The organism is Amycolatopsis sp. ATCC 39116, from assembly GCF_000231075.2.
Lineage (GTDB): Bacteria > Actinomycetota > Actinomycetes > Mycobacteriales > Pseudonocardiaceae > Amycolatopsis_E > Amycolatopsis_E tucumanensis.
In genome coordinates, this window is the sequence record NZ_AFWY03000061.1 from 1 (window position 1) to 47,929 (window position 47,929).

The following is a 47,929-nucleotide window of genomic DNA, read 5'->3' on the forward strand; positions in this document are numbered from 1 at the left end:
GACAGCACGAGCGAAGCGCGCGCGACAGCGCGGGTGGCAGGGGGTGGCGGGGCACGGCGACGCGCGGCCGCGCCGGGCGGGCGCCGCACGAAGCGGGCAACGCGGGCATGCGCGGGGGCGCGGGCAGCCCGGGAAACGTGCCGACACCGCGACAGTGCGGCAGCCAGAGCGGTACGGGCCCGAAGCGCCCGAGGCATCGCAGCGCGAGAGCCGCCGCCAGGGCGCGGCAGCGCGCGAGAGGCGCGGCAGAGCGCGCAGTTAGCGCGGGGCGCATCAGCGCCGGGCGTAGCGCGGGCGCGGCAAGACGCGCAGTTAGCGCCAGTCGTCCAAAGCGCCAAGCGTCAATCGCCGAAAAACACGGCAGCGCCAGCGCCAAGCGCAGCCAAAACGCGGCAGCGCGAGCGTCAAGCGCAGCCGAAGCGCGAGCTGCGGCGGGCCAGCGAGCGCGCAGCGCATGCCCTGAACCCAACCCAGCTGGGTGGTCATCCCGTCGCCTGACACTGGACGATCACCTTGAGCCAGGGCCGCAACCCAGCCGCCAACCCGCGGCCGAACATGCCAACCTTGCGGCCCTGGCTCAAGGTGATATGCCCAAACCGGAAGGCGACGGGATGACCACCCAGCCACCCACCCAGGGCGAGACGACAACGGTCCCCCATCATCCCGGAGCCTGCCCGTCCGGCGAGGACTATCCCTTGATCTTCAAAGCCCGGCAGGGCGACGCGCCCGAAAACTGTCGTACCCCCAGCGCACAATGAACAGGTGCAGGTCATCGTCACGCGAGAGGAGGACGGCGACTTCCTCGTATCCACCCCCACCGAGCAACTGCACCTACCCGAGCACCACCTGGCTAAACACCTCGAGAACCTGGAGCGGACCGAAAACCCCCGCTGGGTCTTCCCCTCGGTCCCACAGCTCTACCCCCTCCTCCTGCGCTCCAACCTCCGCCTGCGGCGCTGCCACGACCTCGCCCTCACCGAAGGTCTCCTGCTCGCCGCAGAAGACAAAGCCGGTCAGCCCAAGGCACTGCCCGCGGCCTGGGCTCGGCTCCACGGTCAGGAACCACCGCCGGACGCGCCCGGCCACGCGGACGCCCAGCCGGCCCTCTTCGAGACCCGCGGCTCCGGCCTCCCGCCCGGCACGAGCGTCGCCGAGGCGGCTGCCGCTGTGCTCGCCGACCAGGAGCGCCGCATGAGGCACGTCGAGCACCCGGAGCGCTTCCGGTTGCTCGTCGCAGCCGAATCGGCCAGCGCGCTCGTCGCCGAGGAGATGCGAGCCGACGGGTTGCCGTGGCGGGCCGACGTGCACGACGCCCTCCTGACCGAACTGCTCGGGCCCCGCGTGCCGGCCGGCCACCGGCCCAAGAAACTCGTCGAGCTGGCGGCGCGCATCACCGAGGCCTTCGGCGGCAAACCGGTGAACCCGGACAGCCCGCAGACCATCGTGCGCGCGTTCGGCCGCGAGGGCATCTCCATCCCCTCCGCCAGGGCACACGTCCTGCGTGACGTCGACCACCCGGCCGTCCCACTGCTCATCGAGTACCGCGAACTCTCCCGGCTGCACTCGGCCAACGGCTGGGCATGGCTCGACGAATGGGTCACCGACGGGCGGTTCCGGCCCGAGTGGGTCGTCGGCGGCGTGGTGTCCGGCCGGTGGGCCAGCAGCGGCGGCGGCGCACTCCAGATCCCCAAGACCCTGCGCGTCTGCGTGAAAGCCGACCCCGGCTGGAAACTCGTCGTGGCCGACGCCGCCCAGCTCGAACCCCGCGTGCTGGCCGCCCTCTCCGGCGACCGCCGCCTTGCCGAAGCCTCCGCCTCCACGGACCTGTACGCCCGCCTGTCCGAAGCCATGTTCGCCGGCACGATGACCCCCGAAGCCGGACGGCCCCGCGCGAAGATCGCCATGCTGTCCGCGATGTACGGCGGCACGGCCGGCGAGGCCGCGTCGCTGCTCGCCCTGCTGCGGCAGCGCTTCCCGGACGCCGTGTCCTATGTGGAGCGTGCCGCGCAAGCCGGGGAACGCGGTGAGCGCGTCCGCTCCCGGCTCGGGCGCGTCTCCCCCGCGCCGAGCGAAGCGTGGCGCGCCCTCACCGGCGGCGCGAACGAGGACGAGACCCGCGCCCGCCAAGCCGCCCGCAACTGGGGCCGCTTCACCCGCAACTTCGTCGTGCAGGCCAGCGCGGCCGACTTCACCGCGGTGCTGCTCGCCACCCTGCGCCGCAAGCTGCCCGAGCCCGCCCACCTGGTGTTCTTCCAGCACGACGAGGTCATCGTGCACACGCCCGAGGAACTCGCGCCCGCCGTCGAAGCCGCCATCGGCGAGTCCGTGCCCGAAGCCGCCGCGCTCACGTTCGGCGCCGCCTGCCCCGTGCACTTCCCCATGCAACCGGTCACCGTCGACACCTACGCCGACGCCAAATAGCTAAGCGGCGGCCTTGTCCAGCGCCCGGATCACCCGCTTCAACGACACCGGGTGCGCCGTGCCGAGGGTCTGCGCGAAGAAACTCACCCGCAGCTCCTCGATCATCCACCGCACCTCGAGCAGCTCCGGCCCCGGCGTCACCCCTGGCGGGAGCGCGGCGACAGCCGCCTCGTACTCGCCCGTCACCCACTCGACGTCACGCAGCAGCTCGACGTCCTTCGCGCCCGTCGACGGCAGCTTCTCCACCCGCCGCCCGATCCCACGCAGGTACCGGACCAGGTGCGGCAGCCGGTCGAACCCGGTCGCCGTGACGAAACCGGGGTACACCAGACGCGACAGCTGCTGCCGCATGTCCGCCAGCGACTCCGCCGGCCCACGCGCGCCCTCCAGCGCCACCTCGGCCTCGTTGGCCGCCTTCAGGACCTTCTCGACCTCGGTGAGCACGTCCAGCACCACCGGGTTCAGCGCACCGCGCACCTTCTCCAGCAGCACCGCGAACCCGGCCTCGTCCCACACCGGGCCGCCGTTGTCGGCCATCAGCTTGTCCACCGCGCAGTCGACGCAGTCCTCCAGCAGCGCCGCGACACCGCCGTGCGGGTTCCGGCTCAGCGTCAGCTTCGCCTGGTTGGTCAACGCCCTGTTGATGAACTTCATCGGCGAGGGCATGTTGAGCCGCAACAGCTTCCGCGTGCCCTGCCACATCCGCTGCCGCTGCTGCACCGGCGTGTCCAGCATGCGCACGGCCACCGTGTCGCCCTCGTCGACCAGCGCCGGGTACGCCTTCACCTGGTGCCCGCGCCGCTTCCCGGCGAACACCCGCGGCAGCTCGCCGAAGGCGGGCGTGGTCAGGCCGGCCCGCTCGATGCTGTCCGCGGCCGCCGAGATCGTCGCCCGCACCTCGCCGCTCAGCTCCTCCTTGAGGACCGCCAGGTCCTTGCCCTCGGCGAGCTTGCGGCGCTTGTCGTTCACCACCCGGAACGTCATCCGCAGGTGGTGCGGCACTGCGTCGAGCTGCCACGCGTCCGGCGGCACCGCGACGCCGCGCAGCGCCTCCAGCTCGCGGGCCAGCACGTCGAGCAGCGGGCCGTCCTCGGGGCCGACCCTGGACAGCACGTGCGCGGCGGTGTCCGGGGCGGGCACGAAGTTGCGCCGCAGCTGCTTCGGCAGCGACTTGATCAGCGCCGTGACCAGCTCCTCGCGCAACCCCGGCACCTGCCAGTCGAACCCGTCGGGCGTGACCTGGTTGAGCACCGCGACCGGGATGTGCACGGTGACACCGTCGGCGTCGGCGCCCGGCTCGAACTGGTAGGTCAGCGGGAACCGCAGCGAGCCCTGCGTCCAGGTGTCCGGGTAGTCCGATTCGGACACCTGCTGCGCGGCCTCGTTGAGCAGCATGGCCTTTTCGAAGTTCAGCAGGTCCGGCTGGGCGCCGCGGACCTTCTTCCACCAGCTGTCGAAGTGCCGCGCGGACACCACTTCCGCGGGGATCCGCTGGTCGTAGAACTCGAACAGGGTTTCGTCGTCGACCAGCAGGTCGCGGCGCCGGGCCCGGTTCTCCAGGTCCTCGACCTCGTCGAGCAGCGCCCGGTTCTCCTTGAAGAACTTGTGGCCGGTGTCCCAGTCGCCCTCCACGAGCGCGTGGCGGATGAACAGCTCGCGCGAGGTTTCCGGATCGATGCGCCCGTAGTCCACCTTGCGGCCGACGACCAGCGGCACCCCGTACAGCGTCACCCGCTCGGAGGCCACCACCGCGCCGCGCTTGCGTTCCCAGTGCGGCTCCGAGTAGGTGCGCTTGACGACGTGCTGCGCCAGCGGCTCGATCCACTCCGGCTCGATGCGCGCGTTGACCCGGCCCCACAGCTTCGACGTCTCGACCAGCTCCGCCGACATCACCCAGCGCGGCTGCTTCTTGAACAGCGCCGAGCCGGGGAAGATCGCGAAACGGGTGCCGCGCGCGCCGAGGTAGTCGCCCTTCTCCGGGTCCTTGAGCCCGATGTGCGACAGCAGCCCGGCGATCAGCGCGGTGTGCACGCGCTGCGGGTCGGCAGGCTCGGAGTTCAGCGTGACGCCCAGCGGTTTGGCGAGCTGCCGCAGCTGGCTGTAGATGTCCTGCCACTCCCGCACGCGCAGGTAGTTCAGGTACTCCGCCTTGCAGCGCTTGCGGAACTGGCTGTTCGACAGCGTCTTCTGCAGCTCCCGCAGGTACTCCCACAGGTTCAGGTAGGCCACGAAGTCCGACGACTTGTCGGCGAACCGGGCGTGCTGCTGGGCCGCGGCCTCCTGCTTGTCCGCGGGACGCTCGCGCGGGTCCTGGATGGACAGGGCGGCGGTGATGATCATGACCTCGCGGACGCAGCCGGCGCGCGCGCCCTCCAGCACCATCCGGCCCAGCCGCGGGTCGACGGGCAGCTGCGCGAGCTGACGGCCGATCTCGGTGAGCCGCCGCTCCTTCGCAGACTCCTCCAGCGCGCCGAGTTCCTGCAGCAGCTGGACACCGGCGGTGATCTGGCGGCGGTCCGGTGGGTCGACGAACGGGAACGCGGCCAGGTCGCCCAGGCCGAGCGAGGTCATCTGCAGGATGACCGACGCGAGGTTGGTGCGCAGGATCTCCGGGTCGGTGAACTCCGGCCGGGACAGGAAATCCTCTTCGCTGTAGAGCCGGATGCAGATACCGTCGGAGGTGCGGCCGCAGCGGCCCTTGCGCTGGTTGGCCGAGGCCTGCGAGACCGGCTCGATCGGCAGCCGCTGCACCTTGGTGCGGTGGCTGTAGCGGGAGATGCGGGCGGTGCCCGGGTCGATGACGTACTTGATGCCCGGCACGGTCAGCGACGTCTCGGCGACGTTGGTGGCCAGCACGATCCGGCGGCCGGTGTGGCGGCTGAACACGCGGTGCTGGTCCGCCGCGGACAGGCGCGCGTACAGCGGCAGCACCTCGGTGTTGCGGAGGTCCATCTTGTTCAGCGCGTCGGCGGTGTCGCGGATCTCCCGCTCGCCGGAGAGGAACACGAGGATGTCGCCGGGGCCCTCGGCGCACAGCTCCTCGACCGCGTCGGCGATGGCGGTGACCTGGTCGCGGTCCTCGGAGGCCGGGTCGTCCGGGTCGACGATCGGGCGGTAGCGGACCTCGACCGGATAGGTGCGGCCGGAGACCTCCACGATCGGCGCGTCGCCGAAGTGCTTGGAGAACCGCTCCGGGTCGATGGTCGCCGAGGTGATGATCACCTTGAGGTCGGGGCGCTTCGGCAGGAGTTGCTTGAGGTAGCCGAGGATGAAGTCGATGTTGAGGCTGCGCTCGTGGGCCTCGTCGATGATGAGCGTGTCGTAGCGGCGCAGCATCCGGTCGCTCTGGATCTCGGCGAGCAGGATGCCGTCGGTCATCAGCTTGACCATGGTGTCGTCGCCGCTGGAGTCGGTGAAGCGCACCTTGTAGCCGACCGTGCTGCCCAGCTCGGTCTTCAGCTCCTCGGCGATGCGCTCGGCGACCGTGCGCGCGGCCAGGCGGCGGGGCTGGGTGTGCCCGATCTGGCCGCGCACGCCCAGGCCCAGCTCGAGGCAGATCTTCGGCAGCTGCGTGGTCTTGCCCGAACCGGTCTCGCCCGCGACGATCACCACCTGGTGGTCGCGGATCGCGGCGGCGATGTCGTCCTTGCGCTGGCTGACCGGCAGCTCGTCCGGGTAGCGGATCTCCGGCGCGCGGCGGCGCTGCACGCGGGCCTCGGCGGCGTCGATGTCGGCGGCGATCTCCCGCGCGACCCGGTCCTTGTCACGCGCCCGGCGGGCGCCGTCGAGCCGGCGGCGCAACCGGTGCTCGTCGCGCAGCATCAAGCCGGGCAGCCGGGCCCGGAGGTCTTCGAGGGGGGATCGCGTAGACATACGGCCTCCAGGATAGCTCCGCGCGATCCGGCCGGCCTGCGAATATGTTCGCACCGCACCTCGAGTGGCCGGAGTGCTCGCCGTCACCGGGAGCGCGGCGGTCCGGGTGCCCAGGAACCGCTGGCGTCGCGGCCGCTCGGTGTGCTCAGGACCGCTGCAGCGACTCCGGCCCCAGCTCCGCGACCGAGCGGTGCCCGGTCAGCCCCAGAGTGAGGTCGAGGTCCGCGAGCAGGCTGCGCAGCACGTGCCGCACGCCGTCCTCGCCCGCGTGGCCCAGCCCGTACACCCAGGGCCGCCCGACGAGGACCGCCTTCGCGCCCAGCGCCAGCGCCTTCAGGATGTCCGCGCCGGTCCGCACGCCGGAGTCGAACAGCACCTCGATGCGGTCCCCGACCGCGCTCGCGATCGGCGGCAGCGCCTCCAGCGAGCCGATCGCGCCGTCGACCTGCCGTCCGCCGTGGTTGGACACCACGATGCCGTCCATCCCGGCGTCCACCGCGCGCCGCGCGTCGTCGGGGTGCTGGATGCCCTTCAGCACGATCGGGCCGTCCCAGTGCTCGCGCAGGAACGGCAGCTGGTCCCAGCTGTGGTCGGTGCCGGTGAACAGCGACACCCACCGCAGGATCGCCGACGGCATGTCGTCCTCCGGCGCCTTCTCCAGCAGCGCGCGGAAGGCCGGGTCGGACAGCGGCGTGGCCAGGCCCTCGCCCTTGAGGAAGGGCAGGTAGGCGGAGTCGAGGTCGCGCGGGCGCCAGGCCAGGGTCCACGTGTCCAGCGTGACGACGAGCGTGGTGTAGCCGGCCTTCTTCGCGCGGGTCAGGATGCTCGCGGTGACGTCCGAGTCGGCAGGCCAGTAGAGCTGGAACCAGCGCGGGCCGTCGCCGGAGGCCTCGGCGACCTCCTCGATCGTGTGCGACGCCGCGGTGGACAGGATCATCGGCAGGCCCAGCGCCGCCGCGGCCCGCGCCGTCGCCAGCTCGGCGTCCGGGTGCACGATCGACTGCACGCCGACCGGCGCGAGCAGCACCGGCGCAGGCAGCTCCGCCCCGAGCACCGTGGCCGACGTGGTGCGCGCGGTGGCGTCGGTGAGCATGCGCGGCACCAGCTTCCAGCGGTCGAACGCCGCGCGGTTGGCGTCCATCGTCGCGCCCGAGCCCGCGCCGCCCGCCACGTAGCCGTAGGCCTCCGGGGTCATCACCTCGCGGGCCGACTCCGCCAGCCGCGCCGGGTCGGTGGTGAACGGCGGCTTCGTCCCGCCGAGCCCGTGCAGGTAGATCTCGTTCTGGTAGCCACCGAACCGCTCGGCCACGCGAACCTCCTCGTCGACACGCCGGAGACCGCAGCGTACCGCCGGTACTTGATCAGGGGTGGTGGAAGCGACGGACGTTGCTCCGACACGCCGGAGGCGTCCGCGTACCGCCGGTACTTGATCACTTAACCTCACCGGCGTGAAGGCGCGGGTGTGGGTGCCGCTGGTGGTGGCGGTCGTGGTGGCGGTTCTGGTGGTGGTGTGGCGGCCGGGTCCGGTGCCGCCGTCGAAGGCGAATCCGGCGACGGATCCGGGCGTGGCGCGGCAGCAGCTCGCCGAGCTGCAGGTGAAGCCGCGGGGCACGCTGAACGGCTACTCGCGGGAGAAGTACCCGCACTGGGACACCGTCGAGGGCGCCTGCAACACCCGCGAGGAGGTGCTCAAGCGCTCGGGCACGAACGTCGTCGTCGGCAAGGACTGCTCGCCCACCTCGGGCACCTGGGTCAGCCCCTACGACGGCGCGACCTGGACCAAGGCGTCCGATGTGGACATCGACCACATGGTGCCGCTCGCGCAGAGCTGGGTCAGCGGCGCGTCGGCGTGGACGCAGGACCAGCGTGAGGCCTTCGCGAACGACCTGGTGCGCCCGCAGCTGTGGGCGGTCACCGACAACGTCAACCAGTCGAAGAGCGACAAGGCGCCGGACGAGTGGCGGCCGCCGCTGGAGTCGTTCTGGTGCACCTACGCCACCGACTGGATCGAGGTCAAGCACTACTACCGGCTGAGCGTCACCACCGCGGAGCAGGCGGCGCTGACCGACATGCTGAACCGCTGTTGACCTTCGAGCCACTGGAAGCCGCAGAATCGGCGGCATGCTGACCATCAGCGCGTTCGCGCGGCTGGCCGGGCTCACCCCGAGCGCGCTGCGCTTCTACGACGACTGCGGCGTGCTCACGCCCGCGCGCGTGGACGAGGCCACCGGCTACCGCTACTACCGCGAGGACCAGGTCGAACGCGCGGTCCGGCTGCGTGAACTGCGGGCGGCGGGCCTGCCGCTGGCGCAGGTCACGAGCGTGCTCGACGGACCGTCGAGCGAGGCGCGGGCGGTGCTGGAGGCGCACCGGCGGCGGCTGCGGGAGGACTTCCGGGCCGCGTCGGCGGCGGTCGGGCGCCTGCTGCCGGGCCCGGTCCGGGTCGCCGGCCTCGACCTGGCGAGCGCGATCCGGCAGGTCGCCCCCGCCGCGGGCGCGCCGCTGGACTTCGTGCTGATCGAGGCCGACGGCGACGAGGTCCGCGTCGTCGCCACCGACCGCTACCGGCTCGCGCTGCGCGTCCTGCAGCCCGTGCACGGCGGCACCGGCCGGTTCGTCGTGTCCGCCGGTGAGCTGGCCGCGCTCGGCCCGCGGCTGGCGCGGCAGGACGAGGTGACCCTCGACGGCACCACGCTGCCGCTGCTGGAGAAGGACTTCCCGGACTACCGCGCGGTCCTCGACGCCCTGCCCGTCCCGACGCAACGGGTCGTCGTCGACCGCGTCGCGCTCCGGGACGCGCTGCCCGCCGACCGCCCGGCCGAGCTGGTGCTCGGGCCGGACCGGCTGGCCGTCGGCGGCACGGTGCTGCCCGCCGTCTGCGGCGACGAGCTGCGCATCGGGTTCGACCCCGCCGTGCTGGGCGCGGCGCTGGAGGCGGGCGTCGGGCCCGACGTGCTGCTGGAGTTCGCCGGGCCGCTGCAGGTCGCGCGCGTCCGCTCGGCCGACCAGGGCTCGTTCACGACACTGGTGATGCCCGTCGCGCTCGGAACAGCCGGGCCAGGTTCTCCGACCGCAGCACCGCCAGCGGGCCGATGATCGCGAGCAGCAGCACGTAGCCCGCCACGAACGGCGCGACGCGGGCGTCCAGCCCGGCCGCCGCCGCGAGTGTGGCCAGCACCAGCGAGAACTCGCCGCGGGTGAGCACGGTCAGCCCGATGTTCAGCCCGGCCTGGCCGTCGAACGAGTGCAGCTTCGCCGCGATCGCGCCCGCCGCGAGGTTCAGCGCGAGCGTCAGCGCCACGGCGATCAGCACCGGCACCACGACCGTGCCGACGGCGCCCGGGTCGATGCTGAGCCCGAAGATGAAGAAGAACAACGCGCCGAACGCGTCCCGCAGCGGCAGGACCAGCTTGTGGATGCGGGGCGCGACCTTCGAGCCGCCGAGCATCATGCCGACCATGAACGCGCCGATCGCGTCGGAGACGCCCAGCTCCTCGGCGACCGCGGCGCCCAGCACGGCGACGCCGACGAAGCACACGGTCAGCAGCTCGTCGTCGGCCGAGCCGAACAGCTTCGACACCAGCCGCCCGCCCCAGCGGGCCAGCGCGGCGAGCGCCAGCAGGAAGCCGAGTGCCTTGCCGAAGTCGGCGAGCGCGGGCCAGAACGAGTCGGCGCCGGAGAGCACCGGCTGCAGCAGCGCCAGGTACAGGGCGAGGAACAGGTCCTCGATCACGATGATGCCCATGATCAGGCGTGATTCCGGGTGCCGCGTGCGACCGGTCTCGACGAGCAGTTTGGTCACGATCGCCGACGACGAGATTCCGATCGCGCCCGCGATCACCAGCGCCTCGCTGGAGCCCCAGCCGAGCAGGAACCCGAAGGCGAGCCCGCCGCCGATGTTGAGCGCGAGGTAGACCAGGCCCGACACGGCGAGCTTGCGGCCGCCCTTGGCGAGGTCGTCGAGCGAGAACTCCAGGCCCAGGTAGAACAGCAGGAAGACCAGGCCGAGCCCGGCGAGCACGCTCAGCTCGCCGGGGTCGTGCACCAGCGACAGGCCGGGGGTGTTGGGGCCGAAGATGAACCCGGCCAGCATGAACAGGGGGATCGTGGGCAGCCCGATGCGGGCGCCGGCTCTGGCCAGCACGCCTGCGGCGAGGAAGGCGCCGCCGACGGCGAGCAGTGCGTGTCCGGTTTGCATGTGGTGAAGTCCCTCCAGGGCATGGCGAAGCGCACCGCGGGTCGGCGCGGTGTGCGGATGGGGTCCGGGGCGTTACCTGGAGGGCGGCGCGCGGGCGCCGAGAGCGGTGCCCTGATCACGGGCAGGTGGCGGGCCGGCAGGCGACGGCCGGTCTTCCGCGTGGCCGCGCGGTGGTTCCACGCCGACGACCGGCGGCAGGTCCGCGACCGGCAGCGGGGTGGCCGTGACGTGCGGCAACGGCTCCGCCGCGAGGGCTGCGATGCCGTCCGGCGCGGGCGGGTGCGGGTGGCTCTCCGGCGTCGTCGGCGTGATGAGGCTGAGCAGCAGCAGGGCCAGGACGAGCAGGCCGCGGACGGACCGGTGCCGGGATTCCGTTCCCAGCTTCCGCCGCACGGCACTCCCCTCGACATCGGTCCGGTTTGTCCAGTATACCAGACAGTTGAGTCCACTGTGGACTGATCGCGGTCAGGTGTTCCGCACCACAACGGGGAATGCGAACGCGATCTCCGGTGTTCGTTGTTGCCGGGTGGATCTGGTCGAGTGGAGGCGGAGTGAGCACGACAGCGGTCACGGCACCGGCGAAGATCAGGCGGACACCCGGAACCCTGCGGTACGCGCTGATCCTCGGCGGGCTGTCGGCGTTCGCGCCGCTCTCGATCGACATGTACCTGCCCGCGCTCCCCCGGATGGCCGACGACCTGCGCAGCTCGGCGCCGACGCTGCAGCTCACGCTGACCGCGTTCATCATCGGGCTGGCGCTGGGGCAGCTGATCGCCGGGCCGCTGTCGGACTCGCTCGGCCGCCGCCGTCCGCTGCTGGCCGGGCTGGTGCTGTACGCCGTGGCGTCGGTGCTGTGCGCGGTGAGCCCGACGGCGGAACTACTGATCGTGGGCCGGTCGGTGCAGGCGCTCGGCGCGGCGGCCGGGATGGTGATCGCGCGGGCGTGCGTGCGGGACCTGTTCGCAGGCACCGCGATGACGAAGTTCTTCTCGATGTTGATGCTGGTCAGCGGGCTGGCCCCGATCCTGGCGCCGGTGATCGGCGGGCAGGTGCTGCGGCTGACGTCGTGGCGCGGGGTGTTCGTGGTGCTGGCCGTGTTCGGCGCGGTGCTGCTGGTGGCCGCGGCGCTGGCGATGCCCGAGACGCTGCCTGCCGAGCGCCGCCGCCCGGCGCGGATCGGCTCGACGCTGCGTGGGTACGGCGTGCTGTTGCGGGACCGGTCGTTCGTCGGGTACGCGCTGTCGGCCGGGTTGATGTTCGCCGGGCTGTTCGCCTACATCTCCGCGAGCTCGTTCGTGCTGCAGGACGTGTACGGGCTGAGCCCGCAGGAGTACAGCCTCGTGTTCGGGGCGAACGGGCTGGGGATCGTGATCGCCGGGCAGGTCAACGGGCGGATCGTGGGCCGCGTGCGGGAGCGGACACTGCTGACGGTCGGCCTGTCCGCCTCGGCGGCCGGCGGTGTCGGCGTGCTGGCGGCGGCGCTGGCCGGGCTGCCGCTGGGGGTGCTGCTGGCGCCGCTGCTGGTGATGGTGTCGAGCATCGGGCTGGTCATGCCGAACGCGTCGTCACTGGCGCTGGCCGAGCACCCGCACAACGCCGGGGCGGCGTCCGCGCTGCTCGGCGTGATGCAGTTCGTGGTCGGCGGGCTCGCGACGCCACTGGTGAGCATCGGCGGCGAGGCCAGCGCGGTGCCGATGGGCGTCGTGATGGCCGCGTTCGCCGTGGTGGCGCTGGTGGTGTTCGGGACGCTGACCCGGCGGCGGGCCTGACGTGCCCTACGTCTCGCCCCGCACCCCGGCGTGGGCGGCGCGCCCCGCGTTGTTCCTGCTCGGCGTGCTGTTCGTCCCCCTCGGCGGGAGCCTCGTGCTCGACGGGCACGGCTTCGGGTTCGTGTTCGCCGCGATGGGCCTGCTGTTCCTGGTGGCGTGGTGGTTCATGCAGCCGGAGCAGCCCACCGCGCGGGCGCGGCGCCGGCAGCGGTGGGCGTGCTCGCTGAGCTTGATGACCGCGGCGCTGGTGGTCACCGCGGTCGTGTTGTTCCTCGGCACCGGCGCGCACCGGCCCACCTTCGCCGAACTGGCGCCCTCGATCGGCGTCGGCGTCCTCGCCGTCGCCGCGCTGGCCGCGCGCGTGGTGGTCGGCGTCAGCGGGCGACGGTCTTGACGATCCCGCCGTTGTCCGGGAAGTCGATCCCGCCGCCGCACTCCAGCTTCGTGCCGTTCTTGAAGTAGACGGTGATGGCGCCCTTGCACTCGAACGCCTTGAAGCCGGCCCAGGTGCGGGTGCCGGGCTGCAGGCACAGGGCGTCCTTGCCGAAGCGGCGGATGTAGCCCGAGTAGCCCTGTCCGCAGGTGGTGATGATGTCCGAGCCCGTCACCGGCGCGGGGGTGGCCGACGCCGGCACGGGCAGGGCGGCCGCGGTCGCGGCGACGGCCGCGATCAGGAGGGTGCGCATGTCGTGGCCTTTCAGTAGCAGCGGGCGGAGGAGATCGCGTAGGTGTAGTTGTTCGACAGGTTCGACGTGACGTCGAAGGCGATCTCGTAGCCGATGGGCGGCTCGCCGAACACGTCGGTCTTGACGGTGTGCTCCTTGCCCGGCGCGATGACGCCCTTCCACAGCTGCTTCTTGCGGGTGACGTCGCGGATCACCAGCGCGAGGCCGCGGTAGTCGTGGTTGTGGACCTTGATGTGGATGACCTGGTCGGCGGCCACCCCGGCGGTGGTGGTGCGGCCGCCCATCAGCGAGCCGCCCGCGCACACCTTCTCCGCGGCCGCGGCCTGAGGCGCCACGAGCAGCGGGAGTGCCGCGGCGAGGGGCAGCGCGGCGGCGAGTGTCCTGATCGATTTCCGCATCCGGGATCTCCTTCGTCGGTGGTACTGGCGCCGACGCTAGGGAGGTCTGGACCACTGGCGGAAGACTCGCGACGGCCACACCGCGTCCGGTGGCCAAATCCGGATGTCCACGCAGGTCAGGGCTTTGACCACCGAGGCGGGTGGCCGAATCAGCCGGCCACCCGGACGTAGAAGTACGCCGCGCGGGTGCCGGGCAGGAGCAGCCGGCCCGCGCTGTCGGTCATCTTGAAGTACACCTGGCAGTAGCCGGGCTCGTCCGGGGCGCGCACCTCGACCGAGACGCGCGCGGACTGGCCGGGCGGCGTGTCCGGGACGGGCACCACCGCGGGCGTCTGGCAGCCGTCGCCGGGGCCGAAGCCGCCCTCGCGGCGCAGCGAGCGGTCCACCCACGGCACGGTGCCGGTGTTGCGGAACTCCCACGTCTTGACGAACCGCGCCCCGGTCGGCACCACGGTCCCGTCCGGGACGGTGACGTCGCCGGCGAACTCGGACTCGTCGCCGGGGACCAGCGGCGGGAGCGCGGCGGGCGCCTCTGGGTCCGGGTCGCGCAGCAGGACGACCCCGGCCGCGACGCCGATCGCGAGCACGACGGCCGCGGCGGCCACCGGAAGCTTCCAGCGGCGCGGGGCGGGCGGCGGGTTCGCGACGCCGTCGCGGACCCGTTCCCAGTCGGCGCGCCAGCGGGCCCGGACCTCGTCCTCGTGCTCGCCGAGCACCCCGACGGCCAGCACGCGCACGAACTCCCAGGTGGTGTCCCAGGACGGCAGGCGCTGCCCCCGCGCGGCGGCCGAGAGGGCGGACTTCGAAGCGAGCGCGCCGAGTTCGGTGCGCATGCGGTCGTAGGAGGGATCGCCCGCAGAGCGCTTGAGGGCCCACAACCGGTGCGCGAACGCGGCCACCGGACCCCCCGAGGGATCCGGACAACTGGCGACGCGGCCCCGCCGGGCTGCTTGGTTGATCACGAGGACCGAGGGTATTGGCGGGGTGCGCCGATCGGGTGCCGCGCAGGCGCAGGTTCAGCCGAGCAGGTGGCTCTCCCGCAGGTGCGCCAGCAGCTCGTCGCGGGGCGGGCCGGGCGCCTTCGGCGGTCCGAGCGCGGCCAGGATCGCCGCGATGCGGTCGTGCAGGACGGCGTCCTCGTCGAACACCGCGACCCGGTCCAGCAGTCCGATCCGGCGGACCGTCCGGCGCAGCACCAGGTCGTCGTGCGGGGCCGCGGCCAGCGCGCCGGCGAACGAGAACATCGGGTAGTCGCTGTCGGGACGGGCGAGGTCCACCGGCTCGCCCCGCCAGCGCGCGGACCGGCCCGCGTCGATGCCGCACGCCAGCGCGTGCCGTTCGCGGGACTCCGGGCCAGCCTTCGCGCGGAAGCACTCCGCGAGGTCGCCGGGTGCCTCCGCGGCCGCGTCGGCCAGGACGCGTGCGTGCGCCAGGGCGAACGACAACCCGTAGGCGAAGGCCGGGTCGGTGTGGCAGAAGGCGTCCCCGACCGCGAGGAGCGCCGTGGACCGGGTGTGGTCGACGTTGCGCAGGCCGCCCATCGGCATGACACCGGTGATCGGCTCGGCGAAGTCCGGCGAGGTCATCACGTCCAGCGGCGTGATCGTGGCGCAGACCGCCTGCCAGACCTGCTCGAAGCGGAGCACTCGCAGGTCGCGGTCCTCGCTCGGGACCAGGATGATCACCGCGAACGTGCGGTTGTCGCCGCGGAAGGTGTTGAACCCCAGGTAGCCCAGGTCGCCGCGCGGGTTCAGCAGCGGCGCGTCCAGGTATCCGGCGCCGGGCCGCAGCCGGAAGTACCGGCAGTAGTAGACGGCGCCGCAGTCGGTCGGCTCCCCCGCGGCCTCCGGCCAGCCCGGCGGCCGCCGGTAGCGGCCGAGCGCGTCCACGATGACGTCGCCGGGCACGGGCTGCCCGTCGGCAACCACCGAGCCGTCCTCGGACAGCCCGTCGACGTGCACGCCGCCCCGCAGGTCGACGGCCGGTTCCGCGGCCACCGCGCGACGCAGCGCCCACTCGATGAGCGGGCGGCGCGCCCACAGGTAGACCAGGTCCTCGTCGCCCGGTTCGGGGGGCCCGTGCAGCTTCTCCGTGAGGTCCTGTTCGCTCGCGCCGGCCTCCGCGAGCGAAGTGAGGACGTCCGGCGCGTGCTCGGCCAACAGCTTCCGGCCACGGGGCAGGAAGGTGTGAGGCTGGAAGTAGTGCGGGATGCCGCGGCGCTCCAGCGCGAAGGCGCTCTCCGGCGGCCCTGCGGGATCCGGCGCGTCCCGCTCCAGGACGACCGCGTCGTGCCCCGCCCTGGCCACCGCCAGTGCTGACGCGAGTCCGGCCACACCGCCGCCGGCCACGACGAATCGCATCGTCCGACGCTAGTTCTCCGCGGTGCCGCGGACAACGCGTTCCTCACCCGAGCGCGGCCAGGTCCCCCTCGCGCAGTTGCTCCGCCATCACCCTCGCCTCGCCGTCCACCAGCGCCTTCAGCGCGTCGCCGTCGTCCCACATGTTCACGTTCATCGCGGCCGTCACCTGGCCATCGCGCAGCCAGAAGGCGGTGAACTCGCGTTTGGCCAGGTCGCCGCGGACCACCAGTTCATCCCGCTGCGGGTCGGCGATGCCGCGGTACTCGCAACCCAGGTTGTACTGGTCCGTGAAGAAGTACGGGGTGCGGGTGTACTGCTCCTGCCCGCCGGCCAGGTTCGCCGCCACGTGGGTGCCCTGGTTCTTCGCGTTCGCCCAGTGCTCGACGCGGATGCGGCGCCCGTACCGCGGGTGCCACTGCGCCGCGATGTCCCCCGCCGCGTACACGTCCGGCGCCGCCGTGCGCAGGGACGCGTCGACGGCCACCCCGCCCTCGTCGGCCAGGTCCAGGCCGGCCGCGTGCGCCAGGTCCACCCGAGGCTTCGCGCCGACCGCGACCAGCACCACGTCCGCGGGCAACTCGCTGCCGTCCGCCAGCCGCACCCCGGCCACGCCGCCCGGCCCGCCGGTCACCTCGGTGATGCCGCTGCCGAGCCGCCACCGCACGCCGTGCTCGGTGTGCAGGTCGGCGAACACCTTGCTGATCTCCGGCCCCAGCACCCACAGCGGCCCGGGCAGCACGTCGACCATCGTCACGTCGGCGCCGTGGTGCCGCGCCGCCGCCGCGGCCTCCGTCCCGATCCAGCCCGTCCCGATCACCACCACCCGCGGCGAGCCGGTGAACGCCGACCGCAGGGCGAGCGCGTCGTCGAGGGTCCGCAGCGTGTAGACGCCCGGCAGGTCCACCCCGCGCACCGGCAGCGTCCGCGGCTGCGACCCGGTCGCCAGCAGCAGCCGGTCGTAGGGGTGCCGCCCGCCACGAGCGTCCAGCACCACCCGCGCGCCCAGCTCGACCCGCGTCGCGCTGGTGCCGGAGCGCAGGTCGATGCCGTGCTGCGCGTAGAAGTCCGCGTCCCGCACCCAGTCGGGCTCGTCGCCCTGGCCGAGCAGGACCTTCTTCGACAACGGTGGCAGCTCGTAGGGCGGGTGCGCCTCCGCGCCGAGGACCACCACCTCGCCGTCGTAACCGTTCTCCCGCAGCGCCGCCGCAGCCGACGCGCCCGCGAGGCCCGCGCCGACGATCACGATCCGCCTGGGCTCGGACATGGGCCGCTCCTCATCCGTGTGATCCGTGCCACCCGACGCTACTGCGGACATTTTTTCCGCGCCACCGCGTCACGCCCGCCCCACTGGGCCGTCCCACTGTCACCTGCAAGACCACCGAAGGAAGGCGACGGACGTGGCGGCTCGAGACGAATGGTCGATCAGCTGCCGGGACCTGGCCGGCAGGCGACGCGACCTGACTGTGTTCGTGAGCAGCGGGCGTGTGGTCCTGGTGGCGCCGCCGGGCGAAGCCGCGGTGCTCGAACCGCTCGACGTCGGCAGGCTGCGCGCCGCGCTGCGCGATGCCGTCGTCGTGGTCGGCGAACGGTCCCAGTAGTCACTCCAGGTCCGCGACGGCCGCGGCGACGTCGACCGGCGGCACCGGCTGCGCCCGCTCGCACACCGTGAACGCGGCGGCGCAGTAGTCGTCGACGCGTTCGACCAGGCCGCCCCGGTCGGCCCCGATCTGCTGCAGCGTCACCTGCAGGTCGGTGCTGAACATGACCGGGTCGAGCACGTGCCAGCGGTAGAACCCGACGTACTTCGGGATCGGCCCGCGCCCGGACACCTCCAGCGGCGCGCCCGCGTACAGCCCGGCGTGCGGGCCCATCCCCCACGCCGAGCCGACGTAGTCCTCCAGCCCGGTCCCGCAGATCGTGGGGAACTCGCGGTCCCCGTCGCGGTAGACCTTCACCTCGCCCTCGCCGTACCACTGGCCGCCGTCGATCGGCCGCACCCCGCCGACCCAGCCGAGGAACCGGCCCGGCCCGCGCAGCCCCTCGGTCACCACGAAGTCCCGCTTCGACACCGTCGGGTTCTCCCGGCGGAAGCCCACGTGCAGCCGCCCGGACGCGGATTCGCCGAGCGTGTAGTCGATCTGGAAGTACAGGACGATCGGGTCCGGGTTGCCGTTGACGAGGTCCACGTGGATGCGCTCGCCGAAAGCCATCGGCACGTAGCTGTTGAAGCCGCGGGCCTCGGGCATGCTGGTCAGCGCGCTGGAGTAGGCGACGGGACGGCCGTGCGGCGAGCCGAAGAAGTCCAGGCACGGCACGGACACGCTGGGGTAGGACAGGCCGCCGTAGCGGACTTCGAGGTAGACGGCGCGCATGCGGGCCGGCCGGTCGGGCGGGAACGTCATCCAGATGTGCCGGATCGTCCCAGGCCCGGCGAGGTCGGCGAGGGTGACGCGCTCGCCGCCCTCGATCACCCGGCTGGGAGCGCCCTTGCGGCCGCCTCCGGCGCGGCCGCCGGCGCCGCGCTCCCCGGTGGGGTTCTCGAACGTGACCGCCCGCGAGTCGAGCACGGGCGTGACGCGAGTCAGATCCGTGACGTCGAACACCCTGTCAACGTAGGCATGATCCGTACCGTTCGCCAGACTTGTAGGTTAGCCTAACCTCTATGGCCCAGACCGTGGATCTTGTCGCCGAGCCGACCACCAGCACCCGGCTGCACGGTGACGGCCTGACGTTGGGGTACGACGGCCGGGTCGTCGCCGAAGGGCTCTCGGTCACCATCCCGGACCAGTCGTTCACCGTCATCGTCGGGCCGAACGCGTGCGGCAAGTCCACGCTGCTGCGTGCGCTGAGCAGGCTGCTCAAGCCGCGGCAGGGCATGGTCTACCTGGACGGCGAGGTCATCACGTCGCTGCCGGCCAAGCAGGTCGCGCGCAAGCTGGGCCTGCTGCCGCAGAGCTCGATCGCGCCGGACGGCATTACGGTCGCCGACCTGGTGTCCCGCGGCCGGTACCCGCACCAGCGGCTGCTGCGCCAGTGGTCCCGCGAGGACGCCGACGTGGTCGAGCGGTCGATGGCCGCGACCGGCGTGTCCGAACTGGCCGACCGCATGGTCGACGAGCTGTCCGGCGGGCAGCGGCAGCGCGTGTGGCTGGCGATGGCGCTCGCGCAGGAGACCGAGCTGCTCCTGCTGGACGAGCCGACCACGTTCCTGGACATCGCGCACCAGATGGACATCCTCGACCTGTGCGCGAAGCTGCACGCGGAGCAGGGCCGCACGCTGGTCGCGGTGCTGCACGACCTCAACCACGCGGCCCGCTACGCCACGCACCTGATCGCCATGCGCGGCGGCGAGGTCCTCGCGACCGGCACGCCGGAGGAGGTCGTCACCGCCGAGCGCGTCGAGGAGATCTTCGACCTGCCGTGCTCGGTGATCCCGGACCCGGAGACCGGAACTCCGTTGGTCATCCCGAAGGCGCGCCGGTAGTTTCGGCTCTTGTGAGCCAGGACGTGTGGAGCGCGGTCGACGACTACGTCGGCCGGACGCTCATCCCAGCGGACCCGGTGCTCGACGACGTGCGGGCGGCCACGGCCGACGCCGGGCTGCCCCCGATCGCGGTGTCCCCGGCGCAGGGCAAGCTGCTGCACCTGCTGGCGCGGATGCACGGCGCCCGCTCGATCCTGGAGATCGGGACCCTCGGCGCGTACAGCACGATCTGGCTGGCGCGGGCGCTGCCGCCGGACGGCAGGCTGGTGACGCTGGAGGCGGACCGCAAGCACGCGCAGGTGGCGGAGAACAACCTCGACGCGGCCGGGTTCGGCGAGGTCGTCGAGGTCAAGGTCGGCAAGGCGCTGGACACGCTGCCCTCCGTCGAGGGGCCGTTCGACCTGATCTTCATCGACGCCGACAAGCCGAACAACCCGGAGTACTTCCGGTGGGCGCTGCGGTTGTCCCGGCCGGGCTCGGTGATCATCGTCGACAACGTGGTGCGGGACGGCGCGCTCGCCGACGCGGACAGCACGGACCCGGCGATCGTCGCGACCCGCGAGATGCACGAGCTGATCGCCGCCGAGCCGCGGGTGGAGGCCACCGTGGTGCAGACCGTCGGCCAGAAGGGCTACGACGGGTTCACGCTCGCGCTGGTGACGGAGTGATCGACAAGGTCGCCTGGCTGCGGGTGGAGTCCGGCCGCGTGCTGGCGGCGCGCTCGCACGGCAAGTCGGCCTGGTACCTGCCGGGTGGCAAGCGCGAGCCCGGTGAGAGCGACGTGGCGGCACTGGTGCGCGAGGTCGCCGAGGAGCTGTCGGTGTCGATCGACCCGGCGACCGCGGTGCACACCGCGACGATCGAGGCGCCCGCCGACGGGCAGGCGCAGCTGCTGCGGATGACCTGCTACACCGCGGATTACCGGGGCACGATCACGCCGTCCGCCGAGATCGCGGAGGTGGCCTGGCTCGGTTACGCCGACCGACACCGCGGATCCCGCGCGTTCCAGCAGGTGTTCGAGGAGCTGCGCCGCCGCGGGGAGCTCACCGCGTAGACAGCTCCGGCGACATCACCTCGCGCCAGATGTCCGACGGCAGGGTGGCGCCGGTCAGGGGCACGCCGTTGCGGTCGGCGCGCGGGCGTTCCTCGTCGCCGCCGACCCACACCAGCGTGGCCATCGACGTGCTCGCGCCCGCCATCCACGCGTCGGACGTGCCGTACTCGCCCGGCACGCCGCCGGCCAGCAGGGCCGCCTCGCGAGGCAGCGCGGGCACCGGCGTGGTGTCCTGGCGCCACACCACCTCGTCGCCGCGCCGCAGCTCCGCCACGAAGTGCGGCGCCACCCGCAGCCCGCGGCTCGCGAAGGTCGCGAACACGCCGGCCAGGTCCAGCGGCCGCAACCGGTACGTGCCCTCGGCGATGGTCGACGCGATCCGCACCCCGTCGGGCGCGGTCAGGGTCCGGGCGCCGTCGAGGAACTCCGGGATCCCGGCGTCGTAGGCAGCCTGCCGGATCTTCGGGCCCGTCACCACGGGCGGGTCGTCGGCGCGGGCGCGGAACTCGGCCAGCTGCACGATCGGCCGGAACGCCGAGCCCGGGCGCCGCGGGGTCACGGCGTAGTCCGTCACACCCCAGTTCCCGCCCGCGTACGCGGTGACGCCGCCGTCGCCCGGCCGCACGGACACCACCGCCGCCCGCAGCTCCGCGGGTTCGCCCGCGAGCCGATCGCGCACCGCGCGCTCGGCACGGTTCTGCGCGTCGCGGTCGAGCGTCAGGCGCACCGTCAGGCCCTCGCGGCGCAGCCGTTCCAGCGGCCACCCCCGCGCCTCCAGCTCGGTGAGCACCTGCTGGCGAATGTGGTAGTCGCTGTAGGAGGTCCGCCCGGCCCGCGTCTCGTCCGGGTCCAGGACCTGCGGATACGCCATGCCGGACCGGTCGGCCGCCGAGACGTACCCGCGCTCGGCCAGCTTGTCCGCGGCGTAGGCCCAGCGCCGCGCGGCCTGCTCGGGCCCGACCGTCGCCGGGTCGTGCCCGTACGGCGCCTGCAGCATCCCGGCCAGGAACGCGGCCTCGCTCCACGAGATGTCGGCCAGCTGCTTGCCGAAGTAGGCCTGCGCCGCGGCGGCCGGGCCGTGCGTGTTGCGGCCGAAGGAGATGATGTTGACGTAGCTTTCGAAGATCTGTTCCTTGCTCTGCCGGTCGGTGATCTTCGTGGCGAGCACCAGCTCCTTGAACTTGCGGAACAGCGTCGCGTCGTCCTCGCCGGTGGAGTTCTTGATGTACTGCTGCGTGATGCCCGACCCGCCGCCGACGCCGGTCACCATCGCGCGCGCGATCCCCGTCGGCTCGAACCCGCCGTTGGTCCAGAACGTCGGGTCCTCGACGGCGACGATCGCGTCGACCAGCTTGCGCGGGATCTCCTCGTACGGGGTGAAGGTGCGGTCGCCGTCCGGCGGCACGACCCGCATCAGCTCGGTGCCGTCGGCGTACTGGACCACGACCGTCTTGTCGAGGTCGGCCAGCACCTCCTGCGGGCTGCGCACGTCCCACACCAGGTAGCCGATCGCGAACGCGATCGCCGGCACCCCGACGACGAGCCCGGCCAGCACGTACGCGACCCGCCGGACCCGTCGCCACACCCGCCTGCGTTTGTTCTCCACACACCACAAACGCGGTCAGGAAGTTACTTCGTTGCGCCCCGCTGGTAGAACGGCAGCGCGACGACCTCGACCGGCTCGATCCGGCCGCGGATGTCGACCGACAGCTCCGTGCCCGGCTCGCTCAGCGCCACCGGCACGTAGGCCATCGCGACCGGGTGGCCCAGCGTCGGCGACAGGGCGCCGCTGGTCACCTCGCCCACCGGCTCCTCGCCGGAGAGCACGCGGTACCCGTGCCGCGGCGCGCGCCGCCCGGCGCCACGCAGCCCGACCAGCACCTCGGACGGCTCCTGCCGCCCAGCCAGCGCCGCCTTGCCGACGAAATCCGGCTTGTCGAGCTTGACCACGCGGCCCAGGTTCGCCTCGAACGGCGAACGCTGCCGCGACAACTCGTTGCCGTACAACGGCATGCCCGCCTCCAGGCGCAGCGTGTCGCGGCAGGCGAGCCCGGCGGGCACCAGCCCGTGCGGCTGGCCGGCCTCGGTGAGGATGTGCCACACCGACGCCGCTTCGTCCGCGGGGACGTACAGCTCGAAGCCGTCCTCGCCGGTGTAGCCGGTGCGCGCCAGCAGCACCTCGTGGCCCTTCACCGTGGCGGGCATGCTCGCGTAGTACTTCAGGCCGGCCAGGTCGGCGTCGGTGACCGCGCCGACCACGTCCACCGCGTTGGGGCCCTGCACCGCGATCAACGCGAACTCCGCCGACCGGTCGGTGACCCGCGCGTCGAACCGGGCCGCGCGCTCGGTCAGCTCCGCGGCGACCGCCGGCGCGTTGCCCGCGTTCGCGACCACCAGGTACTTCTCGTCCTCGAGCCGGTACACCACGAGGTCGTCGATCACGCCGCCGTCGGCGTCGCAGATCATCGTGTAGCGGGCGCGGCCCGGCTTGACCGCGGACAGCTTGCCGACGAACGCGTAGTCCAGCGCGTCGGCGGCCTGCGGGCCGGTCACCTCGATCTCGCCCATGTGGGAGAGGTCGAACAGGCCGGCCGCCTCGCGCACCGCGCGGTGCTCGGCCAGCTCGCTGCCGTACCGCACCGGCATCTCCCAGCCCGCGAAGTCGGTGAACAGCGCGCCCAGTCCCTTGTGGACGGAATACAGTGCGGTGCGCATGGTCAGCTCCCGTAGGCTTCGACGGACGGGCACGAGCAGACGAGGTTGCGGTCGCCGTGGGCGCCGTCGATGCGGCGGACCGGGGACCAGTACTTGTTCTTCGGCGACACCCCGCCCGGGTAGACCGCGGTCTTGCGGTCGTACGGCAGGTCCCAGTCGCCGGTCAGCATCTCCGCGGTGTGCGGCGCGTTGCGCAGCGGGCTCTGCTCGACGGCCCACCGGCCCTCGGCGACCTCCTCGATCTCCCGCCGGATGGCGATCATCGCGTCGCAGAACCGGTCCAGCTCGGCGACGTCCTCGCTCTCGGTCGGCTCGACCATCAGCGTGCCGGCGACCGGGAACGACATCGTCGGCGCGTGGAAACCGTAGTCCACCAGGCGCTTGGCGACGTCGTCGACCGTCACGCCGGTGCGCTTGGTCAGCGCGCGCAGGTCGAGGATGCACTCGTGCGCCACCCGCCCGTTGCGCCCGGTGTAGAGCACCGGGTAGTGCGGGGACAGCCGCGCGGCGACGTAGTTCGCGGCGAGTACGGCGACCTTGGTGGCGCTGGTCAGCCCGGCCCCGCCCATCATGCGGATGTAGGCCCACGAGATCGGCAGGATCGACGCCGAGCCGAACGGCGCCGCCGAGATCGGGCCGACACCGGTGTCCGGGCCCGCGCCGTCGGACAGCGGGTGGTTGGGCAGGTACGGCGCGAGGTGCGCGCGCACCGCGACCGGGCCGACGCCGGGGCCGCCACCACCGTGCGGGATGCAGAACGTCTTGTGCAGGTTCAGGTGCGACACGTCGCCGCCGAACTCGCCCGGCTTGGCCAGGCCCAGCAGCGCGTTCAGGTTCGCGCCGTCGACGTAGACCTGCCCGCCGGCCTCGTGCACGATGCGGGCGATCTCGCCGATGCCCTCCTCGTACACGCCGTGCGTGGACGGGTAGGTGACCATGATCGCGGACAGCGCGTCGCGGTGCTGCTCCGCCTTGGCGCGCAGGTCGTCCAGGTCGACGTCGCCGTTGTCGTTGCAGGCCACCACGACCACGCGCATCCCGGCGAGCACGGCGGACGCGGCGTTGGTGCCGTGCGCCGACGACGGGATCAGGCACACGTCGCGCTCCGGCTGCCCGTTGGCGCGGTGGTAGGCGCGGATGGCGAGCAGCCCGGCCAGCTCACCCTGGCTGCCCGCGTTGGGCTGCAGGGACACCTCGTCGTAGCCGGTGACCTCGGCGAGCCAGCCGCAGAGCTGGTCGATCAGCTCGCGGTAGCCCGCCGCGTCCTCGGCGGGCGCGAACGGGTGCAGGCCCGCGAACTCCGGCCAGCTGATCGGCTCCATCTCGGCGGTCGCGTTGAGCTTCATGGTGCACGAGCCGAGCGGGATCATGCCGCGGTCCAACGCGTAGTCCTGATCGGACAGACGGCGCAGGTACCGCAGCATCGCGGTCTCCGAGCGGTGGCTGTGGAACACCTCGTGCGTCAGGAACTCGCTGGTGCGTGCCAGACCGGCGGGCAGCGCGGTGGCGCCGTCGGCGATGCCCGGCTCCGCCCCGAAGGCCCGCAGCACGCGGTCCACGACGTCCACAGTGGTCACTTCGTCGCAGGCGATCCGCACGTGGTCGTCGTCGACGCGGCCGAGGTTGACGCCCGACTCGCGGGCAGCGGCGACCACGGCGGCGGCCCGGCCCGGCACCCGCGTGAGCACGGTGTCGAAGAAGCTCTCGTGCACGACCTCCACGCCCGCGGACCGCAGCGCCCCGGCCAGCCCGGCGGCCAGGCCGTGGACGCGCCGCGCGATCTCCTTGAGGCCCTCCGGGCCGTGGTAGACGGCGTACATCGCGGCCAGCACGGCGGGCAGCACCTGCGCGGTGCAGATGTTCGAGGTCGCCTTCTCGCGGCGGATGTGCTGCTCGCGGGTCTGCAGCGCGAGCCGGTAGGCGGTGTTGCCGTCCGCGTCGACCGACACGCCGACCAGGCGGCCGGGCAGGGACCGCTCCAGGCCCTTGCGCACGGCGAGGTATCCGGCGTGCGGGCCGCCGTAGCCGAGCGGCACGCCGAACCGCTGGGTGGTGCCCGCCGCGATGTCGGCGCCGAACTCACCCGGCGCGGTGACCAGCGTCAGCGCCAGCAGGTCCGCGGCCACGGTGTAGAGCGCGCCGGCGTCCTTGGCGACCTTGCCGATCGCCTCGTAGAAGCCCTTGCCGCGCAGCACGCCGGACGCGCCCGGGTACTGCACGATGACGCCGAAGAAGTCCTCCGGCAGCCCGGTGCCCAGGTCCCGCACGTCGACCTCGATGCCGACCGCCTCGGCCCGCGTCCGCACCACCGCGATGGTCTGCGGCAGGCACTCGGCGTCCAGCACGACGCGCGACGACTTCGCCTTCGACGCGCGGCGCATGAGCAGGACGGCCTCGGCGACCGCGGTGGACTCGTCGAGCAGGGAGGCGTTGGCGATGTCCAGGCCGGCCAGGTTCGACACCACCGTCTGGAAGTTGAGCAGCGCCTCCAGCCGCCCCTGCGAGATCTCCGGCTGGTACGGCGTGTACGCGGTGTACCAGGCCGGGTTCTCCAGCACGTTGCGGCGGATGACCGGCGGGGTGACGGTGTCGCTGAAGCCGAGGCCGATCATCTGGGTCATCGGGCGGTTCTTCGCCGCCAGCGCCCGCAGCTCGGCGGTCGCCTCCTGCTCGGAGGCCGGGGGCAGGTCGAGCGCGCCCGCGGTGCGGATCGACGCCGGGACGGCGGCCTCGACCAGCGCGTCCAGGCTCCCGAACCCGCACTCGGCGAGCATCTTGGCCTGTTCGTGCTCGGAAGGTCCGATGTGGCGATCGGCGAAGGACATCGGGAGCTCCTCATCTACGGGTGCGGGAACTCCCCCTCTGTCATCGGCACCTGAGAGTTTCACCGCGCTCGCGGCTTTCACCTTGGGTGAGACGCGACGGCGCGCGCCTGCTTTCCAGAGTGGCCTGGCGCGGAGCGGTAACTGGTACCTGAGAGATTGGCGGGGAAGTTGCTCCTTCGGCGCCCCAGGGCTGACCTGGGGACTCTCCCGCTCCGGCTCGTGACGGCCTGCTGTTCAGTTGTCCGGCTTCAGTCTACAGCGGGGTAACGTACGCGCCCGAGATACCGCCGTCCACCAGGAACTGCGACGCCGTGATGAACGACGCATCGTCGCTGGCCAGGAAGGCCACGGCGGCGGCGATCTCCTCCGGCTCGGCGAAGCGGCCCAGCGGCACGTGCACCAGGCGGCGCGCGGCCCGCTCCGGGTCCTTGGCGAACAGCTCGCGCAGCAGCGGCGTGTTCACCGGTCCGGGGCACAGCGCGTTGACCCGGATGCCCTCGCGGGCGAACTGGACGCCCAGCTCGCGGGTCATCGCCAGCACGCCACCCTTGGACGCGGTGTAGGAGATCTGCGAGGTCGCGGCGCCCATCACCGCCACGAAAGACGCGGTGTTGACGATCGAGCCCTTGCCCTGCCGCCGCATGTGCGGGATGGCGTACTTGCAGCACAGGTACACCGAGGTCAGGTTGACCTGCTGGACCTTCTGCCAGGCGTCGACACCGGTGGTGAGGATCGAGTCGTCCTCCGGCGGGGAGATGCCGGCGTTGTTGAACGCGACGTCGAGGGAGCCGAAGCGGTCGACCGCGGTCTGGAAGAGGGCCTCGACCTGCTCCTCGCTGGTCACGTCGGTGGGGACGAACTCGCCGCCGACCTCGGCGGCCGCCTTCTTTCCCGCGTCGGCGTCGATGTCGGCGACCACCACCTTCGCGCCCTCGCTCGCCAGGCGGCGGGCGGTCGCCAGGCCGATCCCGCTGCCGCCGCCGGTGATCACGACGACCCGGCCGTCGAACCGCTGCATCTATTCCTCCGTGCTGATGAAGACGTTCTTGACGTCGGTGAACGCGTGCAGTGCGTCCGGGCCCAGCTCGCGGCCGAGACCGGACTGCTTGAAGCCGCCGAAGGGCGTCCAGTAGCGCACCGACGAGTGCGAGTTGACCGACAGATTGCCCGCCTCGACGGCGCGAGACACGCGCAGAGCCCGGCCCACGTCGCGGGTCCAGATCGAGCCGGACAACCCGAAGGTGGTGTCGTTGGCGATGCGCACCGCGTCCGCCTCGTCACGGAACGGCACCACCGCGACGACCGGGCCGAAGACCTCCTCGGTCAGCAGGCGCTCGCCCGGCTTCGTCACGACGGTGGGCGGGAACCAGAAGCCCGGGCCGTCGGGTGCGCTGCCGCGGATGGCGACCTCGGCGTCGTCGAGGTAGGAGGCGACCTTTTCGCGGTGCGCGGCCGAGATCAGCGGGCCCATCTCGGACTTCTCGTCGCCGGGGTCGCCGACGACGAGGTTCCGCACGGCGGGCTCCAGCAACTCCAGGAACCGGTCGTAGACGGTGTCCTGGACGAGGATGCGGGAGCGGGCGCAGCAGTCCTGGCCCGCGTTGTCGAACACGCCGTAGGGCGCGGTGGCGGCGGCTTTCTCCAGGTCGGCGTCGGCGAAGACGATGTTCGCGCTCTTGCCGCCCAGCTCCAGCGTCACGCGCTTGACCTGCTCGGCGCAGCCTGCCATGACCTGCTTGCCGACCGCGGTGGACCCGGTGAAGACCACCTTGCGTACGTCCGGGTGGGTGACGAACCGCTGCCCGACGACCGGGCCCGCGCCGGGCACGACCTGGAAGACGCCCTCCGGGATCCCGGCGTCGCGGGCCAGCTCGGCGAGGCGGAGCGCGGTGAGCGGGGTCAGCTCGGCGGGCTTGAGGACGACGGTGTTGCCGGCGGCGAGGGCGGGCGCGAGGCCCCAACCCGCTATCGGCATCGGGAAGTTCCACGGCACGATCAGGCCGACCACGCCCAGCGGCTCGTGGAAGGTGACGTCCAGCCCGCCCGCGACGGGGATCTGCTGCCCGAGCAGGCGTTCCGGCGCGGCGGCGTAGTAGTGCAGCACGTCGCGGACGTTGCCGGCCTCCCAGCGGGCGTTGCCGATCGTGTGGCCGGAGTTGCGCACCTCCAGGCGCGCGAGGTTCTCCAGGTCGCCGTCGACGGCTTCGGCGAAGCGGCGCAGCAGGCGGGCGCGGTCGCCGGGGGCGGTGTCCCGCCACGCGGGGAACGCCTTGCGCGCCTTGGCGATCGCGGCGTCGGCTTCCTCTTCCGTGGCCAGCGGGACGTCGGTGATGACGTCCTCGGTGGCCGGGTCGATCACCTGCACGCCGCCTCCACCAACGCCGCGAACAACCGGGTCTCCTGCGTGTCTTCTTCCGGGTGCCACTGCACGCCGACCACGAACCCCGCGCCCGGCAGCTCGACGGCTTCGATCGTGCCGTCCGCGGCGTGGCCGACGGCGCGCAGGCCGTCACCGAGCCGGTCGACGGCCTGGTGGTGGTAGCACTGGCACTTCGCGTCGGCGCCGAGGATGCCCGCGATCCGGCTGCCTTCGGCCAGGGTGACGTGCGTCGGGCCGTAGACGCCCGGCGACGGCTGGTGCCCGGTGTGGCCGACGCGGTCCGGCAGGTGCTGGATCAGGCTGCCGCCGAGGGCGACGTTGAGGACCTGCATGCCGCGGCACACGCCGAGCACCGGCAGACCTCGGTCGAGGGCGGCGCGTGCGAGGGCGAACTCGGCGTCGTCGCGTTCGGGGCGGGTGACGGTCTTGTCCTCGGGCTCTTGGCCGTAGCGCGCGGGCTCGACGTCCGCTCCGCCGGTCAGGACGAGGGCGTCCACAGCGGACAGTGCCTGTGTGTTCCCCGTTGGGAGCAGGACCGGGATGCCACCGGCGTTGCTTGTCGCGTCCACATAGGAACGCGGGAGGAGTGCGGCGCCGGTGTGCCAGACGCCCCAGCTCGCTTTTTCCGTGTAGGTGGTCAGCCCGATGAGCGGCTTATCAGAGGCGTTCGAACCCACGCTGGCGCTCCCAGTCGGTGACGGCGGCATCGAAGGCGGTGAGCTCGACCCGGGCCGCGTTGAGGTAGTGCTCGACGACGTCCTCGCCGAACGCCTCGCGGGCGACCTTGCTGTCGACCAGCAGCTCCGCCGCCTCCCTCAGCGTAGTCGGCACGGTCGGCTTGTCCGAGTGGTAGGCGTTGCCGGTGAACTCGTCGTCCAGGGGCAGCTCGTTCTCGATGCCGTGCAGGCCGGCGGCGATGATCGCGGCGACGGCGAGGTAGGGGTTGACGTCGCCGCCGGGCACCCGGTTCTCCACCCGCAGGGACTCGCCGTGCCCGACGACGCGCAGCGCGCAGGTGCGGTTGTCGGTGCCCCAGGCGACAGCGGTCGGCGCGAAGCTGCCGGGCACGAACCGCTTGTAGGAGTTGATGTTCGGCGCGAGGAAGTAGGTCAGTTCGCGCAGACAGGCCAGCTGCCCGGCGATGAAGTGCCGCATCAGCGCGGGATCCTGCGCGAACACCGGGGTGCCGTCCGTGCCGCGCAGGCTGAGGTGGATGTGGCAGGAGTTGCCCTCGCGCTCGTTGTACTTGGCCATGAAGGTGAGGCTGCGGTTCTCCTGCGCGGCGATCTCCTTCGCGCCGGTCTTGTAGATGCTGTGGTTGTCGCAGGTGCGCAGGGCCTCGTCGAAGCGGAACGCGATCTCGTGCTGACCGGGGTTGCACTCGCCCTTGGCGGACTCGACGTACATGCCCGCGCCGGCCATGTCGTTGCGGATGCGGCGCAGCAACGGCTCCAGCCTGGCGGTGCCGAGCATCGAATAGTCCACATTGTACTGGTTGGCGGGTGTCAGGTCGCGGTAGCCGCCGCGCCAGGCCTGCTCGTAGGTGTCGTCGAAGACGATGAACTCCAGCTCGGTGCCGACGAACGCGGCGAGGTCACGCTGGGCGAGCCGGTCGAGCTGGCGGCGCAGGACCTGCCGGGGCGACGCGGTGACCTCGCCACCCTCGACGCGCTCGACGTCGCAAAGCACGAGGGCGGTCCCGTCGTGCCAGGGCACGCGGCGGAGCGTGGACAGGTCCGGGCGGAGGACGAAGTCGCCGTAACCGCTTTCCCAGCTCGAGATCGCGTAGCCGTCGACGGTGTTCATGTCGACGTCGACGGCGAGGAGGTAGTTGCAGGCTTCGGTGGCGTGGGTGACGACCTCGTTGAGGAAGTACTCAGCTGAGCAGCGCTTGCCCTGGAGGCGGCCCTGCATGTCGGTCATCGCGACGAGCACGGTGTCCACGGTGCCCTCCTCGGCCAGTTCGCGGAGCTGGTCGAGGGTGAGCATGCCCTTGTTCATGTGACAACCCTTGGGGTGGGCGTGGGATGCTGTCAAGCGGATCTTCGCCGGGGCCGCTGGGAGGGTGAGCGATGGCTGACGTGGTCGACGTGTGGATGCAGCAGCCGAACCAGGGCTTCATGGACCAGCCGTGGCTGGAGACGCTGGTGCGGTGGACGAACACGTCCCGCAGGGCGCCCCAGCTGAGGGCGACGCTCGACGCGATGGACGAGGCCGGGGTGCGGGTCGGGCTGCTGTCGGCCTGGCACGGGCCGGGCGGCGCGCTGATCACGAACGACGAGGTGGCGGAGCTGATGGCGGCGCACCCGGACCGGTTCGCGGGGGTCGCGACGGTAGACCTGACGGACCCGGTGCGGGCGGTGCGGGAGATCCGGAGGTGCGTGCGGAACGGTTTCGTCGGGGTGCGGGTGGCGCCGTGGCTGTGGAACCTGCCGCCGAACGACCGCCGCTACTACCCGGTTTACGTGGCCTGTGTGGAGGAGGACGTGCCCTTCTGCACGCAGATCGGCCACACCGGCCCGCGGTGCCCGTCGGAGCCCGGGCGGCCGATCCCCTACCTCGACGAGGTGCTGCTGGACTTCCCGGAGCTGGTCGTAGTGGGCGGTCACGTGGGCTACCCGTGGATGGCGGAGGTCCTGTCCCTGGCGGCGAAGTACCCGAACTTCTACGTGGACACGTCGGCCTACGCGGTGCACCGGCTGCCCGCCGAGCTGGTCGAGTACATGCGCGACCGCGGCCGGACGCGCGTCATGTTCGGCAGCAACTACCCGATGCTCACCCCGGCCCAGGCCCTGAAGCAGCTGCCGGCGCTGGAGCTGGGGGTTTCCGCGCGGGAGGCTTTTCTGGGTGGGAACGCGCGGAGGGTGTTCGCGCTGCCGAACTGACGGTCCCAATCCCCCAGTTCGCGCTGCCGAACTGACGGTCCCAATCCCTCAGTCTGTGCAGGCCCGCTCGCCGGTACCCGCTCCGAACCAGCCGCATCGCGGCCACTCCGGTGCGCCCGCGCTGTCCCCTGCGGGCGCACCCCGCGCCGCCGCGGCTACCCCGGCAGTCGCCCCAGCCAGCCGCACCGGCGCGTCCAGCCACCCCATCCCGTGCAACCCCGGTACCCACACGGACCCAGCCGCATCGCCCCCCGGTGCGCCCGCACCGTTCCCCGGTAGGCCCATCCCGCGCCGCCGCGGCTACCCCGGCAGCCACCCCAGCCAGCCGCACCGCCGCCCCCGGCGCGTCCAGTCACCCCATCCCGTGCAGCCCCCGGCACCCACACGGAACCAGCCGCATCGCGGCCACCCCCGGTGTGCCCGTGCCGGTCTCGCCCCCGGGCAGCCGCGCCCGGCGAGCCGCTCAGCTCGCCGCGGCCACCTTGGGGGTTTCGAGCAGCTGCCGGATCTCGCGGACTGCTGCGCGGCCCGCTCGGTTCGCGCCGATCGTGCTCGCTGATGGGCCGTAGCCGACCAGGTGCAGGCGGGGTTCGGCGGCTGCGCGGGTGCCGTCCATCCGGATGCCGCCGCCGGGTTCGCGCAGGTGCAGTGGCGCGAGGTGGTCCAGCGCGGCGCGGAAACCGGTCGCCCAGAGGATCGCGTCGACTCGCTGCTCGGTCCCGTCCGGCCACACCACTCCCGTCGGGGTCAGGTGGTCGAACATCGGCTTCCGGTCGAGGATCCCGCGGGCCTCGGCGTCGCGCACCTGGGGCGTGCGCATCAGGCCGGTCACGCTCACCACGCTCCCCGGCGGCAGCCCGGCCCGCACGCGGCGCTCGACCTGCGCCACGGCTTCGCGGCCCAGCTCGGGGCTGAACTCGACGTCCTTGAAAACCGGCGGGCGGCGGGTCACCCAGGTGGTGCCGCTCGCGAACTCGGCGATCTCGATGAGCAGCTGCACGGCCGACGTCCCGCCGCCGACGACCAGCACGTGCTGCCCGCGGAACTCCTCAGCGCTGCGGTAGTCGGCGGTGTGCAGCTGGCGACCGGTGAAGGTCTCCTGGCCGGGGTAGTGCGGCCAGAACGGGCGGGTCCAGGTGCCGCTCGCGTTGATCACGGCGGGGGCGGCCCAGCTGTCGCCGCCGGCGCTCTCGACGAGGAGCCGTTCACCCGCGTCCCGGACGGTGACCACCTCGACCGGGCGCCGCACCGGCAGCTCGAAGGCACGCTCGTAGCGCGCGAAGTACTCCGCGACGACCTCCGACGCCATCCGGTGCTCGTCCTGCTCGTCGAAGGCCATGCCGGGCAGGTCGTGGAACTTGTGGACCTTGTCCAGCCGCAGGGAGGGCCACCGATGCTGCCACGCCCCGCCCGGCGAGGAGTCCCGATCGAGGACGACGAACTCCAGGCCGGACCGCCGGAGGAAGTAGGCGGCCGACAGGCCGGCCTGCCCCGCCCCGATCACCACGACGTCGGTTTCGGTACGCACGACAGGTACAACATCGCCTGCGACGGCCCACTTCCCCAGCGTGGCGCGCGGCACGCCGGGCGGGACCGGCACGCGTGGTGTGCAGTGGACCTGGCGCGGGCTGCGCCGGGTGGATGCCAGGGGCGCGAAGCGGGCTTGCGCCGGGGGTAGGGCGCGACGCCGGGGCCGCGCTGTCGCGCGCGGGCGCGGTGTCGGAGCGCGGCCGCCATGTCGCAGCGCGGGTGTGGTGTCGCAGCGCAGGCGTGGTGTCACAGTCCGGGCGCGGTGTTGCGGCCCGGGCGCAGTGTCGCAACACGGGCGCGCGAGCGCGCGGAGGTGCCCGGTCGGGGGCTGGCACGAGGGCGTGGTGTCGCAGCCTGGCCGCGGTGTCGCAACGCCGGCGCGCCAGCGCGCGGGGGTGCTCGGTCGGAGGGGCTGGCGCGAGGGCGCGGTGTCGCAGCCTGGCCGCGGTGTCGCAACGCGGCTGCGGCGTCACAGCCCGGGCGCGGCGTCACAACCCGGCGCGAGCGCGCGGAAGTGCCCAGTCGGAGGGGCTGCGGCACGCGAGGGCGTGATGGCGCAACGCGGGCGCGCGCGGGGGCCCGGTCGGAAGGGCTGGCGCGAGGGCGCGTGGCAACCAGCCGGGCGGGGCGGCGGGATCTGCGCAAGGCGTAGGCAGTCGCCAGCCGGGCGGCTGGATCTGGGGCCCCGCAGGGCGCGCCGCGTGGCGGGCAGTGCGTACGTGGTGAACTCGGGTGGGCGGCTGGCGTGCCCGGGTGTCGTGTGGAGGTGCGCCGAGCAGGTGGGGCGCCCGCTCGGCGCTGGGCCTCAGCGGCGGCGGATCAGGCGCACGATCGCCACGATGCCGAGCACCGCGGCGACTCCGGCGAGTACCGGGGCCAGGCGCTTGCCGATGGAGCTGCCCGCGTACTCGAAGAGGTCGATCGCCTCGGCTTCCTGCGGCTGGGGCTTCACCGTCTCCAGCTTGGGCTTCTCCGGGGCCGGTTCGGTGGTCACCCCGGACTCGGCCGGCTTCTCCTCGGCCGGGGTCGCTGGGGTCTCCGCCGAGCCGAGGCGGTCGGCCAGGTTCGTCGCGAACTGGTCCAGGATCTTGCCGCCGACCTCGGAGATCATGCCGCGGCCGAACTGTGCCGGGCGGCCGGTCACGTTCAGGTCCGTCGCCACGGAACCCTTCGTCCCGCCGTTCTCCTCGGACAGCGTCACCGTGACGGTCGCCGCCGCGGTGCCTGCTCCTCGCGAGTCCTTGCCGGAGGCCTTGATCACGATCCTGCGGGCCTGCTCGTCGGTCTCCAGGAACTCGCCGGAGCCCTTGTACAGCAGGGAGATCGGCCCCAGCTTCACCTTGACCGTGCCGGTGAACGTCTCGCCCTCGACCTTCGTCAGGGTCGCACCCGGCATGCAGGGGGCAACGCGTTCCGGGTCGGTGACCGCCTTCCACACCTCGGCGGGCGGGGCCGGAACGGTGAATTCATGGTCGAGCCGCACGGGCCGACCTCCCTTCTCCAGAAAGCTTCAAGTCCCTCGCAGCCACCTTAGTGCCGGAACCGGCGTGTGCGTGACTTCGAGGGACCCGGATCGGCGCTCCCCGCGTGGGGGAACGGCGGTCGGATGATCACATTGGTGCGTTCGGGGCCTGGCGCCGGACGAGGTTGGGAGCCGGGTGGAACGGGGGTCTCCAGATGTGAGGGGTCGGCGTGGTGGCCAGGCACGCGCGGTGGGAGTGAGGAGGCCCGCGCGGCCGGGTGCCCGGCCGGGGGCACGAGACTCGCACGGCCAGCGCCCGCCGACGGGAGCTTCACGCGCGCGCCGCCGGTGGCTGACGGGGGCACGACCTCCCCGCGGCCGCCTCGCAGGTGGTGGCCTGCGCCCGCGGCCGCCCCGGGCGGGGGCGGCCGCGGGGGCTGGGCCTACACGGCGGCCAGCGCTGCCGAGACCGCGCGGCCCGTCAGCACCTTGGCCAGCTCCTGCCGGTACTCCACGTCCGCGTTGCCGTCCGCCGTGGGGCTGGTGCCTTCGGCGGCGTGGGCGGCCGCGGCGCGGATCGTGTCGTCGGACGCCGACTGGCCCACCAGGGCCTGCTCGACCGCGGTGGCCCGCACCGGCACCGACGCCATGTTCGTCAGCGCGACCCGGGCCTCGGCGATCGTGTCGCCGTCCGTGCGGACCGTGGCCGCCACCGCGACCATCGACCACGCCTGGGCGACCCGGTTGAACTTCTCGTAGTGCGCCTTCCACCCGGTGTGCTTCGGCACGCGGATCTCGACCAGGATCTCGCCCGGCTCCAGCACCGTCGTGAAGAAGTCCTGGAAGAACTCCGCCGCGGACACGGTCCGCCTGCCGCTGCTGCTCGCGATCACCATCTCGGCGTCCATCGCCAGCGCGGGGGCCAGCAGGTCGCCTGCCGGGTCCGCGTGCGCGATCGAACCGCCGAACGTGCCGCGGTGCCGCACCTGCGGGTCGGCCACCGTGTCGGTCGCCCTGGCCAGCAACGCGGCGTGCTCGGCGACCAGCTGGTCGCGCTGCACGTCGTAGTGCGTGGTCATGGCGCCGATCACGATCGCGTCGCCGTCGTCGCGGACGCCCCGCAGCTCGGTGATCCTGCCGAGATCGATGAGGGTCGTCGGCGCGGCCAGCCGCATCCGCAGCACCGGCAGCAGGCTCTGCCCACCGGCCAGCACCTTGGCGTCCTCACCGGCCGCGGCCAGTGCCTGCACCGCCTCGTCCACAGTGGACGGCGCGACGTAGTCGAAGGCAGCGGGGATCACTGCGCACCTCCCGAAGCGTCGATGGAACCCAGTCCGCCGCCGGCCTCCGCGCCGACACCGCCGGCGTCGGTACGACCGCGGTGGATCGCCGACCACACCCGCATGGGCGAACACGGCATCTCGATGTCGTTGACCCCGAACTGCCGCACGGCGTCCACGACCGCGTTGACCACCGCCGGGGTGGAGGCGATCGTGCCCGCCTCGCCGACGCCCTTGACGCCGAGCGGGTTCGACGTCGCCGCCGTCTCGGTGCGGTCGGTGACGAACGACGGCAGGTCGGCCGCCGAGGGCAGCAGGTAGTCGGCGAACGTGCCGGTGGTCAGCGTGCCGCTCTCGTCGAACACCGCCTCCTCGTAGAGGGCCTGCGCGATGCCCTGGGCGAGACCGCCGTGCACCTGCCCCTCCACGATCAGCGGGTTGACCACCTTGCCCACGTCGTCCACGCACACGTACGAGCGCAGCCGCACCCGCCCGGTCTCGGTGTCCACCTCGGCGGCGCACAGGTGCGTGCCGTGCGGGAACGAGAAGTTCTCCGGGTCGAACACGGCCTCGGAGTCCAGCGTGGGCTCCATGCCCTCGGGCAGGTTGTGCGCGGCGAACGTCGCGAACGCGACGTCCTGGATCGTCGTCGACGTGTCCGTGCCGCGGACGGTGAACTTGCCGCCCTCGAACTCCAGGTCGTCCGGCGAGCACTCCAGCAGGTGCGCGGCGATCGTGCGGGCCTTGTCGACGACCTTCTCGGCGGCCTTGACCACCGCGATGCCCCCGACGGCCAGCGACCGCGAACCGTAGGTGTCCATGCCCTTGTGCGAGGACTGCGTGTCGCCGTGGATGACCTCGATGTCCTCGAACGCGACGCCGAGCCGGTCGGCCACGATCTGGCTCCACGCCGTCTCGTGCCCCTGCCCGTGGGCGGAGGCGCCGGTGACGACCTCGACCTTGCCGGTCGGCAGCACGCGGATCGCCGCGTGCTCCCAGCCGCCTGCGCCGTAGTCCAGCGACCCGAGCACCCGCGACGGCGCCAGCCCGCACATCTCGGTGAACGTCGAGATGCCGATGCCCAGCTGCACCGGATCCTTGCGCTCACGGCGTTCCTGCTGCTCCCGGCGCAGCCCCTCGTAGTCGAACAGCTCCTTGGCGCGCTCGGTGGCGGCCTCGTAGTTGCCCGAGTCGTAGGTCAGCCCGCAGACCGTGGTGAACGGGAACTCCTCGTGCTTGATCCAGTTCTTCTCGCGCAGCTCCAGCGGGTCCATGCCAAGCTCGGCGGCCAGCTCGTCCATCATCCGCTCGATCGCGAACGTGGCCTCCGGCCGCCCGGCGCCGCGGTAGGCGTCGGTGAGCGTGGTGTTGGTGAACACGTTCGTGCAGGCGAAGTGGTAGGCCGGGATCTTGTAGATCGCGTTGAACATGAACGCGCCCAGGATCGGCACGCCCGGCCCGACGAGCCCGTTGTAGGCGCCCATGTCGGCCAGCAGCTCGACCTTGAGGCCGGTGATCGTGCCGTCGCGGTTCGCGCTGATCGAGATGTCCTGGATCTGGTCGCGGCCGTGGTGCGCGGTCTGCATGCATTCCGAGCGGGTCTCGGTCCACTTGACCGGCTTGCCGAGCTTCTGCGCGATGAGGACCGCCATGGTCTCCTCGGGCAGCACGGCGATCTTGCCGCCGAACCCGCCGCCGACGTCCGGCGCGATGACACGCAGCTTGTGCTCGGGGATGCCGAGCGTCAGCGCCGTCATCGTCTTGAGGATGTGCGGCACCTGGGTGGCCGACCACATGGTGATCTGGGTGCCGGTCGGGTCGACCACGACCGAGCGCGGCTCCATGAACGCGGGCACCAGGCGCTGCTGGCGGAACCGCCGCTTGAGCACGACCTCGCCGCCGGACAGCGCTTCCTCGACGTTGCCGCCCGTGCCGGCCTCGGCCGAGTCGAAGACCCACGTCGCCTGCTTGTTGGTGCCCAGCTCCTCGTGCACCAGCGGCGCGTCGTCGGCGATCGCGTTCTCCAGGCCGAGGACCACGGGCAGTTCCTCGTAGTCCACGTCGATCGCCTCGAGCGCGTCGGCGGCCTCGGCCTTGCTGCGGGCCACGACCACCGCGACGCCCTCGCCGGCGAAGTTGACCCGGTCGGCGGCCAGCACGGGCCGCCGCGGCTGCTTCATGTCCGGCGTGATCGGCCACGCGCACGGCATGCCGATCGCGCTGTCCGGGTCGAGGTCGCGGGCCGTGTAGACGGCGACGACGCCCGGCATGTCCCGCGCCGCGGCCGTGTCGATGGAACTGATCCGGGCGTGGGCGAACGGGCTGCGCAGGATCGCCACGTGCAGCATCCCGGGCAGCGTGATGTTGTCGGTCCAGCGCGTGCGGCCGGTGATGAGCCGCGCGTCCTCCTTGCGGGTGCGCGCCTTGCCGACCTCGGGTTCGATCGTCGACGTCATGTCACTCGCCCCCGCCCGCGAACGCGCTGGGCGCGCGGGTGACGTCGTCACCGGACACGCGCTCGGCCTCCGGCCCCGCGCCCGGGCTCATCCGCTGCGCCGCGTCCCGCACGGCGCGAACGATGTTCTGGTAACCGGTGCAGCGGCACAGGTTGCCCTCGAGCCCCTCGCGCACGGCGTGCTCGTCCGGGTTCGGGTTGTCGGCGAGCAGGTCGATCGACTGCATGATCATGCCCGGCGTGCAGAACCCGCACTGCAGGGCGTGGTTGTCGTGGAACGCTTCCTGGACCGGGTGGAGCTTGCCGTCGCGGGCCAGGCCCTCGATGGTCGTCACCTCGGCACCGTCGGCCTGCACGGCGAGAACCGAGCAGGACTTCACGCTCTGGCCGTTGAGGTGCACGGTGCAGGCACCGCAGTTGCTGGTGTCGCACCCGATGACGGTGCCGACTTTCCCGAGCGTCTCCCTCAGGTAGTGAACGAGCAACGTGCGGGGTTCGACCTCGTCGGTGTAACTGGTTCCGTCCACGTTGACGGTGATGCGCATGAGGCCTCCAGTGGTGGGAGCTGGGTGATCGGCTTCACAAGCGAGCGTGCTACTTCCGTGCCGTTCGGACAAGTCCTGGTTGGGTGACACTTCACCCCGACTCCCGCACCTGCACGGAAAAACCCGGCTCCACCACCGCAACCGCGGAAACGGCTCGTACGAATTGACCAGTCGCAGGCCTGCGAAAGGGCCAGTCGTGGCCGCACGACAGGGTCAGCCGTGGATCCGCCCGGACAACTCCGTGAGCCGCTTCCCGCCGCCGCCCCACCGCAACGCGATGATCTCCGCGGCGATCGACACCGCGGTCTCCTCCGGTGTGCGGGCGCCCAGGTCGAGTCCGATCGGCGAGGCCAATCGCGACAGTTCCGCCTCTGTCAATCCCGCCTCCCGCAAGCGGGTGAGGCGGTCGTCGTGCGTGCGCCGCGACCCCATCGCCCCGATGTAGCCGACGTCCAGCCGCAAGGCGACCTCCAGCAGCGGCACGTCGAACTTCGGGTCGTGGGTGAGCACCGCGATCACGGTCCGCCGGTCGATGCGGCCGGCCTCCGCCTCCGCCTTGAGGTAGCGGTGCGGCCAGTCCACCACGACGTCGTCGGCGTCCGGGAACCGCGACGCGGTGGCGAAAACCGGACGCGCGTCGCACACCGTGACCTGGTAACCGAGGTAGGCGCCCATGCGGGCCATCGCGGCCGCGAAGTCGATCGCGCCGAACACCAGCATCCGCGGCTGCGGTTCGAAGGAGTTGACGAACACCGCCATGCCCTCGCCGCGCCGCTCGCCCTCGAGCCCGTAGTGCAGCGTTCCGGTGCGCCCGTTGGCGAGCAGGCCGCGCGCGTCGTCGGCGACCGCGTCGTCGATCCGGTCGGTGCCGAGCGTCCCCGCGGTCCGGTCCGGCCACACGATCATGTGCCGCCCGCGCCGCTCCGGGTCCTCGTGCTCGATCACGGTGACCACCGCGACCGGCTCCCCGCGGTGCACCGAGTCGACGACGTCGCCCAGCTCGGGCAGGGTCTCCCTGTCGATCCGCTCGACGTAGATGTCGATGATCCCGCCGCAGGTCAGGCCCACCGCGAACGCGTCGTCGTCGCTGACGCCGTAGCGCTGCAGCACCGGCTCGCGGTCGGCGACCACCTGTTGCGCCAGCTCGTACACCGCGCCCTCGACGCAGCCGCCGGACACGCTGCCGACCGCCGTGCCGTCCTCGGTGACCAGCATCGCGGCGCCCGGCGCGCGGGGCGCCGAGGAGAAGGTCGCCACGACCGTGCCGACGCCGACGGCTTCGCCCTCGCGCCAGCGCTTGTACAACTCGTCGAGCACATCATGCATCGCGGATCTCCAGCAGCAGTCGTTCCAGGGTGGCCAGGCTGTGGCCGGCCAGCAAGCGGTCGACGTGCGGGAGCGCGGCCGCGATGCCGGACTGCACCGGAGCGTAGCCTTCGCGTCCCGCGTGCGGGTTCACCCAGAACACCGCGTGCGCCAGGCGGCGCATCCGGGCCATCTGCTCGCCGAGGAGGCTGGGGTCGCCGCGCTCCCAGCCGTCGGAGAACACCGTGACGACGGCGCGGCGCGCGAGCCCGCGCTGCCCCCACCGGTCCAGGAAGATCCGCAACGTCTCGCCGAGCCGGGTGCCGCCGGCGAAGTCGGGCACCGCGGTGCCCGCGGCGAGCATCGCGCGTTCCGGATCGCGCTGCCGCAGCTGCCGGGACACCCTGGTCAGCCGGGTGCCGAGGGTGAACACCTCGACGGCGGCCGGCGCGCGGCGCACGACCACGTGCGCGAACCGCAGCAGCGAGTCGGCGTACGGGCTCATCGACCCGGACACGTCGAGCAGCAGCACCACCCGGCGCGGGCGGGTGGACCGGTTCCGGTGCGCGAGCCGGACCGGTTCGCCACCGCCCGCCAGCATCGCGCGCAACGTCCGGCCGGGGTCGAGCGCGCCGCGGCGCGCGGCCCTGCTGCGCAGGGACTTCCGCATCGGCGGTTGCGGCCGCAGCACCGCCATCAGCTCCCGCAGGTGCTCGCGTTCGGCCTTGGTCAGCTCCGCGAGGTCGCGTTCCCGCAGCACTTCCGCGTCCGTGGCGGCGACGCGCAGCTGCTCGTCGTCCGACTCGGCCTCGCCCTGGCCCGCGGACTGCGACACCAGTGCGGCCATGCGGGACCGCTGCTCGCGGCGGACGGTGGCCGGCCGCGGTTCCGGTGGCGCGGCGGCGAACCACTGCGCGAACGCGTCGTCGTAGCGGATCAGGTCGTCCGGGTCCGAGCACAGCGTCAGCCTGCCCGCCCAGTACAGCTGGTCCGCCTCGCCGACGTCGAGCCGCTCGACCGCGTCGAGGTAGGCCTGCACCCGCTGCGGCCCGCAGGCGACGCCGGCTTCGCGCAGCGCGGTGGCGAAGCCGACGAATCCGGCCAGCGGGTCCTGGGTGCTCACGTGTTCATTGTTACGCGAAAATCCGATGTGAGGGGTTCCGCGTGCCGAACCAGGTCGCGAACGCCTCCTCCAGACCGGCCGTGCCGCCGTCCTCTGCTGCCCACGCGACGTGCCCGTCGGGCCTGATCAGGGCCTTGAGATCGGGCCGCCCGACGACTTCCCCCGGCGCCGGGCGGACCCGCTCGTCGTCGATCCGCGCGCCGATCAGGACGGCCCGGCCGTCGCGGCAGTGGTCGGCGAGACGGCTGCCGTCGGTGAACTCGAAGTCCGGCGCGCTCTTGCCGGCCAGGTCGTGGTCGCTGCCGACCGGGTAGCGGTGCAGCACCCCGGACAGCTTCTTCGCCAGGTACGTCGCCCCGTCGCCGGTGGCGAGCAGGTCGGTGAGCACCGACCGCAGGGCCTTGGCGTGCGGATCGGGCCGCATCGCCGCGATCTGCGCGCGGGTCCACTCCAGCACCCACTCGCCGATCGGGTGCCGTTCGACCGGGTAGGTGTCGAGCAGCCCGTCCGGCGCGTCGCCGCGCACCGTCGCGGCGAGTTTCCAGCCGAGGTTGACCGCGTCGCCGATGCCGAGGTTGAGCCCCTGCCCGCCGAACGGCGAGTGGACGTGCGCCGCGTCGCCGGCGAGCAGCACCCGGCCCCGGCGGTAGGTGGTGGCCTGGCGGGCGTTGTCGGTGAACCGCGTGGCGCTGCGGATCGACCTGACCGTGACGTCCACTCCGGACACCCGGCGGATGCTGTCCTGCAGCTCGGCGACCGTGACCGGCGACGTGCGGTCCGCTGGCGGGCCGTCGAACTCGACGGTCAGGATCCGTCCCGGCAGCGGGCCGTGCACGTAGACGCCGGTGCTCGTGCGGTGCCAGCCCAATCCGAGCGCGTCCGCGCCGTCCAGGTCGGCCAGCGCCTGGCGTCCGGTGATCTCCGGATCGGTGCCGGGGAAGTCGAACCCGGCCAGCTTGCGCACCAGGCTGCGGCCACCGTCGCAGCCGACGAGCCAGCCCGCGCGGACCCGGTCGCCGCCGACGAAGACCGTCACGCCGTCGTCGTCCGCATCGAACCCGGTGACCTCGGCGCCCCGGCGCACGACCGCCCCCAGGCCGGTCGCGTGCTCCGCCAGCACCTTCTCCACGGTCTGCTGGCCCACCAGCTGCAGGTTGGCGGCCGGACCCGCGTCCCGGAACGCGGGGTCGGCGAAGTCGACCAGGTCGAGGCCGACCATGATCCCGCCGAAGTGCCCGGCGATCGGCGGCGGCGCCGATTTCGCCCGCGACAGCATCGCTTTCACCTGCGCCATGCCCTGCCGCGTCTCGTGTTCGAGCCGCTCCAGCAGGCCGCGCCGGTAGAGCGCCTCACCCGTCGCGAGGTTGATCGAGCCCGCCTTGAGGGTCGGATCGATCTCGGTCCGCCGCTCCACGACCAGCACGTCCACCCCGCCGAGCCGCAACTCGCCCGCCAGCATCAGGCCGACCGGCCCGCCCCCGGAGATCACCACGTCGAAGTCCATGGCCCCATCGTGCCACAAACTTTTACTCGATCAAAATTTTGGTTCGGTATAGGATTCTGCTGTGGGACTGCGCGAAGAGAAGAAGCGGGCCACGCGACGGCACATCTCCGACGTCGCGACCGGCCTGTTCGCCGTCAAGGGCTTCGACAACGTGACCGTCGCCGAGGTCGCGGAGGCCGCGGGCGTCTCGAAGATGACCGTGTTCAACTACTTCCCGCGCAAGGAGGACCTGTTCCTCGACCGGCACGACGACCGGCTCCGCGAACTGGAGCGGGTCGTCCGGGAGCGGCCCGCCGGTCAGGACGTGGTGACCGCGCTGCGGCGGTACCACCACGAACTGGTGCGGCAACGCCATCCGCTGTCCGGGACGCGGCCGGGGACGGTGGGGTTCCTGTCAATCCTGCGCGCCAGCCCGGCGCTCGTCACGCGCACTTACGAGCAGTCCCGCGAGATCGCCGCGATGCTGGCGGACGTGCTGACCGAGGAGACCGGCGACCCGGTGGAAGCGCGACTGACGGCGAACCTGCTGACCGCCGCGATCGACTCGATCTACGAGCGGGCGACCAGCCGCATGCTGGACGGCGACGATCCCGACGACGTGCACCGCGACCAGCCCGCGGTGATCGACCGGGCCTTCGACCTGCTGCAGCACGGCCTCGGTGGGGCGAAGCCGCGATCGCCTCGCGCGAGCGCGGCGGATCGCCGGCCAACCGGTTGATCCGCCCGCGCTCGCCGCGCAGATCGGTGACCGGCTTCTCGGAGTACCGCGGGGAACGTTCGCTCACGCCGGCGCCGCGCCGATCACCATGTTCACACGCGACGGCCACCAGCCCACTCTCGCGAATTTCGCGGCCACCGCCCGCAACGCGATCGACGCGGGCTTCGCCGGTGTCGAGGCGCACGGGGCGGGCGCAGACCTCGTCTCCCTCGGCCGCACGTTCCTCGCCAACCCGGACCTGGTGACCCGCCTGCGCCTCGGCGCATTGCTGAAACCGTTGCGGGACAAAGATTTCTCCGACGCCGGCGGCGAGTCGGGCCACCCCGGCCGCCCACCCTCGATACGGTCGCCGGGTGACCCATCTCGACATGACCCGCGCCGCCTACGACACCGTGGCGGTCGACTACGCGAAACTCCTCGAAGGCCTCCTGGAGCAGACTCCGGAGGACCTGGCGATGTTGCGGCTCTTCGCCGACTACGTGCGCCGCGACGGCGGGCAGGTGGCGGACATCGGCTGCGGCACGGGGCGGGTGACGACGTACCTGGACTCGCTGGGGGTTCCGGTGTTCGGCATCGACCTGTCGCCCGGCATGCTGGCAGAGGCGCGGCGGCGCTACCCGCACCTGCGGTTCGAGGTCGGCTCCATGTCCGACCTGGCGCTGGAGGACGCCAGCCTGGGCGGGATCCTCGCGTTCTACTCGATCATCCACACGCCGCCGGAGCTGCTGCCGGAGGTGTTCGCGGAGTTCGCGCGGGTCCTCGCGCCGGGCGGGCACCTGATGGTGGCGTTCCAGGTCGGCGACGAGCGCAAGCGCCTCGAACAGGCTTACGGGCACACGGTTTCCTACGACGCCTACCGCCTGCCGCCGGACCGCATCACGGAACTGCTGGCGGACGCCGGGCTCCTGGTGACCGCGCGGCTGATCCGCGAGCCCGCGTTCGAATACGAGACGACTCCGCAGGCGTACCTGCTCGCGCACCGCCCGCGCTGAGGGCCTCCTTCATCGACACCAGGTGAGCCCGGCTCACCACGGCAGCCCTGGCCGCGTCCCCGGCCGCGATGGCGTCCACCAGTCCGGCGTGCGCCTCGTGGTCGGGGCCGCCGGGGTGCAGCCGCAGCATGTCGACCATCGCCTGGCGGACGCGGGGCGCGGCGGTGTCGAACAGTTCCACCAGGATCTCGTTGTGCGCGGCCACGACGACGGCGCGGTGGAAGGCCGTGTCCGCGTCGACGAGTTCCTCGATCCCGAACCCCGGATCCAGGCGGCCGGCCAGCGCGCGCCTGATCCGGCGCAGGTCCGCGGGCGTGCGGCGCGCGGCCGCCAGCGCAGCCGCTTCGGACTCGATCGCGATGCGGGTTTCCACCACCGCGACGATCCCGGCGCGCCGCAGGACCGCGTCCCAGTCCTCCCGCACGTCGTGGGCGAGGACGAACACGCCCGCGCCCTGACGCGTCTCCAGCACACCCTTCGCCGCCAGCTCGCGGATCGCTTCCCGGACCGTCGACCGGCCCACGCCGAGCTGCGGCGCGAGCGTCGTCTCGCCGGGCAGCTTCGCGCCCAGTGGCCACTCGCCCGACCGGATCCGCGCCAGCAGCAGATCCGCGGCCTGCTCGGCCAGCCGGTGCCGCCGCACCTGTTCCACCGACAGCTCCTCTACTTGTCTGCGGAGTTGTGTTAGATTCTAGCCCATGATCACGCGCGTTCTCCTCCTTCGCCGCCACGGCGGGGCCTGACCGGACCGGCTCCCCGCCGTGGGAGCCGTGCTGCGCCGGTCGTCACCCCACGACCAGAGGAACGCGAACATGTACCGCTGGAACACCCAGCACCCCTCCCCGATGCCCTCCCACCGGTACCGCGACGTGTACGCCCGCGTGCCGGTGCCACTGTCCGAACGGGACTGGCCGGCCAACCGGCTCACGCAGGCGCCGCTGTGGGTCCCGGTCGACCTGCGGGACGGCAACCAGGCACTCGCCGAACCGATGGACCCGGAACGCAAGCGGCGCTTCTTCGAGCTCATGGTCGAGATGGGCTACAAGGAGATCGAGGTCGGCTACCCGTCGGCTTCGCAGACCGACTACGACTTCGTCCGCCTCATCGCGGAAACCGGCCTCGCGCCGGAGGACGTCACGATCGTCGTGTTCACCCCGGCCCGGCGCGACCTCATCGAGCGCACAGTCGAGTCCGTCGCCGGGATGCCGAACCCGGTGGTGATCCACCTGTACGCGGCGACCGCGCCGGTCTGGCGCGAGGTGGTCCTCGGCCGCGACCGGGACGAGTTGAAGGCGCTGATCGTGGCCGCGGGCGAGGACGTGCTGCGGCTGGCCGGCGACCGGGTCCGGTTCGAGTTCTCGCCCGAGGTGTTCAACCTGACCGAGCCCGACTACGTGCTCGACCTGTGCTCGACGATGACCGCGCTGTGGGACGCGAGCCCGGACCGGCCGGTGATCCTCAACCTCCCCGCCACCGTCGAGGTGGCCACACCCAACGTCTACGCGGACCAGATCGAGTACGTGTCGAAGAACCTCGACCGGCGCGACTCGGTGATCCTGTCCGTGCACCCGCACAACGACCGCGGCACCGGGATCGCCTGCGCCGAGCTGGCCCTCCTCGCCGGGGCGCAGCGCGTCGAGGGCTGCATCTTCGGCAACGGCGAGCGCACCGGGAACGTCGACATCGCCACGCTCGCGCTGAACCTGCACGCGCAGGGGATCGACCCGATGATCGACTTCTCGGACATTGACCGGATCCGGCGGACGGTGGAGCACTGCACGCGGCTGCCCGTGCACGAACGGCACCCCTATGTGGGCGACCTCGTGCACACGGCGTTTTCGGGCACGCACCAGGACGCGATCCGCAAGGGCCTCGCCGAGCACCGGGTCCGCGCGGCGGCGGCCGGTGTGCCGCAACGGGAGCTGGAGTGGCGGGTGCCGTACCTGCCGGTCGACCCGGCGGACCTCGGCCGCACCTACGAGGCCGTCATCCGGGTGAACTCGCAGTCCGGCAAGGGCGGTATCGCGCACCTGCTGAGCACCGGTTACGGCGTCGAACTCCCACGGCGGCTGCAGATCGACTTCGCGCGGCACGTCCAGCGGCACACCGACCGGACCGGCGCGGAAGTGACGGCGAAGGAGCTGTGGGAACTGCTGCGGGAGGTGTACCTGGATTCGCCAGCGGTGTCCGGGGAGGTGCTGGAGCGGACGGCCTGCGCCACCGCCTCCGGTGAGGTGCTCGCGTTCGTGGAGTACGCGGCGCCGGACGGGCGCGGGTGGATCGGCGGGCGCGGGCGCACGGAGGCGGAGGCGATCGCGGAAGCCCTCGCCCGGGTGGGCTAAGCCAGCACCGTGTCGAGTTTGGCGCGGACTCGGTCGAGGTCCTCGGAGTACTTGAGGACCGCGCCGAGGGTCCGGGCGGCGATCTCCGCGTCCAGCTCGCTGCGGTTGAGCGCCAGCAGCGCCTGCGCCCAGTCCAGCGACTCGGCGATCCCCGGCGGTTTCAGCAGCTCCAGCTCGCGCAGCCGGCGGACGGCCGCGGCCACCTGCGTCGCGAGCCGTTCGCCGACTCCGGGCAGCCTGCGGCGCAGGATGGCGACCTCGCGGGCCAGGTCGGGGTGCTCCAGCCAGTGGTAGAGGCAGCGCCGCTTCAGCGCGTCGTGCACCTCGCGCGTCCGGTTCGAGGTCAGCAGCACCAGCGGCGGCTGCGCGGCCCGGATCTCGCCGAACTCCGGGATCGTCACGGCGTTCTCGTCGAGCAGTTGCAGCAGGAACGCCTCGAACTCGTCGTCGGCGCGGTCGATCTCGTCGACCAGCAGCACGCACGGCGACTCCTTCAGCGCCCGCAGCAACGGCCGGGCCAGCAGGAACCGCTCGGTGAACAGCGACTGCTCCGCGGCTTCGACGTCCAGGTGCTCGCGGCCTGCTTCCAGCGCGCGCAGGTGCAGCAGCTGGCGCGGGAAGTCCCATTCGTACAGCGCCTGCGCCGCGTCGATGCCCTCGTGGCACTGCAACCGCACCAGCGGCAGGTCGAGCGCCTCCGACAGCGACACGGCCAGCGAGGTCTTCCCCGTGCCCGGTTCGCCTTCGCAGAACAGCGGGCGCTGCATGCGCAACGCGAGGAACGCGGCGGTGGCGACGCCCTCGTCGGCCAGGTAGCCGACCCGGTCCAGCTCCGTCGCCAGCTCTTCGGGTGAGTTGACCTTCACCCCTCCACCCTAAGGGGTTCGCCCGCCGTTGACAGCCACTCCGCCCGGAATTATCTTTGTTTGCAAATCTACTTTGGGAGTTGAGATGCCTCATCTGACCGTGCACGTCCTGGAGAGCGACCTGGCCGGGCGCGAGACCGAGCTGATCGGAGGCCTGACCGAGGCGATCGCCGTGTACGGGGAATGGGCGCGGGAGATCGCGGTCGTGCGGCTGGTCGGGGTGCCGCCGAACCGGTGGGGCATCGGGGGCAAGCCGGCGTCCGCGCCCGCGCCGTCGGTGCTCTTCGGGATCCGGGAAGCGGCGTTCGAGCGCCCGGACGCGGACGACATCGTGGCCAGGCTGGTGGGCGGGGTGACCGACGCGATCGTGGCGGTGTTCGGGGAGCGCGTGCGGGCCGGGGTGACGGTGGAACTGGTGGGGACACCCGCGGGGCGGACCGGTGTCGGCGGGGTGGTCGCCGCTTAGCGCGGGGGGTTCGGGGCCCGGGTCCGGCGAAGTGCACCTACGGCATGGCGCCGCTCAGCGGGGCAGGTCCGCCGGGGGTCCTCATGCAACCAAGGGGGACCGTCGAACTCGGCGGCACACCCGCCGGGCCGGCCAGCCTGCGCGGAATCGACGCCGCCTAGCGGGCCGGGTCCGCTGAGGTGTCCACCTCCGGCCAAGGGCGACCACCGAACTCCACGGGACACCCGGCGGGCGGCCTGGTATCGGCGGGGGGTCGCCGCCTAGCGGGCAGGTCCGGGTTCCGGCAGGAAGCA

General features: G+C 72.4%; 41 protein-coding genes and 1 riboswitch. Of the genes, 14 read left to right on the top strand and 27 right to left on the bottom strand.

What is annotated here, in order from left to right; genetic code table 11:
• The first annotated feature begins 762 nt into the window (after window positions 1-762).
• Window positions 763-2,421, top strand: coding sequence for a bifunctional 3'-5' exonuclease/DNA polymerase (locus AMY39116_RS0336385; RefSeq protein WP_027936538.1), 1,659 nt, complete (start codon window positions 763-765; stop codon window positions 2,419-2,421).
• Here the strand turns inward: AMY39116_RS0336385 and hrpA are convergent, their stop codons facing one another.
• On the bottom strand, window positions 2,422-6,294 hold the full coding sequence (hrpA, locus tag AMY39116_RS0336390; RefSeq protein WP_084506216.1) for an ATP-dependent RNA helicase HrpA: 3,873 nt from the start codon (window positions 6,292-6,294) through the stop codon (window positions 2,422-2,424).
• A gap of 145 nt (window positions 6,295-6,439) precedes the next feature.
• Window positions 6,440-7,603 (bottom strand): lactate 2-monooxygenase, encoded by a 1,164-nt coding sequence (locus tag AMY39116_RS0336395; RefSeq protein WP_020422516.1) that lies wholly within the window; start codon window positions 7,601-7,603, stop codon window positions 6,440-6,442.
• Window positions 7,604-7,742: 139 nt separating this feature from the next.
• Here AMY39116_RS0336395 and AMY39116_RS0336400 point away from each other — a divergent pair, with 139 nt between their 5' ends.
• Window positions 7,743-8,381, top strand: a complete 639-nt coding sequence (locus AMY39116_RS0336400; RefSeq protein ID WP_020422517.1) for a DUF1524 domain-containing protein — start codon at window positions 7,743-7,745, stop codon at window positions 8,379-8,381.
• A 34-nt stretch (window positions 8,382-8,415) separates the two neighbouring features.
• The gene (locus AMY39116_RS44175; RefSeq protein WP_020422518.1) at window positions 8,416-9,390 is read left to right on the top strand and encodes a MerR family transcriptional regulator; all 975 of its coding nucleotides are present in this window, start codon (window positions 8,416-8,418) and stop codon (window positions 9,388-9,390) included.
• Here the strand turns inward: AMY39116_RS44175 and AMY39116_RS0336410 are convergent.
• Together AMY39116_RS0336410 and AMY39116_RS0336415 are read right to left on the bottom strand one after the other, a co-directional pair.
• On the bottom strand, window positions 9,311-10,492 hold the full coding sequence (locus AMY39116_RS0336410) for a cation:proton antiporter (protein WP_020422519.1): 1,182 nt from the start codon (window positions 10,490-10,492) through the stop codon (window positions 9,311-9,313). The two genes, AMY39116_RS44175 and AMY39116_RS0336410, sit on opposite strands and share 80 nt — an antisense overlap.
• A gap of 72 nt (window positions 10,493-10,564) precedes the next feature.
• Window positions 10,565-10,885, bottom strand: a complete 321-nt coding sequence (locus AMY39116_RS0336415) for a hypothetical protein (RefSeq protein ID WP_020422520.1) — start codon at window positions 10,883-10,885, stop codon at window positions 10,565-10,567.
• Between the two features lie 158 nt (window positions 10,886-11,043).
• Here AMY39116_RS0336415 and AMY39116_RS0336420 point away from each other — a divergent pair, with 158 nt between their 5' ends.
• Entirely contained in the window at window positions 11,044-12,261 is a 1,218-nt protein-coding gene (locus AMY39116_RS0336420; protein ID WP_020422521.1) for a Bcr/CflA family multidrug efflux MFS transporter, read from the top strand.
• Between the two features lies 1 nt (window position 12,262).
• Window positions 12,263-12,655, top strand: coding sequence for a hypothetical protein (locus AMY39116_RS0336425; protein WP_020422522.1), 393 nt, complete (start codon window positions 12,263-12,265; stop codon window positions 12,653-12,655).
• Here AMY39116_RS0336425 and AMY39116_RS0336430 read toward each other — a convergent pair.
• The 5 genes from AMY39116_RS0336430 to AMY39116_RS0336450 form a co-directional block, all read right to left on the bottom strand.
• Window positions 12,636-12,947 carry a hypothetical protein gene (locus tag AMY39116_RS0336430; RefSeq protein WP_020422523.1) on the bottom strand — a complete coding sequence of 104 codons (312 nt, stop codon included), beginning with the start codon at window positions 12,945-12,947 and terminating at the stop codon, window positions 12,636-12,638. The genes AMY39116_RS0336425 and AMY39116_RS0336430 overlap by 20 nt on opposite strands.
• An 11-nt stretch (window positions 12,948-12,958) precedes the next feature.
• A complete protein-coding gene (locus AMY39116_RS0336435) occupies window positions 12,959-13,345 on the bottom strand; it encodes a hypothetical protein (protein ID WP_020422524.1) in 387 nt (128 codons plus the stop codon).
• Window positions 13,346-13,494: 149 nt separating this feature from the next.
• A complete protein-coding gene (locus AMY39116_RS0336440; protein WP_020422525.1) occupies window positions 13,495-14,244 on the bottom strand; it encodes an NBR1-Ig-like domain-containing protein in 750 nt (249 codons plus the stop codon).
• A gap of 117 nt (window positions 14,245-14,361) precedes the next feature.
• Window positions 14,362-15,705, bottom strand: a complete 1,344-nt coding sequence (locus tag AMY39116_RS0336445) for an FAD-binding protein (RefSeq protein ID WP_020422526.1) — start codon at window positions 15,703-15,705, stop codon at window positions 14,362-14,364.
• Window positions 15,706-15,748: 43 nt separating this feature from the next.
• Window positions 15,749-16,969 carry an NAD(P)/FAD-dependent oxidoreductase gene (locus AMY39116_RS0336450; RefSeq protein WP_020422527.1) on the bottom strand — a complete coding sequence of 407 codons (1,221 nt, stop codon included), beginning with the start codon at window positions 16,967-16,969 and terminating at the stop codon, window positions 15,749-15,751.
• Window positions 16,970-17,102: 133 nt separating this feature from the next.
• Between AMY39116_RS0336450 and AMY39116_RS0336455 the strand changes: the two genes are divergently transcribed.
• Window positions 17,103-17,303, top strand: coding sequence for a hypothetical protein (locus tag AMY39116_RS0336455; RefSeq protein ID WP_017984299.1), 201 nt, complete (start codon window positions 17,103-17,105; stop codon window positions 17,301-17,303).
• On the opposite strand, the gene AMY39116_RS0336460 is transcribed toward AMY39116_RS0336455, so the two are convergent.
• On the bottom strand, window positions 17,304-18,308 hold the full coding sequence (locus tag AMY39116_RS0336460; protein WP_020422528.1) for a glycoside hydrolase family 172 protein: 1,005 nt from the start codon (window positions 18,306-18,308) through the stop codon (window positions 17,304-17,306).
• Window positions 18,309-18,367: 59 nt separating this feature from the next.
• Here AMY39116_RS0336460 and AMY39116_RS0336465 point away from each other — a divergent pair, with 59 nt between their 5' ends.
• The 3 genes from AMY39116_RS0336465 to AMY39116_RS0336475 are packed head-to-tail and all read left to right on the top strand — an operon-like array spanning window position 18,368 to window position 20,243.
• Window positions 18,368-19,189 (top strand): ABC transporter ATP-binding protein, encoded by an 822-nt coding sequence (locus tag AMY39116_RS0336465; protein WP_020422529.1) that lies wholly within the window; start codon window positions 18,368-18,370, stop codon window positions 19,187-19,189.
• An 11-nt stretch (window positions 19,190-19,200) separates the two neighbouring features.
• Window positions 19,201-19,857, top strand: a complete 657-nt coding sequence (locus tag AMY39116_RS0336470; protein WP_020422530.1) for an O-methyltransferase — start codon at window positions 19,201-19,203, stop codon at window positions 19,855-19,857.
• On the top strand, window positions 19,854-20,243 hold the full coding sequence (locus tag AMY39116_RS0336475; RefSeq protein WP_020422531.1) for an NUDIX domain-containing protein: 390 nt from the start codon (window positions 19,854-19,856) through the stop codon (window positions 20,241-20,243). Before AMY39116_RS0336470 ends, AMY39116_RS0336475 begins: the two co-directional genes overlap by 4 nt.
• On the opposite strand, the gene AMY39116_RS0336480 is transcribed toward AMY39116_RS0336475, so the two are convergent.
• The 7 genes from AMY39116_RS0336480 to AMY39116_RS0336510 form a co-directional block, all read right to left on the bottom strand.
• The gene (locus AMY39116_RS0336480) at window positions 20,233-21,828 is read right to left on the bottom strand and encodes a transglycosylase domain-containing protein (protein WP_235716288.1); all 1,596 of its coding nucleotides are present in this window, start codon (window positions 21,826-21,828) and stop codon (window positions 20,233-20,235) included. The genes AMY39116_RS0336475 and AMY39116_RS0336480 overlap by 11 nt on opposite strands.
• Before the next feature lie 44 nt (window positions 21,829-21,872).
• Window positions 21,873-22,958 (bottom strand): glycine cleavage system aminomethyltransferase GcvT, encoded by a 1,086-nt coding sequence (gcvT, locus tag AMY39116_RS0336485; protein ID WP_020422533.1) that lies wholly within the window; start codon window positions 22,956-22,958, stop codon window positions 21,873-21,875.
• Between the two features lie 2 nt (window positions 22,959-22,960).
• On the bottom strand, window positions 22,961-25,783 hold the full coding sequence (gene gcvP, locus AMY39116_RS0336490; protein WP_020422534.1) for an aminomethyl-transferring glycine dehydrogenase: 2,823 nt from the start codon (window positions 25,781-25,783) through the stop codon (window positions 22,961-22,963).
• A gap of 125 nt (window positions 25,784-25,908) precedes the next feature.
• A riboswitch (glycine riboswitch) is annotated at window positions 25,909-26,003 on the bottom strand.
• Window positions 26,004-26,036: 33 nt separating this feature from the next.
• Window positions 26,037-26,801 (bottom strand): 3-oxoacyl-ACP reductase, encoded by a 765-nt coding sequence (locus AMY39116_RS0336495; protein ID WP_020422535.1) that lies wholly within the window; start codon window positions 26,799-26,801, stop codon window positions 26,037-26,039.
• Window positions 26,802-28,148 (bottom strand): aldehyde dehydrogenase, encoded by a 1,347-nt coding sequence (locus AMY39116_RS0336500; protein ID WP_020422536.1) that lies wholly within the window; start codon window positions 28,146-28,148, stop codon window positions 26,802-26,804.
• Entirely contained in the window at window positions 28,139-28,840 is a 702-nt protein-coding gene (locus AMY39116_RS0336505) for a gamma-glutamyl-gamma-aminobutyrate hydrolase family protein (protein ID WP_027936541.1), read from the bottom strand. Before AMY39116_RS0336505 ends, AMY39116_RS0336500 begins: the two co-directional genes overlap by 10 nt.
• A complete protein-coding gene (locus tag AMY39116_RS0336510) occupies window positions 28,821-30,152 on the bottom strand; it encodes a glutamine synthetase family protein (protein WP_027936542.1) in 1,332 nt (443 codons plus the stop codon). The genes AMY39116_RS0336505 and AMY39116_RS0336510 overlap by 20 nt, the downstream gene beginning before the upstream one ends.
• An 83-nt stretch (window positions 30,153-30,235) precedes the next feature.
• Here AMY39116_RS0336510 and AMY39116_RS0336515 point away from each other — a divergent pair, with 83 nt between their 5' ends.
• On the top strand, window positions 30,236-31,048 hold the full coding sequence (locus AMY39116_RS0336515) for an amidohydrolase family protein (protein ID WP_020422539.1): 813 nt from the start codon (window positions 30,236-30,238) through the stop codon (window positions 31,046-31,048).
• Window positions 31,049-31,511: 463 nt separating this feature from the next.
• Here AMY39116_RS0336515 and AMY39116_RS0336520 read toward each other — a convergent pair whose 3' ends face one another.
• The 8 genes from AMY39116_RS0336520 to AMY39116_RS0336555 form a co-directional block, all read right to left on the bottom strand.
• On the bottom strand, window positions 31,512-32,576 hold the full coding sequence (locus AMY39116_RS0336520; protein WP_020422540.1) for an FAD-dependent oxidoreductase: 1,065 nt from the start codon (window positions 32,574-32,576) through the stop codon (window positions 31,512-31,514).
• Between the two features lie 807 nt (window positions 32,577-33,383).
• On the bottom strand, window positions 33,384-34,061 hold the full coding sequence (locus AMY39116_RS0336525; RefSeq protein WP_020422541.1) for an SRPBCC family protein: 678 nt from the start codon (window positions 34,059-34,061) through the stop codon (window positions 33,384-33,386).
• Window positions 34,062-34,483: 422 nt separating this feature from the next.
• On the bottom strand, window positions 34,484-35,341 hold the full coding sequence (locus AMY39116_RS0336530; protein WP_020422542.1) for a xanthine dehydrogenase family protein subunit M: 858 nt from the start codon (window positions 35,339-35,341) through the stop codon (window positions 34,484-34,486).
• Window positions 35,338-37,776 carry a xanthine dehydrogenase family protein molybdopterin-binding subunit gene (locus AMY39116_RS0336535; RefSeq protein WP_020422543.1) on the bottom strand — a complete coding sequence of 813 codons (2,439 nt, stop codon included), beginning with the start codon at window positions 37,774-37,776 and terminating at the stop codon, window positions 35,338-35,340. Before AMY39116_RS0336535 ends, AMY39116_RS0336530 begins: the two co-directional genes overlap by 4 nt.
• 1 nt (window position 37,777) lies before the next feature.
• Entirely contained in the window at window positions 37,778-38,320 is a 543-nt protein-coding gene (locus tag AMY39116_RS0336540) for a (2Fe-2S)-binding protein (RefSeq protein WP_020422544.1), read from the bottom strand.
• A 213-nt stretch (window positions 38,321-38,533) separates the two neighbouring features.
• A complete protein-coding gene (locus AMY39116_RS0336545; RefSeq protein WP_027936543.1) occupies window positions 38,534-39,646 on the bottom strand; it encodes an XdhC/CoxI family protein in 1,113 nt (370 codons plus the stop codon).
• A complete protein-coding gene (locus AMY39116_RS0336550) occupies window positions 39,639-40,748 on the bottom strand; it encodes a VWA domain-containing protein (protein ID WP_020422546.1) in 1,110 nt (369 codons plus the stop codon). The genes AMY39116_RS0336545 and AMY39116_RS0336550 overlap by 8 nt, the downstream gene beginning before the upstream one ends.
• A 10-nt stretch (window positions 40,749-40,758) precedes the next feature.
• Entirely contained in the window at window positions 40,759-42,252 is a 1,494-nt protein-coding gene (locus AMY39116_RS0336555; RefSeq protein ID WP_020422547.1) for an FAD-dependent monooxygenase, read from the bottom strand.
• A 61-nt stretch (window positions 42,253-42,313) separates the two neighbouring features.
• Between AMY39116_RS0336555 and AMY39116_RS0336560 the strand changes: the two genes are divergently transcribed.
• Both AMY39116_RS0336560 and AMY39116_RS0336565 read left to right on the top strand, forming a co-directional pair.
• The gene (locus AMY39116_RS0336560) at window positions 42,314-42,970 is read left to right on the top strand and encodes a TetR/AcrR family transcriptional regulator (RefSeq protein ID WP_020422548.1); all 657 of its coding nucleotides are present in this window, start codon (window positions 42,314-42,316) and stop codon (window positions 42,968-42,970) included.
• Window positions 42,971-43,338: 368 nt separating this feature from the next.
• Window positions 43,339-43,962 carry a class I SAM-dependent methyltransferase gene (locus AMY39116_RS0336565; RefSeq protein WP_020422549.1) on the top strand — a complete coding sequence of 208 codons (624 nt, stop codon included), beginning with the start codon at window positions 43,339-43,341 and terminating at the stop codon, window positions 43,960-43,962.
• Here AMY39116_RS0336565 and AMY39116_RS45800 read toward each other — a convergent pair.
• Window positions 43,847-44,614 carry a FadR/GntR family transcriptional regulator gene (locus tag AMY39116_RS45800; protein ID WP_202961484.1) on the bottom strand — a complete coding sequence of 256 codons (768 nt, stop codon included), beginning with the start codon at window positions 44,612-44,614 and terminating at the stop codon, window positions 43,847-43,849. The genes AMY39116_RS0336565 and AMY39116_RS45800 overlap by 116 nt on opposite strands.
• Window positions 44,615-44,774: 160 nt before the next feature.
• On the opposite strand from AMY39116_RS45800, the gene AMY39116_RS0336575 reads away from it, so the two are divergent.
• Window positions 44,775-46,304: a 2-isopropylmalate synthase gene (locus AMY39116_RS0336575; protein WP_020422551.1), complete on the top strand. Its 1,530-nt coding sequence runs from the start codon at window positions 44,775-44,777 to the stop codon at window positions 46,302-46,304.
• Here the strand turns inward: AMY39116_RS0336575 and AMY39116_RS0336580 are convergent.
• Window positions 46,301-47,170 (bottom strand): MoxR family ATPase, encoded by an 870-nt coding sequence (locus AMY39116_RS0336580; protein ID WP_020422552.1) that lies wholly within the window; start codon window positions 47,168-47,170, stop codon window positions 46,301-46,303. The two genes, AMY39116_RS0336575 and AMY39116_RS0336580, sit on opposite strands and share 4 nt — an antisense overlap.
• An 85-nt stretch (window positions 47,171-47,255) precedes the next feature.
• On the opposite strand from AMY39116_RS0336580, the gene AMY39116_RS0336585 reads away from it, so the two are divergent.
• The gene (locus AMY39116_RS0336585) at window positions 47,256-47,636 is read left to right on the top strand and encodes a hypothetical protein (RefSeq protein WP_020422553.1); all 381 of its coding nucleotides are present in this window, start codon (window positions 47,256-47,258) and stop codon (window positions 47,634-47,636) included.
• Window positions 47,637-47,929: the final 293 nt, after the last annotated feature.

Coding starts and splice junctions, on each gene's coding strand:
- hrpA (WP_084506216.1), bottom strand. CDS start 6,294: ATGTCTACGCGATCCCCCCTCGAAGACCTCCGGGCCCGGCTGCCCGGC.
- AMY39116_RS44175 (WP_020422518.1), top strand. CDS start 8,416: ATGCTGACCATCAGCGCGTTCGCGCGGCTGGCCGGGCTCACCCCGAGC.
- AMY39116_RS0336410 (WP_020422519.1), bottom strand. CDS start 10,492: ATGCAAACCGGACACGCACTGCTCGCCGTCGGCGGCGCCTTCCTCGCC.
- AMY39116_RS0336430 (WP_020422523.1), bottom strand. CDS start 12,947: ATGCGCACCCTCCTGATCGCGGCCGTCGCCGCGACCGCGGCCGCCCTG.
- AMY39116_RS0336435 (WP_020422524.1), bottom strand. CDS start 13,345: ATGCGGAAATCGATCAGGACACTCGCCGCCGCGCTGCCCCTCGCCGCG.
- AMY39116_RS0336445 (WP_020422526.1), bottom strand. CDS start 15,705: ATGCGATTCGTCGTGGCCGGCGGCGGTGTGGCCGGACTCGCGTCAGCA.
- AMY39116_RS0336450 (WP_020422527.1), bottom strand. CDS start 16,969: ATGTCCGAGCCCAGGCGGATCGTGATCGTCGGCGCGGGCCTCGCGGGC.
- AMY39116_RS0336465 (WP_020422529.1), top strand. CDS start 18,368: ATGGCCCAGACCGTGGATCTTGTCGCCGAGCCGACCACCAGCACCCGG.
- gcvT (WP_020422533.1), bottom strand. CDS start 22,958: ATGCGCACCGCACTGTATTCCGTCCACAAGGGACTGGGCGCGCTGTTC.
- gcvP (WP_020422534.1), bottom strand. CDS start 25,783: ATGTCCTTCGCCGATCGCCACATCGGACCTTCCGAGCACGAACAGGCC.
- AMY39116_RS0336495 (WP_020422535.1), bottom strand. CDS start 26,801: ATGCAGCGGTTCGACGGCCGGGTCGTCGTGATCACCGGCGGCGGCAGC.
- AMY39116_RS0336510 (WP_027936542.1), bottom strand. CDS start 30,152: ATGCTCACCCTCGACCAGCTCCGCGAACTGGCCGAGGAGGGCACCGTG.
- AMY39116_RS0336515 (WP_020422539.1), top strand. CDS start 30,236: ATGGCTGACGTGGTCGACGTGTGGATGCAGCAGCCGAACCAGGGCTTC.
- AMY39116_RS0336535 (WP_020422543.1), bottom strand. CDS start 37,776: ATGACGTCGACGATCGAACCCGAGGTCGGCAAGGCGCGCACCCGCAAG.
- AMY39116_RS0336540 (WP_020422544.1), bottom strand. CDS start 38,320: ATGCGCATCACCGTCAACGTGGACGGAACCAGTTACACCGACGAGGTC.
- AMY39116_RS0336545 (WP_027936543.1), bottom strand. CDS start 39,646: ATGCATGATGTGCTCGACGAGTTGTACAAGCGCTGGCGCGAGGGCGAA.
- AMY39116_RS0336555 (WP_020422547.1), bottom strand. CDS start 42,252: ATGGACTTCGACGTGGTGATCTCCGGGGGCGGGCCGGTCGGCCTGATG.
- AMY39116_RS0336565 (WP_020422549.1), top strand. CDS start 43,339: ATGACCCGCGCCGCCTACGACACCGTGGCGGTCGACTACGCGAAACTC.
- AMY39116_RS0336575 (WP_020422551.1), top strand. CDS start 44,775: ATGTACCGCTGGAACACCCAGCACCCCTCCCCGATGCCCTCCCACCGG.
- AMY39116_RS0336585 (WP_020422553.1), top strand. CDS start 47,256: ATGCCTCATCTGACCGTGCACGTCCTGGAGAGCGACCTGGCCGGGCGC.